General features: G+C 60.8%; 56 protein-coding genes, 4 tRNA genes and 1 pseudogene (2 of these 61 running past the window's edge). 17 read left to right on the top strand and 44 right to left on the bottom strand.

Going from position 1 to position 56,178, the window contains the following annotated elements:
• From rplF to rpsL, 22 genes and pseudogenes are all read right to left on the bottom strand, one after another.
• Positions 1-34: the 5' end (the start) of a 50S ribosomal protein L6 gene (gene rplF / locus HJB83_RS08495; protein WP_007626076.1), read on the bottom strand. It extends 500 nt beyond the left edge of the window; 34 of the gene's 534 nt are visible here — the first part of the coding sequence; it begins with the start codon at positions 32-34; its stop codon lies off the left edge, out of view.
• Between the two features lie 42 nt (positions 35-76).
• Complete coding sequence (gene rpsH, locus HJB83_RS08490; protein WP_007626077.1) at positions 77-475, bottom strand: 30S ribosomal protein S8; 399 nt, start codon at positions 473-475, stop codon at positions 77-79.
• Between the two features lie 12 nt (positions 476-487).
• On the bottom strand, positions 488-793 hold the full coding sequence (gene rpsN / locus HJB83_RS08485) for a 30S ribosomal protein S14 (protein WP_007626078.1): 306 nt from the start codon (positions 791-793) through the stop codon (positions 488-490).
• Between the two features lie 32 nt (positions 794-825).
• Positions 826-1,383: a 50S ribosomal protein L5 gene (gene rplE / locus HJB83_RS08480; protein WP_003547560.1), complete on the bottom strand. Its 558-nt coding sequence runs from the start codon at positions 1,381-1,383 to the stop codon at positions 826-828.
• On the bottom strand, positions 1,376-1,684 hold the full coding sequence (gene rplX, locus HJB83_RS08475; protein ID WP_003547559.1) for a 50S ribosomal protein L24: 309 nt from the start codon (positions 1,682-1,684) through the stop codon (positions 1,376-1,378). The genes rplE and rplX overlap by 8 nt, the downstream gene beginning before the upstream one ends.
• An 11-nt stretch (positions 1,685-1,695) precedes the next feature.
• Positions 1,696-2,064, bottom strand: coding sequence for a 50S ribosomal protein L14 (gene rplN / locus HJB83_RS08470; RefSeq protein ID WP_003573790.1), 369 nt, complete (start codon positions 2,062-2,064; stop codon positions 1,696-1,698).
• A gap of 257 nt (positions 2,065-2,321) precedes the next feature.
• Positions 2,322-2,561 (bottom strand): 30S ribosomal protein S17, encoded by a 240-nt coding sequence (gene rpsQ, locus HJB83_RS08465; RefSeq protein ID WP_003573791.1) that lies wholly within the window; start codon positions 2,559-2,561, stop codon positions 2,322-2,324.
• A gap of 12 nt (positions 2,562-2,573) precedes the next feature.
• On the bottom strand, positions 2,574-2,774 hold the full coding sequence (gene rpmC / locus HJB83_RS08460) for a 50S ribosomal protein L29 (protein WP_003547556.1): 201 nt from the start codon (positions 2,772-2,774) through the stop codon (positions 2,574-2,576).
• Positions 2,775-2,786: 12 nt separating this feature from the next.
• The gene (gene rplP / locus HJB83_RS08455; protein WP_003547555.1) at positions 2,787-3,200 is read right to left on the bottom strand and encodes a 50S ribosomal protein L16; all 414 of its coding nucleotides are present in this window, start codon (positions 3,198-3,200) and stop codon (positions 2,787-2,789) included.
• Between the two features lie 36 nt (positions 3,201-3,236).
• The gene (gene rpsC / locus HJB83_RS08450) at positions 3,237-3,968 is read right to left on the bottom strand and encodes a 30S ribosomal protein S3 (protein WP_003547554.1); all 732 of its coding nucleotides are present in this window, start codon (positions 3,966-3,968) and stop codon (positions 3,237-3,239) included.
• Positions 3,968-4,357: a 50S ribosomal protein L22 gene (gene rplV, locus HJB83_RS08445; RefSeq protein WP_007626081.1), complete on the bottom strand. Its 390-nt coding sequence runs from the start codon at positions 4,355-4,357 to the stop codon at positions 3,968-3,970. The genes rpsC and rplV overlap by 1 nt, the downstream gene beginning before the upstream one ends.
• Before the next feature lie 2 nt (positions 4,358-4,359).
• Entirely contained in the window at positions 4,360-4,638 is a 279-nt protein-coding gene (gene rpsS / locus HJB83_RS08440) for a 30S ribosomal protein S19 (protein ID WP_003573797.1), read from the bottom strand.
• Positions 4,639-4,653: 15 nt separating this feature from the next.
• On the bottom strand, positions 4,654-5,490 hold the full coding sequence (gene rplB, locus HJB83_RS08435; protein WP_007626082.1) for a 50S ribosomal protein L2: 837 nt from the start codon (positions 5,488-5,490) through the stop codon (positions 4,654-4,656).
• An 11-nt stretch (positions 5,491-5,501) separates the two neighbouring features.
• Complete coding sequence (locus HJB83_RS08430) at positions 5,502-5,795, bottom strand: 50S ribosomal protein L23 (RefSeq protein ID WP_003547550.1); 294 nt, start codon at positions 5,793-5,795, stop codon at positions 5,502-5,504.
• Positions 5,792-6,412: a 50S ribosomal protein L4 gene (gene rplD, locus HJB83_RS08425; protein ID WP_207583845.1), complete on the bottom strand. Its 621-nt coding sequence runs from the start codon at positions 6,410-6,412 to the stop codon at positions 5,792-5,794. The genes HJB83_RS08430 and rplD overlap by 4 nt, the downstream gene beginning before the upstream one ends.
• A gap of 13 nt (positions 6,413-6,425) precedes the next feature.
• Complete coding sequence (rplC, locus tag HJB83_RS08420; RefSeq protein WP_007626085.1) at positions 6,426-7,067, bottom strand: 50S ribosomal protein L3; 642 nt, start codon at positions 7,065-7,067, stop codon at positions 6,426-6,428.
• Between the two features lie 39 nt (positions 7,068-7,106).
• Positions 7,107-7,415 (bottom strand): 30S ribosomal protein S10, encoded by a 309-nt coding sequence (gene rpsJ / locus HJB83_RS08415; RefSeq protein WP_003547547.1) that lies wholly within the window; start codon positions 7,413-7,415, stop codon positions 7,107-7,109.
• Between the two features lie 154 nt (positions 7,416-7,569).
• A pseudogene (gene tuf, locus HJB83_RS08410) lies at positions 7,570-7,794 on the bottom strand (elongation factor Tu); the annotation flags it as partial.
• 3 nt (positions 7,795-7,797) lie between these two features.
• On the bottom strand, positions 7,798-8,973 hold the full coding sequence (gene tuf, locus HJB83_RS08405; RefSeq protein WP_207583839.1) for an elongation factor Tu: 1,176 nt from the start codon (positions 8,971-8,973) through the stop codon (positions 7,798-7,800).
• A gap of 68 nt (positions 8,974-9,041) precedes the next feature.
• The gene (fusA, locus tag HJB83_RS08400; RefSeq protein ID WP_207583844.1) at positions 9,042-11,141 is read right to left on the bottom strand and encodes an elongation factor G; all 2,100 of its coding nucleotides are present in this window, start codon (positions 11,139-11,141) and stop codon (positions 9,042-9,044) included.
• A gap of 29 nt (positions 11,142-11,170) precedes the next feature.
• The gene (rpsG, locus tag HJB83_RS08395) at positions 11,171-11,641 is read right to left on the bottom strand and encodes a 30S ribosomal protein S7 (protein ID WP_003578662.1); all 471 of its coding nucleotides are present in this window, start codon (positions 11,639-11,641) and stop codon (positions 11,171-11,173) included.
• Positions 11,642-11,718: 77 nt separating this feature from the next.
• Entirely contained in the window at positions 11,719-12,090 is a 372-nt protein-coding gene (rpsL, locus tag HJB83_RS08390; RefSeq protein ID WP_003547537.1) for a 30S ribosomal protein S12, read from the bottom strand.
• 498 nt (positions 12,091-12,588) lie between these two features.
• Here rpsL and HJB83_RS08385 point away from each other — a divergent pair, with 498 nt between their 5' ends.
• A complete protein-coding gene (locus HJB83_RS08385) occupies positions 12,589-12,882 on the top strand; it encodes a hypothetical protein (protein ID WP_007626097.1) in 294 nt (97 codons plus the stop codon).
• A 164-nt stretch (positions 12,883-13,046) separates the two neighbouring features.
• Here the strand turns inward: HJB83_RS08385 and rpoC are convergent, their stop codons facing one another.
• From rpoC to HJB83_RS08320, 14 genes are all read right to left on the bottom strand, one after another.
• Positions 13,047-17,255, bottom strand: coding sequence for a DNA-directed RNA polymerase subunit beta' (rpoC, locus tag HJB83_RS08380; RefSeq protein WP_207583843.1), 4,209 nt, complete (start codon positions 17,253-17,255; stop codon positions 13,047-13,049).
• A gap of 189 nt (positions 17,256-17,444) precedes the next feature.
• On the bottom strand, positions 17,445-21,584 hold the full coding sequence (gene rpoB, locus HJB83_RS08375; protein ID WP_207583842.1) for a DNA-directed RNA polymerase subunit beta: 4,140 nt from the start codon (positions 21,582-21,584) through the stop codon (positions 17,445-17,447).
• A 261-nt stretch (positions 21,585-21,845) separates the two neighbouring features.
• Positions 21,846-22,223, bottom strand: a complete 378-nt coding sequence (gene rplL, locus HJB83_RS08370; RefSeq protein WP_164009049.1) for a 50S ribosomal protein L7/L12 — start codon at positions 22,221-22,223, stop codon at positions 21,846-21,848.
• A gap of 58 nt (positions 22,224-22,281) precedes the next feature.
• The gene (rplJ, locus tag HJB83_RS08365; RefSeq protein WP_164009047.1) at positions 22,282-22,800 is read right to left on the bottom strand and encodes a 50S ribosomal protein L10; all 519 of its coding nucleotides are present in this window, start codon (positions 22,798-22,800) and stop codon (positions 22,282-22,284) included.
• Between the two features lie 328 nt (positions 22,801-23,128).
• Complete coding sequence (rplA, locus tag HJB83_RS08360; protein WP_207583841.1) at positions 23,129-23,830, bottom strand: 50S ribosomal protein L1; 702 nt, start codon at positions 23,828-23,830, stop codon at positions 23,129-23,131.
• A gap of 4 nt (positions 23,831-23,834) precedes the next feature.
• Positions 23,835-24,266 (bottom strand): 50S ribosomal protein L11, encoded by a 432-nt coding sequence (gene rplK / locus HJB83_RS08355; protein ID WP_003547518.1) that lies wholly within the window; start codon positions 24,264-24,266, stop codon positions 23,835-23,837.
• A gap of 176 nt (positions 24,267-24,442) precedes the next feature.
• Positions 24,443-24,973: a transcription termination/antitermination protein NusG gene (nusG, locus tag HJB83_RS08350; protein ID WP_003547516.1), complete on the bottom strand. Its 531-nt coding sequence runs from the start codon at positions 24,971-24,973 to the stop codon at positions 24,443-24,445.
• A 17-nt stretch (positions 24,974-24,990) separates the two neighbouring features.
• Positions 24,991-25,191 carry a preprotein translocase subunit SecE gene (secE, locus tag HJB83_RS08345; protein ID WP_003573826.1) on the bottom strand — a complete coding sequence of 67 codons (201 nt, stop codon included), beginning with the start codon at positions 25,189-25,191 and terminating at the stop codon, positions 24,991-24,993.
• Between the two features lie 194 nt (positions 25,192-25,385).
• Positions 25,386-25,461 (bottom strand) — tRNA-Trp (locus tag HJB83_RS08340).
• 168 nt (positions 25,462-25,629) lie between these two features.
• A complete protein-coding gene (locus tag HJB83_RS08335) occupies positions 25,630-26,523 on the bottom strand; it encodes an NAD(P)-dependent oxidoreductase (RefSeq protein ID WP_207583840.1) in 894 nt (297 codons plus the stop codon).
• Between the two features lie 169 nt (positions 26,524-26,692).
• A complete protein-coding gene (locus tag HJB83_RS34055; RefSeq protein ID WP_259669787.1) occupies positions 26,693-26,827 on the bottom strand; it encodes a hypothetical protein in 135 nt (44 codons plus the stop codon).
• A gap of 202 nt (positions 26,828-27,029) precedes the next feature.
• Positions 27,030-28,205 (bottom strand): elongation factor Tu, encoded by a 1,176-nt coding sequence (gene tuf / locus HJB83_RS08330; RefSeq protein ID WP_221159548.1) that lies wholly within the window; start codon positions 28,203-28,205, stop codon positions 27,030-27,032.
• 302 nt (positions 28,206-28,507) lie between these two features.
• Positions 28,508-28,581 (bottom strand) — tRNA-Gly (locus tag HJB83_RS08325).
• A gap of 24 nt (positions 28,582-28,605) precedes the next feature.
• Positions 28,606-28,690, bottom strand: a tRNA-Tyr gene (locus HJB83_RS08320).
• A gap of 30 nt (positions 28,691-28,720) precedes the next feature.
• On the opposite strand from HJB83_RS08320, the gene HJB83_RS08315 reads away from it, so the two are divergent.
• Genes HJB83_RS08315 through HJB83_RS08305 form a run of 3 tightly spaced genes read left to right on the top strand, consistent with a single transcriptional unit; the run spans position 28,721 to position 30,515 of the window.
• Complete coding sequence (locus HJB83_RS08315; protein WP_207583838.1) at positions 28,721-28,897, top strand: hypothetical protein; 177 nt, start codon at positions 28,721-28,723, stop codon at positions 28,895-28,897.
• On the top strand, positions 28,894-29,784 hold the full coding sequence (rlmB, locus tag HJB83_RS08310) for a 23S rRNA (guanosine(2251)-2'-O)-methyltransferase RlmB (protein WP_207583837.1): 891 nt from the start codon (positions 28,894-28,896) through the stop codon (positions 29,782-29,784). The genes HJB83_RS08315 and rlmB overlap by 4 nt, the downstream gene beginning before the upstream one ends.
• A 38-nt stretch (positions 29,785-29,822) precedes the next feature.
• On the top strand, positions 29,823-30,515 hold the full coding sequence (locus HJB83_RS08305) for an AprI/Inh family metalloprotease inhibitor (protein ID WP_207583836.1): 693 nt from the start codon (positions 29,823-29,825) through the stop codon (positions 30,513-30,515).
• Positions 30,516-30,557: 42 nt separating this feature from the next.
• Here the strand turns inward: HJB83_RS08305 and HJB83_RS08300 are convergent, their stop codons facing one another.
• Positions 30,558-31,298, bottom strand: coding sequence for a hypothetical protein (locus tag HJB83_RS08300; RefSeq protein WP_221116272.1), 741 nt, complete (start codon positions 31,296-31,298; stop codon positions 30,558-30,560).
• 206 nt (positions 31,299-31,504) lie between these two features.
• Between HJB83_RS08300 and HJB83_RS08295 the strand changes: the two genes are divergently transcribed.
• Positions 31,505-31,663, top strand: coding sequence for a hypothetical protein (locus HJB83_RS08295; protein WP_207583834.1), 159 nt, complete (start codon positions 31,505-31,507; stop codon positions 31,661-31,663).
• A gap of 167 nt (positions 31,664-31,830) precedes the next feature.
• Complete coding sequence (locus tag HJB83_RS08290) at positions 31,831-31,968, top strand: hypothetical protein (protein WP_207583833.1); 138 nt, start codon at positions 31,831-31,833, stop codon at positions 31,966-31,968.
• A gap of 61 nt (positions 31,969-32,029) precedes the next feature.
• Here the strand turns inward: HJB83_RS08290 and HJB83_RS34050 are convergent, their stop codons facing one another.
• Both HJB83_RS34050 and HJB83_RS08280 read right to left on the bottom strand, forming a co-directional pair.
• A complete protein-coding gene (locus tag HJB83_RS34050; protein ID WP_246762755.1) occupies positions 32,030-32,455 on the bottom strand; it encodes a hypothetical protein in 426 nt (141 codons plus the stop codon).
• A 109-nt stretch (positions 32,456-32,564) separates the two neighbouring features.
• Positions 32,565-32,640: transfer RNA gene (locus HJB83_RS08280), tRNA-Thr, on the bottom strand.
• Positions 32,641-32,797: 157 nt separating this feature from the next.
• Here HJB83_RS08280 and HJB83_RS08275 point away from each other — a divergent pair.
• From HJB83_RS08275 to HJB83_RS08265, 3 genes are read left to right on the top strand one after another with little or no spacing between them, the layout of a single operon-like run.
• Positions 32,798-33,571, top strand: a complete 774-nt coding sequence (locus HJB83_RS08275; RefSeq protein WP_207583831.1) for an NAD kinase — start codon at positions 32,798-32,800, stop codon at positions 33,569-33,571.
• A 4-nt stretch (positions 33,572-33,575) separates the two neighbouring features.
• Entirely contained in the window at positions 33,576-34,085 is a 510-nt protein-coding gene (locus tag HJB83_RS08270) for a hypothetical protein (protein WP_207583830.1), read from the top strand.
• Positions 34,086-34,119: 34 nt separating this feature from the next.
• The gene (locus tag HJB83_RS08265) at positions 34,120-35,139 is read left to right on the top strand and encodes a dienelactone hydrolase (protein ID WP_221116271.1); all 1,020 of its coding nucleotides are present in this window, start codon (positions 34,120-34,122) and stop codon (positions 35,137-35,139) included.
• A gap of 68 nt (positions 35,140-35,207) precedes the next feature.
• Here the strand turns inward: HJB83_RS08265 and prfB are convergent.
• From prfB to HJB83_RS08250, 3 genes are all read right to left on the bottom strand, one after another.
• Positions 35,208-36,339 (bottom strand): peptide chain release factor 2 gene (gene prfB / locus HJB83_RS08260; RefSeq protein ID WP_221131560.1). Its coding sequence is split into 2 segments (ribosomal slippage): positions 35,208-36,269 and positions 36,271-36,339, totalling 1,131 coding nucleotides; the frame shifts between segments, so codons are not numbered across the junction.
• A gap of 100 nt (positions 36,340-36,439) precedes the next feature.
• Positions 36,440-38,899: a penicillin-binding protein 1A gene (locus tag HJB83_RS08255; protein ID WP_221131559.1), complete on the bottom strand. Its 2,460-nt coding sequence runs from the start codon at positions 38,897-38,899 to the stop codon at positions 36,440-36,442.
• Between the two features lie 361 nt (positions 38,900-39,260).
• Positions 39,261-40,547 carry an N-acetylmuramoyl-L-alanine amidase gene (locus HJB83_RS08250; RefSeq protein WP_221131558.1) on the bottom strand — a complete coding sequence of 429 codons (1,287 nt, stop codon included), beginning with the start codon at positions 40,545-40,547 and terminating at the stop codon, positions 39,261-39,263.
• Between the two features lie 623 nt (positions 40,548-41,170).
• On the opposite strand from HJB83_RS08250, the gene HJB83_RS08245 reads away from it, so the two are divergent.
• Together HJB83_RS08245 and HJB83_RS08240 are read left to right on the top strand one after the other, a co-directional pair.
• Positions 41,171-44,059, top strand: a complete 2,889-nt coding sequence (locus HJB83_RS08245) for a ribonuclease E/G (RefSeq protein ID WP_221131557.1) — start codon at positions 41,171-41,173, stop codon at positions 44,057-44,059.
• A gap of 138 nt (positions 44,060-44,197) precedes the next feature.
• Entirely contained in the window at positions 44,198-44,407 is a 210-nt protein-coding gene (locus tag HJB83_RS08240; protein WP_221131556.1) for a type II toxin-antitoxin system VapB family antitoxin, read from the top strand.
• A gap of 249 nt (positions 44,408-44,656) precedes the next feature.
• On the opposite strand, the gene HJB83_RS08235 is transcribed toward HJB83_RS08240, so the two are convergent.
• A complete protein-coding gene (locus HJB83_RS08235; RefSeq protein WP_207583823.1) occupies positions 44,657-46,315 on the bottom strand; it encodes an acyl-CoA dehydrogenase family protein in 1,659 nt (552 codons plus the stop codon).
• 179 nt (positions 46,316-46,494) lie between these two features.
• Here HJB83_RS08235 and HJB83_RS08230 point away from each other — a divergent pair, with 179 nt between their 5' ends.
• The 6 genes from HJB83_RS08230 (at position 46,495) to rnr (ending at position 55,837) form a co-directional block, all read left to right on the top strand.
• Positions 46,495-47,451: an aspartate carbamoyltransferase catalytic subunit gene (locus HJB83_RS08230; protein WP_207583822.1), complete on the top strand. Its 957-nt coding sequence runs from the start codon at positions 46,495-46,497 to the stop codon at positions 47,449-47,451.
• Positions 47,448-48,737 carry a dihydroorotase gene (locus HJB83_RS08225; protein WP_221131555.1) on the top strand — a complete coding sequence of 430 codons (1,290 nt, stop codon included), beginning with the start codon at positions 47,448-47,450 and terminating at the stop codon, positions 48,735-48,737. Before HJB83_RS08230 ends, HJB83_RS08225 begins: the two co-directional genes overlap by 4 nt.
• Before the next feature lie 62 nt (positions 48,738-48,799).
• A complete protein-coding gene (gene plsY, locus HJB83_RS08220; RefSeq protein ID WP_221131554.1) occupies positions 48,800-49,420 on the top strand; it encodes a glycerol-3-phosphate 1-O-acyltransferase PlsY in 621 nt (206 codons plus the stop codon).
• A complete protein-coding gene (dprA, locus tag HJB83_RS08215) occupies positions 49,420-50,562 on the top strand; it encodes a DNA-processing protein DprA (protein ID WP_221116266.1) in 1,143 nt (380 codons plus the stop codon). The genes plsY and dprA overlap by 1 nt, the downstream gene beginning before the upstream one ends.
• A 246-nt stretch (positions 50,563-50,808) precedes the next feature.
• Positions 50,809-53,463, top strand: coding sequence for a type I DNA topoisomerase (gene topA, locus HJB83_RS08210; RefSeq protein ID WP_207583818.1), 2,655 nt, complete (start codon positions 50,809-50,811; stop codon positions 53,461-53,463).
• 1 nt (position 53,464) lies between these two features.
• Positions 53,465-55,837 carry a ribonuclease R gene (gene rnr, locus HJB83_RS08205; RefSeq protein ID WP_221131553.1) on the top strand — a complete coding sequence of 791 codons (2,373 nt, stop codon included), beginning with the start codon at positions 53,465-53,467 and terminating at the stop codon, positions 55,835-55,837.
• Between the two features lie 132 nt (positions 55,838-55,969).
• On the opposite strand, the gene HJB83_RS08200 is transcribed toward rnr, so the two are convergent.
• On the bottom strand, positions 55,970-56,178 hold the 3' portion of the coding sequence (locus tag HJB83_RS08200; RefSeq protein WP_207583816.1) for a hypothetical protein. It continues 55 nt past the right edge of the window; 209 of the gene's 264 nt are visible here — the last part of the coding sequence; the start codon falls outside the window, past its right edge — the gene reads right to left on this strand; the stop codon is at positions 55,970-55,972.

The raw sequence follows: 56,178 nt of genomic DNA, 5'->3' as shown, positions 1-56,178 counted from the left end.
GTACCTGAACGGGCTTCTTACCGATACGAGACATGTTTCAATCCTGTCTGTTCGCTATGGAGATCCCTGCCCGATCTTAGAAGACCGAGCAAAGAACCTCGCCGCCAACGTTCTGTTCGCGAGCCTGGTGATCGGCCATCACACCCTTCGGAGTCGAAAGGATGGTGATGCCGAGGCCGTTCGCGACCTGCGGAATGGACTTGACCGAGACATAAACCCGGCGGCCCGGCTTGGACACACGGCCGATCTCACGGATCACCGACGCGCCTTCATAATATTTCAGCTCGATGCTGAGTTCCGACTTGCCATTGCCGAAATCGACAACGGAATAGCCACGGATGTAGCCTTCGGACTGCAAGACATCGAGAACACGTGCACGGAGCCTGGACGCAGGCGTCGAAACCGACGACTTGCGGCGGGAAGCGCCGTTACGGATACGGGTGAGCATATCGCCCAACGGATCAGTCATTGTCATGTAACCTGCTCCTTACCAGCTCGACTTGACGATACCCGGCACCTTGCCGAAATTGCCCAGTTCACGCAGCGCAATACGCGACATGCGCAGTTTGCGGTAATATGCGCGCGGACGCCCCGAAACTTCGCAACGGTTGCGAACACGGGTCTTCGATCCATCACGCGGCAGGGATGCCAGCTTGATCGAGGCCTTGAACCGCTCTTCGATCGGAAGAGCCTGGTTCATGATGATCGCCTTCAACGCAGCCCGCTTAGCGGACTGGTTGGCGACCGTAGTACGGCGGCGCTTGTTCTTTTCAACTGCGCTTGTCTTCGCCATGTCAGGTTCCTTTTCTACGCTCGTCGTTACGGTTATTGACGGAACGGGAAGCTGAACTCTTTCAGAAGAGCCCGTGCTTCGTCGTCGGTCGTCGCCGTCGTGCAAACGATGATGTCCATGCCCCACATCTGATCAACCTTGTCGTAGTTGATCTCAGGGAACACAATGTGCTCCTTGATGCCCATGGCGAAGTTGCCACGGCCGTCAAAGCTTTTCGGGTTCAGGCCGCGGAAGTCGCGAACGCGCGGGAGCGCGATGTTCACGAGACGGTCCATGAACTCGTACATGCGGGCGCCGCGCAGGGTGACCTTGGCGCCGATCGGCATCTGTTCGCGGACCTTGAAGCCAGCGATAGAGTTGCGTGCGCGGGTGATGACCGGCTTCTGGCCAGCGATCGCTGCGAGGTCGGCGGCAGCTACCGTCGGCTTCTTCGAGTCGGCGGTCGCTTCGCCAACACCCATGTTGATCACGATCTTGTCGAGCTTCGGGATCATCATCTCGTTGGCGTAGGAGAACTGCTCCTGCAACGCCTTGCGGATGCGCTCGACATATTCCTTCTTGAGCCGTGGCTCGTATTTTGCCTCAGCCATCGATCACTTCTCCAGAACGCTTGGCCACACGGACCTTCTTGCCGTCAACAACCTTGAAACCGACGCGGGTCGGCTTGCCGTCCTTGTCGATGATTGCAACGTTAGACAGGTGGACCGGGGCTTCCTTGTTGATGATGCCGGCTTCCTGGGTCTGCGTCTGGCGCTGATGGCGCTTGACGACGTTGACGCCACGAACAACGGCACGATCTTCCTTCGGCATGACCTGGACAACTTCGCCGGTGCGGCCCTTGTCCTTGCCAGCGAGCATGACGACCTTGTCGCCCTTACGAATCTTCTGCATCGCTTCGCTCCTTACAGTACTTCGGGAGCCAGCGAGATGATCTTCATGTGGTTCTTGGCGCGAAGTTCGCGCGGAACCGGTCCGAAGATACGGGTGCCGATCGGCTCTTTTTTGTTGTCGATGAGGACTGCTGCGTTGGTGTCGAAGCGGATGACGGAGCCATCCGGACGACGGATGTCCTTGGCGGTACGAACGACAACCGCCTTCATCACGTCACCCTTCTTCACACGGCCGCGCGGGATCGCTTCCTTGATCGAAACGACGATGACGTCGCCGATCGAGGCATACTTGCGCTTCGAGCCGCCCAGCACCTTGATGCACATGACACGACGTGCGCCGGAATTATCCGCGACGTCGAGGTTTGTTTGCATCTGAATCATATCAGGTCGCCTTCTTGGTTTACCGGAATGGTTGGGCTAGCCCCCTACTCCGGCTTATGAAAATTTTCGCCGGCCGAGATGCCTTGACGGCAGCACAGACGCGGCAATAGCTGAATAGCGCGGGATCGATCGTGCCAGGGTGGTTTCCCGAAGGACCTTCCGTGCGCTCAAAGCAAAAGAACGCCCGGCTTTCGAGCGTTCTGACGCTGCTTCATACAGATATTTCGGCAAGACGCAAGGCCTCGCACAAAATTCTGTTACTGGCCCTGGGCGGAAATCACCGTCCAACGCTTGTCCTTGGAGATCGGCGCGCATTCCTCGATGGATACGGTATCGCCAATCTTGTACTGATTGTTCTCGTCGTGGGCCTTGTACTTCTTGGAACGACGAACGGTCTTCTGGAGCAGCGGGTGAGCGAAACGACGCTCGACGCGAACCACTACCGTCTTCTCGTTCTTGTCGCCAACGACGACGCCCTGCAGGATGCGCTTCGGCATATTTTTCTTCCTTTAGGCCTTAACTTCTGCCGCCTTCTGGCGGGCAATGGTTTTCACGCGGGCGATGTCCTTGCGGACTTCGTTGATGCGCGAGGACTTTTCGAGCTGGCCGGTCGCCTTCTGGAAGCGCAGGTTGAACTGCTCCTTCTTCAGCTTGGCAAGCTCGTCCTTGAGTTGGTCGGCGGTAAACCCGCGAACATCTGAGGCTTTCATGAGCTCAATTCCTTACTCTGCAATGCGCTGAACGAAGCGCGTCTTGACCGAGAGCTTGGCGGAGCCGAGGCGAAGAGCCTCACGGGCGATTTCTTCGCTGACACCGTCGATCTCGAACATCATACGGCCGGGCTTGACCTTGCATGCCCAGTATTCAACGGAGCCCTTACCCTTACCCATGCGGACTTCGGTCGGCTTTTTGGTCACCGGAACGTCCGGGAACACGCGGATCCATACACGGCCGGCGCGCTTCATATAACGCGTGATCGCGCGGCGGGCCGCCTCGATCTCGCGCGCGTTGACGCGGTTGGGTTCCTGAGCCTTCAGGCCGAATTCGCCGAATGCCAGGTCAGAACCGCCCTTAGCGACGCCCTTGATGCGGCCCTTGAACTGCTTGCGGTACTTGGTACGCTTTGGCTGCAACATTTTCTTATTCTCCGAACTTCTCTGCCACGCGCGCTATCAAGCGTTGTCGCGGCGACGGTCTCTGTCGCGGTCACGATCACGGCTTGCCGGACCCTGGGCGTCACCTTCCATCGCACGGCGCTCGGAAGCCATCGGATCGTGCTCAAGGATTTCGCCCTTGAAGATCCAGACCTTGATGCCGCAGATGCCGAATGCGGTTTCTGCTTCAGCCGTGCCGTAGTCGATGTCGGCGCGTAGCGTGTGCAGCGGCACACGACCTTCGCGGTACCATTCCGTACGGGCGATTTCAGCGCCGCCGAGACGACCGGCGCAGGTGATCTTGATGCCTTCGGCCCCAAGACGCATCGCGGACTGAACGGCGCGCTTCATGGCGCGACGGAAAGCCACGCGGCGCTCGAGCTGCTGGGCGATCGACTGAGCGACCAGCGTCGCATCGACTTCGGGCTTGCGCACTTCGACGATGTTGAGGTGCGTTTCCGAATTCGTCATCTCCGACAGCTTCTTGCGGAGCTTGTCGATGTCTGCGCCCTTGCGGCCGATGATCAGGCCCGGACGTGCCGAGTGGATCGTGACGCGGCACTTCTTGTGTGGACGCTCGATGACCACCTTGGAAATCCCGGCCTGCTTCAGTTCGCTCATGACGAACTTGCGCATCTTCAGGTCTTCGTGCAGCAACTGGCCGTACTCGGCATTGTCCGCAAACCAGCGGCTATCCCAGGTACGGTTGATGCCAAGACGGAAACCGATTGGATTGATTTTCTGACCCATTATGCGGCCTCCTCTACTGCCTGCACTTCACGAACGACGATCGTCAGGTGCGCGAAAGGCTTTTCGATGCGCGACGCGCGACCGCGGCCACGAGCGTGGAAACGCTTCATGACGATCGACTTGCCGACATAGGCCTCGGCGACGACAAGCGAGTCGACGTCGAGATCGTGGTTGTTCTCGGCATTGGCGATCGCAGATTCGAGCGTCTTCTTGACGGCACCTGCGATGCGCTTGCGGGAGAACTCCAGCTCAGCGAGTGCGCGCTCGACCTTCTTGCCGCGGATAGCCGCAGCAACCAGGTTGAGCTTCTGGGGGCTGACGCGGAGCGTGCGGGCGACTGCTTGCGCCTCGTTGTCCTTCAGCCGGCGTTCGGCTTTTGCCTTGCCCATTGTTACTTCCTCTTCGCCTTCTTGTCCGCGCCGTGACCGTAATAGGTGCGGGTCGGAGAGAATTCACCGAACTTGTGGCCGACCATGTCTTCATTGACACTGACCGGGATATGCTTGCTGCCGTTGTAGACGCCGAAGGTAAGACCGACGAACTGCGGCAGGATCGTGGAGCGACGGCTCCAGATCTTGATCACTTCTGCACGTCCGCCTTCACGAACCTTCTCAGCCTTCTTGAGAAGATAGCCGTCAACGAACGGACCTTTCCATACTGAACGAGCCATTGGAGACTTCCTCTCTTACTTCTTACGCTGATGACGCGAGCGCATGATCATTTTGTCGGTCGACTTGTTCGACCGGGTGCGCTTGCCCTTGGTCGGCTTGCCCCACGGAGTAACCGGGTGACGGCCACCAGAGGTGCGACCTTCACCACCGCCGTGCGGGTGGTCGACCGGGTTCATGACAACACCGCGGTTGTGCGGACGCTTGCCGCGCCAAACGGTACGACCGGCCTTGCCGTCGTTGATGTTGGCGTGGTCAGGGTTGGAGACGGCGCCGATCGAAGCAAGGCAGGAGCCATGAACGAGACGCTGTTCACCGGAGTTCAGGCGAAGGATCGCCATGCCCTGGTCACGGCCGACGAGCTGTGCGTAACCACCGGCGGAGCGAGCGATCTGACCACCCTTGCCCGGCTTCATTTCCACATTGTGGATGATGGAGCCGACCGGGATGAACTGCAGCGGCATGGTGTTACCGGGCTTGACGTCGACAGCCTTCTCGGAAGCGATGACCTTGTCGCCGGGAGCGAGGCGCTGAGGAGCGAGGATATAAGCCTTCTCGCCATCAGCATAGTTCACCAGCGCGATGAAAGCGGTGCGGTTCGGATCGTATTCGATACGCTCGACCGTGCCTTCGACCTCAAACTTGCGACGCTTGAAGTCGATCAGACGATACGTGCGCTTGTGACCGCCGCCGATGAAGCGGGCGGTGATGCGACCGAGGTTGTTACGACCGCCGCTCTTGGTCAGGCCTTCCGTCAGCGCCTTGACCGGCTTGCCCTTGTAGAGGGCCGAACGGTCGACGATGACCAGCTGGCGCTGGCTCGGGGTGATCGGATTGAATGTTTTCAATGCCATTTTCTTATACCTCAGAGACCGGTGGAGACGTCGATCGTCTGGCCTTCAGCCAGGGTCACAACAGCCTTCTTCACGTCCTTCTGCTTGCCGACGAAACCGCGGAACCGCTTGGTCTTGCCCTTGCGCAGCAGAGTGTTGACGGCCGTAACCTTGACGCCAAACAGCGCCTCGACAGCAGCCTTGATTTCCGGCTTCGTCGCCTGCTTGGCGACATTGAAAACAACCTGGTTGTTTTCGGATACCAGCGTGGACTTTTCGGTGATCGCCGGAGAGACGATCACATCGTAGTGGCGAAGATCGGTCACTTGAATCGCTCCTCTAGCGCTTCAACCGCAGCCTTGGAAAGCACGAGCTTGCCGCGGCGCAGGATGTCATAAACGTTGATGCCCTGGATCGGAAGAACATCGATGTTCGGGATGTTCTGAGCTGCGAGCTTGAAGTTGCCATCAAGTTCTGCGCCACCGATGAAGAGGGCGTTGGTCAGGCCGAGCGTCTCGAATACAGACGCGAGAGCCTTGGTCTTGGCTTCGGTGGCAACCAGGTTGTCGATGACGATGACGTCATCGGCCTTGATCTTGGCCGAAAGAGCGAGACGCAGGCCGAGTGCACGAACCTTCTTCGGAAGGTCATGCTCATGGCTGCGGACGACTGGGCCGTGAGCCTTGCCGCCGCCGCGGAACTGCGGAGCGCGAGCCGAATGGTGGCGGGCGCGGCCCGTACCCTTCTGCTTGTACATCTTGGCGCCGGTGCGCGAAATTTCAGCGCGGCCCTTTGCCTTGTGCGTGCCCTGCTGCTTCTTGGCAAGCTGCCAGCGGATGACGCGGGCGATAATGTCTTCGCGGGGCTCGAGGCCGAAAATCGCGTCCGAAAGGGAAACCTTCCCGGCGTCTTTTCCCTCGAGGGTTTTGACGTTAAATTCCATTGATCTGGCTCCCTTACTTCGCGGCCGACTTGACGGCGTCGCGCACGATGATCCAAGCACCCTTGGAACCAGGAACAGCACCCTTGATCAGGATCAGACCACGATCTTCGTCGGTCGAAACCACTTCCAGGTTCTGCGTCGTGACGCGCGTCTGGCCCATGTGACCAGCCATCTTCTTGTTCTTGAAAACCTTGCCCGGATCCTGGCGCGAGCCGGTCGAACCGTGCGAACGGTGCGAAACCGACACACCGTGCGTGGCGCGGAGACCACCGAAACCATGGCGCTTCATGGCGCCGGCAAAACCCTTACCGATCGTCGTGCCCGTCACGTCGACGAGCTGACCGGCTGCAAAGTGACCCGCCTTGATCTCAGTGCCGATCTCAAGCAGTTGGTCTTCCGACACACGGAATTCTGTGACCTTGGCCTTCGGCTCGACGTTGGCAATGGCAAAATTGCCGCGCATCGCCTTCGACGTGTTCTTCACCTTCGCCTGGCCGGCACCGAGCTGAACTGCGGTATAGCCATTCTTTTCGACAGTACGCGTAGCGACGACCTGGACGGCCTCCATGCGCAGTACCGTTACCGGGACATGCTCGCCGGCGTCGTTATAGACGCGGGTCATTCCCACCTTCTGTGCAATCACACCTGAACGCATCGGTTCAATCCTTCTCACTCAGCCCGAAGACCCGAGGTCTCAGAGCTTGATCTCAACATCGACACCGGCGGCGAGATCGAGCTTCATCAGCGCGTCTACCGTCTGCGGGGTCGGATCAACGATATCGAGAAGGCGCTTGTGCGTGCGCATCTCGAACTGTTCGCGGCTCTTCTTGTCGATGTGCGGGGACCGGTTGACCGTGAACTTCTCGATGCGGGTCGGAAGCGGAACGGGGCCCCGGACGCTTGCACCGGTGCGCTTAGCCGTCGATACGATCTCGCGCGTGGAGGCATCGAGAATCCGGTGATCGAACGCCTTCAGGCGGATGCGGATATTCTGGCCGTTCATTCGACTTTATCCTTGTGTCTGTTATCCGCGTGTCACCATTGAGGGACACGACTTACCTTCAGTTACGTTAGCGGGTCACCGGTTTCAAAGATCGAGAGGGACACCGAGGTCGGCGTCCCTATCCTTTCCTTGGGCCTGGTGGCCCAGCCGCTAGTTACTCGACGATCGAAGCAACGATACCGGCGCCGACGGTGCGGCCACCTTCGCGGATCGCGAAGCGCAGCTTTTCTTCCATCGCGATCGGAACGATCAGCTCGACCGATACCGTGACGTTGTCGCCCGGCATGACCATCTCCGTGCCTTCCGGCAGCGATACGATGCCCGTCACGTCGGTCGTGCGGAAGTAGAACTGCGGACGATAGTTGGTGAAGAACGGCGTANGTTACTCGACGATCGAAGCAACGATACCGGCGCCGACGGTGCGGCCACCTTCGCGGATCGCGAAGCGCAGCTTTTCTTCCATCGCGATCGGAACGATCAGCTCGACCGATACCGTGACGTTGTCGCCCGGCATGACCATCTCCGTGCCTTCCGGCAGCGATACGATGCCCGTCACGTCGGTCGTGCGGAAGTAGAACTGCGGACGATAGTTGGTGAAGAACGGCGTATGACGGCCACCCTCTTCCTTCGTCAGGATGTAGGCTTCAGCCATGAACTTCTTGTGCGGCTTGACAGAGCCCGGCTTGCACAGAATCTGGCCACGCTCAACGCCGTCACGGGTGACGCCGCGGATCAGCGCGCCGATGTTGTCGCCAGCCTGGCCCTGGTCGAGCAGCTTGCGGAACATTTCAACGCCGGTCACCGTCGTCTTCGTCGTCGGGCGGATGCCGACGATCTCGACTTCTTCGCCAACCTTGACGATGCCACGCTCGACGCGGCCGGTCACAACCGTACCGCGGCCCGAGATCGAGAACACGTCTTCGATCGGCAGCAGGAACGGCAGGTTGATCGGACGCTCAGGCGTCGGGATGTAGGCGTCGACAGCGGCCATCAGTTCGCGGATCGAATCCTCGCCGATCTTCTTGTCCGAATCTTCAAGGGCGGCCAGCGCCGAACCCTTGACGATCGGGATGTCATCGCCCGGGAAGTCGTAGGACGACAGCAGTTCGCGAACTTCGAGCTCGACCAGTTCGAGAAGCTCGGCGTCGTCAACCTGGTCGACCTTGTTCAGGAACACCACGATGGCCGGAACGCCGACCTGACGGGCCAGCAGGATGTGTTCGCGCGTCTGCGGCATCGGGCCGTCAGCGGCCGAGCACACCAGGATCGCGCCGTCCATCTGGGCAGCACCGGTGATCATGTTCTTGACGTAGTCGGCGTGGCCGGGGCAGTCGACGTGTGCATAGTGGCGGGCCGGCGTCTCATACTCGACGTGTGCCGTCGAAATGGTGATGCCGCGGGCCTTTTCTTCCGGAGCAGCGTCGATCTGGTCGTACGCCTTGTACTCGCCGAAGTACTTCGTGATCGCTGCCGTCAGAGACGTCTTGCCGTGGTCAACGTGGCCAATCGTGCCAATGTTGACGTGCGGCTTGTTGCGCTCAAACTTACTCTTTCCCATTTTCGGGTCTCCATTTTGCTAGTCCCCGAAGGGATCTAATTCTTGTTATCGGTCAATTGGTATTCCGGTCACTTCTGACCGGAATACTTTGCCTGGATTTCTGTTGCGACGTTCGACGGGACCGGCGAGTAGTGATCGAAGGTCATCGTGTACTGAGCGCGGCCCTGGGACATGGAGCGCAGGTTGTCGACGTACTTGAACATGTTCGCGAGCGGAACGTTCGCGTTGATGACGACGGCGATACCACGGCTTTCCTGGCCCTGGATCTGACCGCGACGGGAGTTCAGGTCGCCGATGACGTCGCCGACATAATCTTCCGGGGTCACGACTTCGACCTTCATCATTGGCTCGAGCAGCTGAGCGCCGGCCTTCTTGGCTGCTTCACGGAAGCAGGCACGCGATGCGATTTCGAAAGCGAGAACCGAAGAGTCGACGTCGTGGAAGGCACCATCGATGAGGGTCGCCTTGACGCCGAGCATCGGGAAGCCAGCGAGCGGACCCGAAGACAGAACACTTTCGATGCCCTTCTGGACGCCCGGGATGTATTCCTTCGGAACGGAGCCGCCGACGATCTTCGATTCGAACTTGAATTCCTCGCCGTCCGGGTTCGGTTCGAAGACGATTTTGACGCGCGCGAACTGGCCGGTACCACCGGACTGCTTCTTGTGCGTGTAGTCTTCTTCGTGCGTTCTGGTGATGGTTTCGCGGTAGGCAACCTGCGGCGCACCGACGGTTGCTTCGACCTTGAATTCACGACGCATGCGGTCGACGATGATGTCGAGATGCAGTTCGCCCATGCCGGCGATGATGGTCTGGCCGGATTCCTGGTCGGTCTTGACGCGGAAGGACGGATCCTCAGCAGCCAGGCGGTTGAGCGCGAGGCCCATCTTTTCCTGGTCGCCCTTGGTCTTCGGCTCGATGGCGATCTGGATGACCGGCTCGGGGAATTCCATGCGCTCGAGGATAACCGGCTTCAGCGGATCACAGAGCGTGTCGCCCGTCGTGGTTTCCTTGAGGCCGGCGAGAGCAACGATGTCACCTGCGAAGGCTTCTTCGATGTCTTCACGCGAGTTGGAGTGCATCTGCAACATACGGCCGACGCGCTCGCGCTTGTCCTTGACCGTGTTGATGACCGACGTGCCCTTTTCGAGCTTGCCGGAGTAGATGCGGGCGAAAGTCAGCGAACCGACGAAGGGGTCGTTCATGATCTTGAAGGCGAGCATGGAAAGCGGCTCGCTGTCGTCGGCGTGACGTTCGATTTCAGCTTCAGTCTTGAAGTCGATGCCCTTGATCGCCGGGATGTCCATCGGCGACGGCAGGTAGTCGACGACGGCGTCGAGCAGCGGCTGCACACCCTTGTTCTTGAAGGCGGTGCCGCAGAACATCGGGTGGAACTTGACGTCGATCGTGCCGCGGCGAACGAGTTCGCGGATCTTCTCGTTGTCGGGCAGAATGCCCTCAAGATAGGCTTCCGTCGCGGCTTCGTCGATGTCGACGACCGTCTCGATCAGCTTTTCGCGATACTCTTCAGCCTTGGCCTTCATGTCGTCGGGGATCTCGACGACATCCCACTGGGCGCCGAGCGACTCGTCGCGCCAGATGAGAGCGTTCATCTCGATCAGATCGATGACGCCCTTGAATTCGGTTTCCGCACCGATCGGCAACTGCATGACGACAGCCGTTGCGCCGAGACGGGTCTTGATCATCTCGACGGAGCGATAGAAGTCCGCGCCGGTCTTGTCCATCTTGTTGCAGAAGATCATCCGCGGGACGTTGTACTTCTCGGCCTGGCGCCAGACGGTTTCCGTCTGCGGTTCAACACCGGCATTGGCGTCGAGCAGCGCGATGGCGCCGTCGAGAACGCGCAGCGAACGCTCGACTTCGATGGTGAAGTCGACGTGGCCGGGGGTGTCGATGATGTTGAAGCGACGCGTCTTGCCGTCACGGCCCTTCCAGTAGGTCGTGGTGGCAGCGGAGGTGATCGTGATGCCACGCTCCTGCTCCTGCTCCATCCAGTCCATGGTGGCTGCGCCGTCGTGGACTTCGCCGATCTTGTGCGACTTGCCGGTGTAATAAAGGATACGCTCGGTGGTCGTGGTCTTGCCGGCGTCGATATGCGCCATGATACCGAAATTGCGGTAGTCTTCGATTTTATATTCGCGAGCCATTATGGACTGCCTTTCGATACCGTTCGGAATTACCAGCGATAGTGCGAGAACGCGCGGTTGGCGTCAGCCATCTTGTGCGTGTCTTCGCGCTTCTTGACGGCGGAGCCGCGGTTGTTGGACGCATCGAGCAGTTCGCCGGAAAGGCGGTCAACCATAGTCGTTTCATTGCGCTTGCGGGCAGCGGCGATCAGCCAGCGAATGGCGAGAGCCTGGCGGCGCTCCGGACGAACATCGACCGGGACCTGATAGGTCGCACCGCCGACGCGGCGCGAGCGGACTTCAACGTGCGGGGCAATGTTGTCGAGTGCAGAATGGAAAACCGTGAGCGGCTCCTGCTTGGACTTGCCCTGGACGACGTCGAACGCGCCGTAGACAATGTTTTCAGCAACGGACTTCTTGCCGTCGAGCATGATGGCATTCATGAACTTGGTGACGACGAGATCACCGAACTTCGGGTCCGGATTGATCTCGCGCTTTTCTGCTTTATGACGTCTGGACATAATTTTCGTCTCTTCAACCGTTAAGGCGCTTCATCACGCGGAGGACCTCGCGCAGCGCCGAATTACTCAAAACCGAATTACTTCGGACGCTTCGCGCCGTACTTGGAGCGGCGCTGCTTGCGGTTCTTGACACCTTGGGTATCGAGAACGCCGCGAATGATGTGATAACGGACACCCGGAAGGTCCTTGACGCGGCCGCCGCGGATCATGACGACGGAGTGTTCCTGAAGGTTGTGACCTTCGCCGGGGATGTAACCAATGACTTCGAAGCCGTTGGTCAGGCGGATCTTTGCGACCTTACGCAGAGCCGAGTTCGGCTTCTTCGGCGTCGTCGTATAGACGCGCGTGCAAACGCCGCGCTTCTGCGGGTTCTCCTGGAGTGCGGGAACCTTGTTACGCTTTACGTTCGCCTGGCGAGGCTTGCGGATCAGCTGGTTTACGGTAGGCATTCAACCATCCCTTACGTTTTATCTCAGTACCCTTGCGGGCTTGAACTCGCGCCGTCTCCGGCAGTGACGCACGCTTTCCGTCAATGCGCAAAATATGGCCCGATCCGCTTCCGCAGATGGACCACAAGGAGCAGAGGACGCATATAATTTGCGTCGTGCGTGCAGCATCATGACTTCAACGTGCGTTTAGAACCTTGTTTGAGGTGAACTTCAGGGCGCGTCGCCCCGAACAGCCAAGCCTCACATGGGATCTGATGGCCGGGGTACTACTGGTTTCCACCGATCTCGTCAAGGCCGGTTAAGAAATAAACTCGCCGTATCGCCTTGATCTGCGGGCCTAAGGCCCTGTTTCCAGGCTTCTAGACGAAATCAGGCCCGAGCACCAAGATAAAAACTTGGGCATTGCAGCAAAAGCAGTTAAGGAATCAGCAATTGCGGCGTGCGGCCCTCACAGCAGGATTCGAGCGACCGAATCGTCAAAGAGCCGAAGGACAGGCGATGATTACGACACCTGACAACGACAATAATTTCGACGGGCCGATGATCTTCATCATCATCGGCAAAGGCTACGAGTCCGACGGCAGCGAAGGCATCGACCTGCACATCATGTTGAAGGCGCCCGACGACGACACTGCCGTACGCGAGGCCTTGAACGCCCTTGCCGAGGAAGGCTTCATAGAGGCCGATCTCGACCAGATCGGCATGCTGACCGAGGTGCCGGCCGAAGAGCCGCACGCCTCCGCCTATCAGGGTGCCGTCGATGGCGAGGTCGCGATCATCCGCTTCAACTGAAGGGAGCCGCCGCTTGCGCTGCGGGTCGCCAAAGGCAGCATAAGCGGAAGCAGCGCCTTCCCTCACCCCGACCAACCAAAGCCGACTAAAAACGAAAACCGCCCGGATCGCTCCGGGCGGTTTTTCAATTCGCGTGCCACCAAAGTGGCGGCTTCCGCTGCGGATTATTCCGCAGCCGGAGCCTTTTCGGCCATGTCCTGCAGCATCGGCGTGGCAACGGCTGCGCCGCTGCCCTTGCGGCGCTCTTCGAGGATCATCTCGTCGCGCGACGTGGCGATGCGACGGATCTGGGTCATGGTGCCGCCGGTGCCGGCCGGGATAAGGCGGCCGACAATGACGTTTTCCTTCAGACCCTGCAGGCCGTCGGTCTTGCCGGCGATTGCCGCTTCCGTCAGCACCTTGGTCGTTTCCTGGAAGGACGCGGCCGAGATGAAGGACGGGGTCTGCAGCGACGCCTTGGTGATGCCGAGAAGAACCGGATCGCCGTAGGCAGGCTTCTTGCCCTGCTCGATCAGATGATCGTTGACGTCTTCGAGCTCGATCCGGTCGACATTGTCGCCGACGATATAGGTCGAGTCGCCTGCATCGGTGATTTCCACCTTCTGCAGCATCTGACGGACAATCACCTCGATGTGCTTGTCGTTGATGACAACGCCCTGCAGGCGGTAGACTTCCTGGATCTCGTTGACGAGGTAGGAGGCCAGAGCCTCCACGCCCTTGATCGCCAGGATGTCGTGCGGAGCCGGGTTACCGTCGAGGATGTAGTCACCCTTTTCGATATAGTCGCCTTCCTGAAGGTGGAAGGGCTTGCCCTTCGGGATCAGGTATTCGACAGGCTCGACACCGTCTTCCGCCGGTTCGATGATAACGCGACGCTTGTTCTTGTAGTCGCGGCCGAGGCGGATCGTACCATCGATCTCTGCGATGATGGCGTGGTCCTTCGGACGGCGGGCTTCGAAGAGCTCGGCAACACGTGGCAGACCGCCGGTGATGTCCTTGGTCTTGGCGCTTTCAAGCGGCGAACGCGCGAGGACGTCACCCTGAGAGACCTTGGTGCCCGAATCGACCGACAAGATGGCGTCGACCGAGAGGAAGAAGCGGGCGTCACCACCACGCGACAGCTTCATGATGTTGCCGCTGGCGTCCTTGATGACGATCGCCGGCTTGAGGTCCGAACCGCGCGGGGTCGAACGCCAGTCGATGACCTGACGCTTGGTGATGCCGGTCGACTCGTCGGTGGCTTCCAGAACGGAGAGACCGTCGACCAGGTCTTCGAACTGAACGGTACCAGCCACTTCGGTCATCATCGGACGGGTGTAAGGGTCCCACTCTGCCAGACGCTGGCCGCGCTTGACCTTGTCACCTTCGTCGACATGCAGTTTCGAACCGTAAGCCACACGCTGCGAAGACCGCTCGACGCCACGCTCGTCCAGGATCTGGACGGTCATGTTGCGGCCCATGGCAACGAGGTTGCCATCGGAGTTGCGCAGGATGTTGCGGTTCTTGATCTGCACCGTACCTTCGTACGAAGCTTCGAGGAACGACTGGTCGACCACGGTTGCCGTACCACCAAGGTGGAAGGTACGCATGGTGAGCTGGGTGCCCGGTTCACCGATCGACTGAGCAGCGATGACGCCGACGGCTTCGCCCATGTTGACAGGCGTACCACGCGCGAGGTCGCGGCCGTAGCAGACTGCGCAGACGCCGGTCTGGATTTCGCAGGTCAGCGCCGAGCGGATGCGGATCGACTGGATACCGGCCTTCTCGATTTCGACGACATCGGGCTCGAGGATCATCCTGCCGGCATCGACGATGCGCTCACCCGTGATCGGATGATCGATGTCATCAAGCGCCGTGCGGCCGAGGATGCGGACGCCGATCGAAGCAACCACCTGGCCGGCATCGACGATGGCGGTCATGGTGAGGCCCGTCTGCGTTCCGCAATCGACGTGCGTGACGATGCAATCCTGCGCGACGTCGACGAGACGACGGGTCAGGTAGCCGGAGTTGGCGGTCTTCAGGGCGGTGTCTGCAAGACCCTTGCGGGCGCCGTGGGTCGAGTTGAAGTACTCGTTGACGGTCAGGCCTTCCTTGAAGTTCGAGATGATCGGCGTCTCGATGATTTCACCCGACGGCTTGGCCATGAGGCCGCGCATGCCGCCCAGCTGGCGCATCTGGTTCGGAGAACCGCGGGCACCGGAATGGCTCATCATGTAGATCGAATTCATCGGCTTCTGGCGACCGGTGCTCTCATCGAATTCGACCGCCTTAATGCGGGCCATCATCTCTTCGGCGACCTTTTCGGTGGCCTTGCCCCAGGCGTCGACAACCTTGTTGTACTTTTCGCCCTGCGTGATCAGGCCGTCATTGTACTGCTGCTCGTATTCCTTCACCAGGCTTTCGGTGTCGGCAACGATCTTGGCCTTGGCATCCGGAATGACCATGTCGTCCTTGCCGAACGAAATGCCGGCGCGGCAGGCATGGGAAAAGCCGAGCTGCATGATGCGGTCGCAGAAGATGACCGTGTCCTTCTGGCCGCAGTGGCGGTAGACCGTGTCGATCATCTTGGAGATGTTCTTCTTGGTCATTTCCTGGTTGCAGATGTCGAAGAGCACCTTGCCGTTTTTCGGCAGAAGTTCGCCGATGAGCAGTCGGCCAGGCGTCGTCTCATAGATCTTCGAGTAGGGCTTGCCATCCTCGTCGATCGACTTGAACCGGCCGCGGATCTTGGTGTGCAGCGTCACGACCTTGGTTTCGAGGGCGTGATGCAGTTCGCCGAGATCGGAGAAGGCCATGCCTTCGCCAGGCTCGTTCTGGTTCAGGATCGACAGGTAGTAGAGGCCGAGAACCATGTCCTGCGAGGGAACGATGATCGGCGCGCCGTTGGCCGGATGCAGGATGTTGTTGGTCGACATCATCAGCACGCGGGCTTCGAGCTGGGCTTCGAGCGACAGCGGCACGTGAACGGCCATCTGGTCACCGTCGAAGTCGGCGTTGAAGGCCGTGCAGACGAGCGGATGCAGCTGGATCGCCTTGCCTTCGACCAGGGTAGGTTCGAAAGCCTGGATGCCCAAGCGGTGCAGCGTCGGTGCGCGGTTCAGCAAAACCGGATGCTCGCGGATGACCTCGTCGAGGATATCCCAGACTTCCGGCTTTTCCTTTTCGACCAGCTTCTTGGCCTGCTTGACGGTCGAGGAGTAACCCTTGGCATCGAGGCGGGCATAGATGAACGGCTTGAAGAGTTCGAGCGCCATCTTCTTCGGCAGGCCGCACTGGTGCAGCTTCAGTTCCGGACCGGTGACGATGACCGAACGGCCGGAATAGTCGACGCGCTTGCCGAGCAGGTTCTGGCGGAAGCGGCCCTGCTTGCCCTTCAGCATGTCGGAGAGCGACTTCAGCGGACGCTTGTTGGCGCCGGTGATGACGCGGCCGCGACGGCCGTTGTCGAACAGCGCGTCAACCGATTCCTGCAGCATACGCTTTTCGTTGCGGATGATGATGCCAGGCGCACGAAGCTCGATCAGACGCTTCAGACGGTTGTTGCGGTTGATGACGCGGCGGTAGAGGTCGTTCAGATCCGAGGTGGCGAAACGGCCACCGTCGAGCGGAACCAGCGGACGCAGATCCGGCGGAATGACCGGAACGACCTTCATGATCATCCATTCCGGACGGTTGCCCGATTCCATGAAGTTCTCGACGATCTTCAGGCGCTTCATCAGCTTCTTCTGCTTGAGATCCGACGTGGTCTCGGCAAGCTCAGCGCGCAGATCGCCAGCGATCTTTTCGAGGTTCATCGAGGCCAGCATCTCGTAGATCGCCTCAGCGCCGATCATCGCGGTGAACTGGTCTTCGCCGTATTCGTCAACGGCAAGCATGTACTCTTCTTCCGAGAGGAGCTGGTGCTCCTTGAGGGCAGTCAGGCCCGGCTCGGTGACGATGTAGTTTTCGAAATAGAGGACACGCTCGACATCCTTCAGCGTCATGTCGAGCAGCGTCGAAATGCGTGATGGCAGCGACTTCAGGAACCAGATGTGGGCAACGGGAGCGGCGAGCTCGATATGGCCCATGCGCTCACGGCGAACGCGCGACAGCGTAACTTCGACGCCGCACTTTTCGCAGATGATGCCCTTGTACTTCATGCGCTTGTACTTGCCGCACAGGCATTCGTAGTCCTTGATCGGCCCGAAGATGCGCGCGCAGAAGAGACCGTCGCGTTCCGGCTTGAACGTACGGTAGTTGATGGTTTCCGGCTTCTTGATCTCACCGTAAGACCAGGAGAGGATCTTCTCCGGAGATGCGATCGAAATCCGAATCGAATCGAAATTCTGTGCAGGCACCTGCGGATTGAAAAGATTCATGACCTCTTGGTTCATGCCTGTCTCCTTCATGGGCTGAGAGCCCTCAAAATGCGATGGTCGGCGGCAATTTCCCGGGAGCCGCCTCCCTCGCTTAAACGAGAATAACCGCAAGATGCGGCGAAACTTCCCTTCCGGGCCGACACGGATACGGCGCCCGGTGGGACCGGCGTGCGCCGCGTTGGCAGCGCACGCCCTATCAGGTGCTTACTCGGCCGCATCGGGCAGCTGGGCTGCCTGCGCCTCATCAAGCTTGGTGTTTTCGAGCTCGACACTAAGGCCCAGCGAACGCATTTCCTTGACGAGAACGTTGAAGCTTTCCGGAATACCGGCTTCGAACGTGTCGTCTCCGCGGACGATGGCTTCGTAGACCTTGGTGCGGCCGGCGACGTCGTCCGACTTCACCGTCAGCATTTCCTGCAGCGTGTAGGCCGCGCCATAGGCTTCGAGTGCCCAGACTTCCATTTCGCCGAAGCGCTGACCGCCGAACTGCGCCTTGCCGCCCAGCGGCTGCTGGGTAACGAGCGAGTATGGACCGATCGAGCGGGCATGGATCTTGTCGTCGACCAAGTGGTTGAGCTTCAGCATGTAGATGTAGCCCACGGTCACCTGGCGGTCGAACTGCTCACCGGTACGGCCGTCATAAAGCGTCGACTGGCCGCTGTCCTTGAGACCTGCCAGACGCAGCATGTCGTTGACGTCGGCTTCGTTCGCACCGTCGAAAACAGGCGTCGCAATCGAAACGCCGCGCTTCCACTGATCGGCAAGACGCAGAACCGAGTCGTCGTCGAAATCCTGGACCTGTTCGGCCTTCGGACCGTCACCGACGACATCGCCGATGGTCTTGCGCAGCGGCTCGATGTTGCCATTGGCCTTGTATGCGTCGATCAGTTCGCCGATCTGGCGACCCATGCCGGCGCAAGCCCAACCCAGGTGGGTTTCGAGGATCTGGCCGACGTTCATGCGCGAGGGCACGCCGAGCGGGTTCAGAACGACGTCGACATGCGTGCCGTCCTCGAGAAACGGCATGTCTTCGACAGGCACGATGCGCGAGACGACGCCCTTGTTGCCGTGACGGCCAGCCATCTTGTCGCCCGGCTGGATCTTGCGCTTCACGGCGACAAAGACCTTGACCATCTTCATGACGCCAGGAGGCATTTCATCGCCGCGCTGGACCTTTTCGACCTTATCCATGAAGCGCTGTTCAAGGCGCGACTTGGATTCGTCGTACTGGCCACGGAGTGCTTCGAGCTCGCTCTGGACCTTTTCGTCCTCGACCGCGAACATCCACCACTGCGAGCGGGGATATTCGGAAACGACGGCGTTGGAAAGCTCGGCGCCCTTCTTGAAACCCTTCGGGCCGGCGATGGAAGCCTGGCCGCGCAGCATTTCGATCAGACGGCCGTAGACGTTACGGTCGAGGATCGCCTGCTCGTCGTCGCGGTCCTTTGCAAGACGCTCGATCTCTTCGCGCTCGATCGCCATCGCGCGCTCGTCCTTCTCGACGCCATGGCGGTTGAAGACGCGCACTTCGACGATCGTGCCGTAGGTGCCAGGCGGCATGCGCATGGAGGTATCGCGCACGTCGGAGGCCTTTTCGCCGAAGATGGCGCGCAGAAGCTTTTCTTCCGGCGTCATCGGGCTTTCGCCCTTCGGCGTGATCTTGCCGACCAGGATATCGCCCGGCTGAACTTCAGCGCCGATATAGACGATGCCGGCTTCGTCGAGGTTCTTCAGAGCTTCTTCCGAAACGTTCGGAATATCGCGGGTGATTTCCTCAGGACCAAGCTTGGTGTCGCGCGCCATCACCTCGAATTCCTCGATGTGAATGGAGGTGAACACGTCGTCGGCAACAATGCGCTCGGAGAGCAGGATCGAGTCTTCGTAGTTGTATCCGTTCCAGGGCATGAACGCGACGAGCGCGTTGCGGCCGAGCGCCAGGTCGCCGAGATCGGTCGACGGACCGTCGGCAAGAATGTCGCCGCGGTTGACCTCGTCACCAACGGTGACCAGCGGACGCTGGTTGACGCAGGTGTTCTGGTTCGAACGCTGGAACTTCTGCAGCCGGTAGATATCGACGCCGGACTTGCCGGCTTCGAGGTCTTCCGTGGCGCGGATAACGATACGCGTCGCGTCGACCTGGTCGACCACGCCGCCGCGGCGGGCGCCGATAGCAGCGCCTGAGTCACGGGCAACGACCGGCTCCATGCCGGTACCGACGAACGGAGCTTCGGCACGCAGCAGCGGCACTGCCTGACGCTGCATGTTCGAGCCCATGAGCGCGCGGTTGGCGTCGTCGTTTTCCAGGAACGGGATGAGCGCGGCTGCGACCGAAACCACCTGCTTCGGCGAAACGTCCATCAGGTTCATGCTGTCGCGGGGCGCGAGCATGACTTCGCCGGCATGACGGCAGACGACGAACTCGTCGACGAAGGAACCATCAGGGTTCATTTCAGCGTTGGCCTGGGCGACGTAGTACTTCGCCTCTTCCATGGCGGAGAGGTAGAGCACGTCGCTCGTCACCCTGCCTTCGACGATGCGGCGGTACGGGCTTTCGATGAAGCCGTATTTGTTGACGCGGGCAAAGGTCGCAAGCGAGTTGATCAGACCGATGTTCGGGCCTTCCGGCGTTTCGATCGGGCAAATGCGGCCGTAGTGGGTCGGATGCACGTCGCGGACTTCGAAGCCGGCGCGCTCGCGGGTTAGACCGCCCGGACCAAGGGCCGAAAGACGGCGCTTGTGGGTGATTTCCGAGAGCGGATTGACCTGGTCCATGAACTGCGAGAGCTGCGAGGAACCGAAGAATTCGCGGACGGCGGCAGCAGCCGGCTTGGCGTTGATCAGATCCTGCGGCATCACCGTGTCGATCTCGATCGAGGACATGCGTTCCTTGATCGCGCGCTCCATGCGCAGCAGGCCGAGACGGTACTGGTTTTCCATCAGCTCGCCGACCGAGCGGACGCGGCGGTTGCCAAGGTTGTCGATGTCGTCGATCTCGCCCCTGCCGTCGCGCAATTCGACCAGCATCCTGACCACGGCCAAGATGTCGTCCTTGCGCAGGATGCGGACGGTGTCTTCGACGGTCAGGTCGAGACGCATGTTCATCTTGACGCGGCCGACGGCGGAGAGGTCGTAACGCTCCGCATCGAAGAACAGCGAGTTGAACATGGCTTCGGCCGATTCCATGGTCGGCGGCTCACCCGGACGCATGACGCGGTAGATGTCGAACAGAGCGTCCTGACGGTTCTCGTTCTTGTCGGCGGTCAGCGTGTTGCGGATATAGGCGCCGACATTGATGTGGTCGATGCCGAGAACCGGGATCTCGTCGAAGCCGTTCGCCAGGATGATGCCGAGCGTCTTCTCGTCGATTTCATCGCCGGCTTCGAGGTAGATTTCACCGGTGGAGTAGTTGACGATGTCGCCGGCAAGGTAGTTGCCGTAAAGATCGTCGTCGCCGGCCTTCAGCGCCTTCAGACCCTTATCGGAAAGCTGGCGCAGCAGGCGCGGGGTCAGCTTCTTGCCGGCTTCCACGACGACTTCGCCGGTGTCGGCGTCGACCATCTCGGTGATCGCCTTGGCACCCTTCAGCGTTTCCGGCTTGAAGGGAATGCGCCAGCCTTTGCCGTCGCGTTTGTAGAGCGACTTCGTGTAGAAGGTGTCGAGGATTTCCTCGCCGTCCATGCCAAGCGCCATCAGCAGCGACGTGACCGGAATCTTGCGGCGACGGTCGATACGGGCGTAAACGATATCCTTGGCGTCGAATTCGATATCGAGCCAGGAACCGCGATAGGGGATAACGCGGGCAGCAAAGAGCAGCTTGCCAGAAGAATGGCTCTTGCCCTTGTCGTGGTCGAAGAAGACGCCCGGCGAACGGTGCATCTGGGAAACGATCACGCGCTCGGTGCCGTTGACGATGAACGTGCCGTTATTGGTCATGAGCGGCATGTCGCCCATGTAAACGGACTGTTCCTTGATGTCCTTGATCGACTTCGCGCCCGTATCCTCGTCGATATCGAACACGATGAGGCGCAGCGTCACCTTCAGCGGCGCAGCATAGGTCAGATCGCGCTGACGGCATTCGTCAACGTCGAACTTCGGCGGTTCGAATTCGTAGGACACGAATTCCAGCATGGAGGCGCCGGAGAAATCGGTGATCGGGAAAACCGACTTGAAAACGGCCTGAAGACCCTCGTCGGGCCGGCCGCCTTTCGGCTCTTCAACCATCAAAAACTGGTCGTAGGACGCCTTCTGAACCTCGATGAGGTTCGGCATTTCTGCGACTTCGGGGATCTTACCAAAAAACTTGCGTACGCGCCTACGACCGTTGAACGAAAGGGTCTGAGCCATCGTCGCTCCTTCAAAATCTTGCACCCGGGCCTGCAACGGACGGGAACCGATGGCCAGTCGATCCCGTCAATCAATGAGTAATCCAATCTCGTCCGACACCCGAAAACGCTCAGCTCGGATTGCTGTGCTGCCCTCTGTGCGAGACTATCCTTTTGAAGAACCCATTACCCAAAAGCCGGTTTGACGCGGCTTTTGGGTAATTCGTTCAGAAAAACGGCAAATGGGAGGCAGCAGAGACTGCCTCCCAAAAGCAATTCAAGATTACTTGACGTCGGCCTTGGCGCCAGCATCTTCAAGCTTCTTCTTGATGTCAGCGGCTTCAGCCTTGTTGACGCCTTCCTTGACAGCCTTCGGAGCGCCTTCGACGAGGTCCTTGGCTTCCTTGAGGCCGAGACCGGTGATGGCGCGGACTTCCTTGATGACGTTGATCTTGTTGGCGCCGACATCCGTGAGGATGACGTCGAACTCGGTCTTTTCTTCTTCAACGACAGCAGCAGCAGCACCGCCGCCAGCAGCAGCTACAGCTACCGGAGCAGCAGCGGAAACGCCCCACTTTTCTTCAAGAAGCTTCGACAGTTCTGCGGCTTCCAGAACGGTCAGCGCGGAGAGGTCGTCAACGATCTTTGCGAGATCAGTCATTTTACTAGTTCCTTTTGTTCGGTTCGAACCGGTTGATTATAAACAGCGAAAAACCGCCTTAAGCGGCTTCGTCCTTCTTGGCGTAGGCCGCGAACACGCGGGCAAGCTGGCTTGCCGGTGCTGCAACAACTCCAGCGATGCGGGTAGCCGGTGTCTGGATCATGCCCAGCAGCTTCGCACGCAGCTCATCGAGCGAAGGCAGGGTCGCAAGCGACTTGACTGCATCGGCGTTGAGCGTGGTTGTTCCCATGGAACCACCCAGAACAATGATTTTGTCATTGGTCTTGGCGAAATCCATGACGACCTTCGGAGCGGTGATCGGATCGGTGCTGTATGCAATCAGCGTCTGACCCTTGAAGAGATTGGTAATCCCTTCCGCTTCCGTACCCTGAAGGGCAATTTTGGCCAGGCGGTTCTTCGCGACTTTGACGGTACCGCCAGCTGCACGCATCTTCGAACGAAAATCGTTCATCTGCGCGACTGTGGCACCAGCATAGTGGGCCACGACAACTGAGCCCGAAGCCTTGAAGACTTCACTCAGTTCCGTGACGAATTCGCGTTTTTCCGCTCTTTCCACTGCCAATCTCCAGTTGGCGGGACCGAGAATGGGCCCGCCGGGTTGCCTTTGCCTCCTGGGATCATGCGAGATCCCAAGCGACGCTTGAGGATCCTGTCCCCCCGCGCTCTCGCGCCAATCAAGGCTAAAGAGGCACAAGGCATCCAAGGCTCGAACCGATTTCCTAGAAGCGAACTTCATGCAATTCGGGTCTTACCCGTCTCATGCAGGCAAAGTGATTAAGGGAAAACCACCTGCAATCTCGGACAGGATTCCGGATTTCTCCGGAATATTCCGGCCCCTTGCGAGGCCGGAAATTCAGTCGCCGGACATAAAGCCCGGCAATAATTTACGCAGTCGGGCTTGCGGTGACCGAGCCGACTTCGATCTTGACGCCGGGGCCCATGGTCGAAGAAATCGCCACGCGCTTGACGTAGTTGCCCTTGGCGCCAGCCGGCTTCGCCTTGATGACGGCGTCGGCAAAAGCGCGGATGTTTTCTTCCAGAGCCTTGGCGTCGAAAGAGGCCTTGCCGATGCCGGCATGGACGATGCCAGCCTTCTCGACGCGGAACTCGACAGCGCCGCCCTTGGAAGCCTTGACGGCTCCGGCGACATCCATGGTGACGGTGCCGACCTTCGGGTTCGGCATCATGCCCCGCGGGCCGAGAACCTTACCGAGACGACCGACGAGCGGCATCATGTCGGGGGTGGCGATGCAGCGATCGAATTCGATCTTGCCGCCCTGGACGATTTCGACGAGCTCTTCAGCGCCGACGATATCGGCACCGGCAGCCTTGGCTTCATCAGCCTTGACGCCACGAGCGAAGACGGCAACGCGAACCGTACGGCCGGTGCCGTTCGGCAGGTTGACGACGCCGCGAACCATCTGGTCCGCATGGCGCGGGTCGACGCCGAGGTTCATCGAGACTTCGATGGTTTCGTCGAACTTGGCGACAGCCCGTTCCTTGACCATGCCGATGGCCAGGGTCAGAGCGTAGAGCTTGGTGGGATCAACACCTTCGTTGATCTTCTGCGTGCGCTTACCAGCCATGATCTTAACCCACCACTTCCAGGCCCATGGCGCGGGCAGAGCCCTCGATCATCGCCATTGCACCTTCGATATCCGCTGCGTTCAGATCCTTCATCTTGGCTTCTGCGATCGACTTGATCTGAGCCTTTGTGAGGGAGCCGGCCTTGGCGCCCTTGCCGGGCGTCTTGGAACCGGAGGTGATCTTCGCTTCCTTCTTCAGCCAGTAGCTGACCGGAGGCTGCTTCATCGCGAAGGTGAAGGACTTATCCTGGTAATAGGTGATGACGACCGGGATCGGCATACCCTTTTCCATTTCCTGCGTGGCGGCATTGAACGCCTTGCAGAATTCCATAATGTTAATGCCACGCTGACCAAGCGCCGGACCAATCGGCGGGGACGGGTTTGCCGATCCTGCCTTGACCTGAAGCTTGAGCTGGCCTGCAACTTTCTTAGCCATATCTCTCTGCCTTTCATGAACGGCCGGTCGCCCGGCCCGTGATGCCGGATCTCTCCGGCGGCTGCGGTTGCGTGGTGCGGATCATCAGGGTCCGGCTAAGACCCCCTCACCTTCCACGCGGATGCGGACTAGTCCGCAGGAAACAGGCCGCAAGGCCAGCTTCCAATCTCTTGCAATCAGACCTTCTCGACCTGAGCGTATTCGAGTTCGACCGGCGTTGCGCGGCCGAAGATCGACACCTCAACCTTCAGGCGCGAACGCTCTTCGTCGACGTCCTGAACCGTGCCGTTGAACGAAGCGAACGGGCCGTCGGAAACACGAACCTGCTCGCCGATCTCGAAGGTAATCGAGGCCTTCGGCCGCTCGACACCTTCCTGGACCTGACCGAGAATGCGCTCGGCTTCATAATCCGGAATCGGAACTGGCTTATTGTCGGAGCCGAGGAAACCTGTAACCTTCGGCGTATTCTTGATCAGGTGATAGGCTTCATCGGTCAGATTGGCACGAACCATGACGTAGCCCGGGAAAAACTTGCGCTCGCTGTCGACCTTGCGGCCGCGACGCACTTCCACCACCTTCTCGGTCGGCACGAGGATCTTCTCGAACAGGTGCTCAAGCCCCTTCTGGCGAGCCTTGTTCTCGATGTCCTCAGCGACCTTCTTTTCAAAATTGGAATATGCGTGGACGATGTACCAACGTGCCGCCATTTTCATCTCCACCCGTATCAGTTGCCGGTATTCAGCACGAAGCTCAGAACCCAGCCGATCAGCTGGTCAGCGGCAAAGAAAAAAAGCGCGGCGAAAACTACCATCACAAGCACCATAACCGTCGAGATCATCGTCTCGCGGCGCGACGGCCATGTAACTTTGGACGTCTCGGAGCGAACCTGCTGCAGAAACGCAAACGGATTGGATTTGGATGCCATCGACTGCCCACGCAATTACGGCGCGTAAAGCTGAAACCATCAGCCCCACGCACCGCGTGTCTGTTGAACCCTAAATAAACACCGATTTCCGAATACACAAGAGGGAAACCGAAGTTTAACGAAATTAGTTACCGCCAATCAATCCCCGGCCGGAATGCCGCGAGCATGTCCGCGCTGTCCCGCTTCGAGGAAAATGGCAGGGGCAGTAAGGCTCGAACTTACGACCTGCGGTTTTGGAGACCGCCGCTCTACCAACTGAGCTATACCCCTTCATGCCGATCATTCAGCGCCTGGACCAAAGTCCGCAAATCGCTGATGAAAAGCATGGCGCTCCCTTTAGGACGACGACAGCAGATTGGCAAGCACGATTTTCGATTTTCAAAGCCATTCTGCGCATATGCGAGCGATCGGCTCTTTCATCGCACCACCAATATCCGTTCAGACCGTCACATATTTCCGCCAATCGTGCTCTTCGTTAAAACCCAGCACCTCGCGGATCTTGCGGTTGGAGAGCAGGCCTTCATATTCGCCGATTTCGCGGGTGAAGGGCACGTTCGGGTAGAATCGCTTCGCAAGCTCCTTCGACGGCGTGTTGGCCGAGACGGTGTCGTTGGCCGCGTTGAAGACCTGATAGCCGAGACCGTCCTTTTCGATGCAGAGATGGCAGATCTGCCCGAGATCGCGGGCGTCGATATAGCTCCAGGCAATGCGCTTGCGCATTTCGGGATTGGCGAAATAGGTGGGGAACCGCTCATATTCGTGCGGCTCGATGACGTTGCCGATACGCAGCGCATAGATGTCGAAGCCTGAACGTTCGGCAAAGGCGCGGGCCGTCTTCTCGTTGACCACCTTGGAGAGCCCGTAGGAATCCATCGGATTGACGTCGTAGTCTTCCTCCAGCGGGAACTGGTGGAAATCACGATGGCCTTCGGCGAAGCAGACGCCGTAGGTCGTCTCGCTCGATGCGACGATAACCTTCCTGATGCCGAGCTTCACCGCCGCCTCGATGACATTGTAAGTGCCCATCGTGTTGATGCGGAAAGTCTCATTGTCGGGCTTGATCAGGATGCGCGGGATGGCGGCGAAGTGCACGACGGCATCGAAAGGCTGCACGCCCCGGCCCGCGTCCAGATCAGGAAAATCGCGGTGCATCGACAGAGCGTTGAAGACCTGACCGCTATCGGTGATGTCGGCAATGAGGTTGGTGACGCCGGGACTGTCCAGCGGCACGAGATCGAGGTTGTGAACCTCGTAACCGGCATTGATGAGCCACGGCACGGTATGGCGACCTGCCTTGCCCGAACCGCCCGTGAACAGAATCCGCTTCTTCATGGAATATCCTCCGCATCATGAAATCGGAGGCATAGATAGACGCTTCCGCGCGAAGAGCAAGCGAGCGTCCTGCAAGGGTTCACCCCCGCGTCGCCAGGAGCGCCCTCTTAGGGGCACCTGGCCGATCATTTCCAATCACCGCAGCAGCCTGCGGTGAACTGCTAAATCATCACTTGACGACACTTACCTCGCCGAGCTGCACTCCGGCTGCCTGAACAACCTCTTGCGGAATTGCAGCGATGAAAAACATCGTGAAAACATACATCGCGAATATCGTCGCAACGAACGTGGCCTTTGGAATCATCCGGGCTCTCCTCTTTGCATGAAGGAGTCTGGACTAAAATGAACCAATCACAACTGGTTTCTGAATGTGAGATGAACAAAATACTGTGACGGACGAACTTAACGATATTTTTACAACACGTGTTAATCCCCCTAATAGCATCAAAACGAAAAACCCCGCCGTTTCCAGCGGGGTTTTTCCTGAATTTCGGGTAATCCCAGGATTACTCGACGATCGAAGCAACGATACCGGCGCCGACGGTGCGGCCACCTTCGCGGATCGCGAAGCGCAGCTTTTCTTCCATCGCGATCGGAACGATCAGCTCGACCGATACCGTGACGTTGTCGCCCGGCATGACCATCTCCGTGCCTTCCGGCAGCGATACGATGCCCGTCACGTCGGTCGTGCGGAAGTAGAACTGCGGACGATAGTTGGTGAAGAACGGCGTATGACGGCCACCCTCTTCCTTCGTCAGGATGTAGGCTTCAGCCATGAACTTCTTGTGCGGCTTGACAGAGCCCGGCTTGCACAGAATCTGGCCACGCTCAACGCCGTCACGGGTGACGCCGCGGATCAGCGCGCCGATGTTGTCGCCAGCCTGGCCCTGGTCGAGCAGCTTGCGGAACATTTCAACGCCGGTCACCGTCGTCTTCGTCGTCGGGCGGATGCCGACGATCTCGACTTCTTGGCCAACCTTGACGATGCCACGCTCGACGCGGCCGGTCACAACCGTACCGCGGCCCGAGATCGAGAACACGTCTTCGATCGGCAGCAGGAACGGCAGGTTGATCGGACGCTCAGGCGTCGGGATGTAGGCGTCGACAGCGGCCATCAGTTCGCGGATCGAATCCTCGCCGATCTTCTTGTCCGAATCTTCAAGGGCGGCCAGCGCCGAACCCTTGACGATCGGGATGTCATCGCCCGGGAAGTCGTAGGACGACAGCAGTTCGCGAACTTCGAGCTCGACCAGTTCGAGAAGCTCGGCGTCGTCAACCTGGTCGACCTTGTTCAGGAACACCACGATGGCCGGAACGCCGACCTGACGGGCCAGCAGGATGTGTTCGCGCGTCTGCGGCATCGGGCCGTCAGCGGCCGAGCACACCAGGATCGCGCCGTCCATCTGGGCAGCACCGGTGATCATGTTCTTGACGTAGTCGGCGTGGCCGGGGCAGTCGACGTGTGCATAGTGGCGGGCCGGCGTCTCATACTCGACGTGTGCCGTCGAAATGGTGATGCCGCGGGCCTTTTCTTCCGGAGCAGCGTCGATCTGGTCGTACGCCTTGTACTCGCCGAAGTACTTCGTGATCGCTGCCGTCAGAGACGTCTTGCCGTGGTCAACGTGGCCAATCGTGCCAATGTTGACGTGCGGCTTGTTGCGCTCAAACTTACTCTTTCCCATTTGAATGCTTCCTGTGAACGAGATGGTGGGCCCCGGCGAACCGGTTTAGTGCCGCCGTTTAAGGCTTTCGGCGAAATTGCGCAAGACTTAATTGCAGGCGCCATTCTTGGTGTGACAGCGCATATGGGGGACAATTTGCCGCCTGCAAGGCGATTCGCCGGAGCACCGTCGAAAATTACTGAAATCCTTGGAGAAAATCGCGTCGACTGCCGGAGATGAGCAACCGCGCCGGCGTCTTCTGAAACATCTGCGTGCCGAATTATCGCGGCGGCGTCGGTCACGTGAATTGGGCTTAGAAAAACTGGAGCGGGTAGCGGGAATCGAACCCGCGTATTCAGCTTGGAAGGCTGCTGCTCTACCATTGAGCTATACCCGCGGGGTGGTCCGATCCGATGACGAATGGTGGAGAGAGTTGGATTTGAACCAACGTAGGCTGAGCCAACGGATTTACAGTCCGTCCCCTTTAACCACTCGGGCATCTCTCCAGTTATTCGTCCGGATCTTGAAGACCAAGTTTGTCAGACTTCGAAGCGTTGCGGCCCGTCGTCTGCGCCGCGTATATGACCGGAGCATTTCCGTCTGTCAACACGATGACAACGGAAAAAACACGAAAAATTTCATTCCTTGCCGAAAGCCGGCCGATGAAAGAAAGCCTATGCGGCAGCCAGCGCCATGGCTATAAAGCCGCATGAGCAAAGATAAAAAATCCGGCGGCACGGCCGCGACAGACCCATCGGCCAAGGATACGCATTACGCCACGCTGCGGCGCGCGCACCGTGACGGCAAGCGCGAACGCGGAGAGATTCCCACGCCTCAGCCACAGAAGCGCAAGCGCGGCGGCGAAGACTGGAAGCCGCCGGCGCTAGCGCCCGACCAGGTGCATCTCTACGGCCTGCATACGGTGCGCGCCGCCCTCGACAATCCCGAGCGCAAGAAGATCAAGCTTTTCGTGACGCAGAACGCGCTGGCGCGGCTCGAAGTCGACGTCGAAACACTCGGCATTCCCTTCGAAATGGTCTCGCCGCAGGACATCGACAAGGTGCTCGGCCCAGAGGCGATTCATCAGGGCGTCATGCTGGAAACACGGCCGCTGCCGGTCCGCCGGCTCGAAGCGCTGAAAGACAGCCCTCTCCTGCTCGTTCTCGACCAGGTGACCGATCCGCACAATGTCGGCGCCATCATGCGCTCAGCCGTCGCCTTCAATGCCGGCGCCGTTATCACCACACAGAGACATAGCCCGACCGAATCCGGCGTGCTCGCCAAGTCCGCCTCCGGCGCGCTGGAACTGATACCTTATATACAGGTTACCAATCTCGCCGATGCACTCGGTGAATTGCACAAGCTCGGTTTCTCCACCATCGGCCTCGATTCGGAAGGGCCGGCGCCGCTCGAAGGCACGTTCTCGGGCGGGAAGGTTGCGCTGGTGCTCGGCTCCGAGGGCAAGGGGCTGCGACAGAAGACGCGCGAAACCGTCAACGCGCTTGCCCGCCTCGACATGCCCGGCGCGATCAAATCGCTGAACGTCTCGAATGCCGCGGCAATCGCGCTTTATGCGGCGCGGCTTTACCTGAAGGCATAGGCTGGTCCGCAAGCGGGCCGAGGCGAAGAGAAATTACCATGATCCGTATCATCCCCCGCCTTGCGGCTGCAGCAGCGGCGCTGCTTGTCTGCGGTCTCGCATATGGGCAGGAGATCGATCCCGATATTCTCAAAGCGCAGGCCGGAACCTATCTCGTTGCCCCGGAAGACGGTGGAGCCGGATGCCGGATGACGCTCGAAACCGGCACAGCCATCGGCGGTTATGGGCTGTCCGGACAGGATTCCTGCGCCAAGCCGCTGCCTTCGCTTGCCGAGTCCTATGCCTGGAATTTCGACGGCAATGGCGGCATCATCCTGATCGATCCGCTGCGTAAGGTGCTGGCCCGTTTCGTCGAGAACGAAGGGTCGCCGATGAAGACGGAAGGTCGGGTGCCGCTTTTGCTGATCGCCGCACCCGACGGCGTCGATCGACTACCGACCTTCAACAGCCTTGCCGGGATTTGGACGATGCAAAGGCCGGACGGCGAAAAGCTCTGCGGCGTGACACTCGACGGCCATGTCAATGCTGACGGCAACGCGCCGCTGTCACTATCCGGAGACTGCGCCGCTAATGTCGCCAGGCTGAAACTGACAGTCTGGCATATCGAGGGTTTCGGGCTGACGCTGATGGGCGATGACGGCTCATCGCTTGACTTCGACATGCGCGCCGACGGCAATTTCGACAAATCGAAGGACGAAGGCGGCAAGCCGCTATCGCTCGTCCGTCATTGATTTGAAAGTTGACGGTGTATCCCGTCAACCCACTCGCCTGGGTCAGCTCGGTATCCGGCAGGCAGTCGGTCCGTCCATAGGGCTGCGGACCGCTTCGCCCGCCGCGTAAGTCAGTTCCACGGGATAGACGATCACGCTCGGCAGTTTCTCGATTTCCCTCGCATGCTCGGGGGTGCGTTTGATTTCCGCCTTGTAGGCAGCTGTGCAATCCGGCAGTTGCTGCGGCGACAGACCCGTGTCGGCGGCGATCGTCTTGGCGCAGGCAGTGCCCTCCAGATAGAGCGAACAGGAGGCCATGTAGACGCGACGGAAATCGAGGGCCAGCTCCCCCTTCCCGCTCCTTATCGCAGAAAAATCGTCGCCCTCGAGGGAATCGTCGAGCAGCCGCTCGCCCGCCGCCGCATCGTAGACGACAAAGGGCAACCCGCCGTTCCATCCGTCCGCCGCACGGAAAAACACGAAACCGCCGCTGACGCCGATGAGATAGCCGGCGGTATCATCCTCGATCACCCGCTCGCGCTCGCCGATGCGTTCACAGGGGGCATCGGAGGCAAGCAGCGCCAGCTTTTCGGCTCCGACCTCACCGAGATCGACCTCCTTGACCATGAATGCGGGATAGCGGCTGCAGGTGATCTTCGGTTTCGCATCAGGATTGAGCTCATCCTTCGGCAACACGACAACATCCAGCTTTATCGGCTTGTCGAAAAGGCCCGCATTTTCGGACGCTCCGGCCCATGAGACGAATGCCGCGACAATGACCGATGCTGTAACCATCCGCTTCATGATGCCCGTCCCCAACTGTTTCAGGCATCCGTGGCACAGTTTAACCCGGTGCGACAGCTGGAAAAACCGATGCCGGCGATACCGCGCAAGGCTCGACCGAAGCCGGAGAAATTCAATTTTGCCTTGGAAAGACCTCCTGGGGCACTATGATCGGCCGATGACCGATCGTAACGACCGGTCAGAAGCAAGAAGGAACGATCCCCATCATGGCCATTCGACCGCTGATTTTCGGTATCCTCTTCATCGCGGTCTTCGTCGTGATTATCCTCAGCATCATGTGGGTGGACACGTCGCACCCGATCCACCAGCCCGATCCGTTGTCGCCAACGGCGCCCGGCCCCGCGACGCCCGGACAGGTGCAATAATGCATATCGCCCGGAAGTGTGCAGCGGTTCCGGGGTAACGACATGCATAAAAACAAAAGGCTAAAGCGCGTCGCATGAATCAAATTCGATGCGGCGCGCTTTAGCCCAGCAGGAACGCGGACGGCGATCAGGCGTTAATCCCGTAATTGAACGAGGATTGAACGCTCATGCGCATAATGATCGCCGTCGTCGCCTTCATGATCGTCTCAGTGCTCAGCATCGCGATGCTGTCACCTTCCGGCGCCGGCCAGACCGGCAACGGCAACAGGATTGAGGCAAGCGTCAACGAACCCGCCACGCATTGAAAACGGCCCGGATGATCCGGGCCGTTCTGTAACCGCGCGTCTCAGGCGCGCAACGGACGCGTCAGCCGCGGTAGAGCCAGAGAGGCATATCACGATCGCGATGGCGCCACTCGCGGCGTTCCTGCCAACGCTCGGCACGCCACCGGCGCCAGCGCCAGTCATCATCGCGCCAGTCGGACCGACGCCAATCACGCTGATCGCGCCAGCCACGGTCGTCACGCTCATCGCGCCAACCGCGGTCGTCACTTTCGTCACGGTTGCGATCATGTCGCCAGCCATCACGAATTTGAACGATATCGCCCTGGACCGACACGGCCGGCCGATCGACGGGCATGGCGGCGGCCGGGGCGACGGACGCCAAAGCCGCACCAACGGACATGGTTGCGGCGAAAAAGAGATGTGCGAGCTTCATGGCTGCTTCTTCCTCATTGATGATGAGGCGAAGATAAGCTGGCGCGGCTGAATTGGCGCTGAAGCAGCCCTTCAGGCAAGGTTCATCAAGGAGTACGTGATACCTGGCAAATCCGCCGGCGCGATCGAGCGAAGCAACGTCGAACCGAGACTATGGTCTGGACGGGCGGTATCGCGTGGAAAAATGGTGCCCCCACCAGGGTTCGAACCCGGGACCCCCTGATTACAAATCAGGTGCTCTACCAACTGAGCTACAAGGGCAATAGGTGCCCAACTAGCAGATTCTATGATTCTGTAAAGGAAAAATCGTGTCAGTGCGGACAGCTCGACTGCCGCTCAAAACGCTTCGCGATAGAAAACGTCCTTGTCGCGCCAGCCCTTTATCCTTTAGCTAGGACAGCATCATAAAGGGCATTGCATGGGCCGTTCATTTCAGACTCTTTCCTTTCTCGCCTCACCGACGACAGAGGCGCTTGAAGCGCGCGAGGAGTTGATTCGCATTTATGGTGACGTGCCGGCCGACGATGCCGACGTTATCGTCGCGCTCGGCGGCGACGGTTTCATGCTGCAGACGCTGCACAGCACGATGAACTCCGGCAAGCTGGTCTACGGCATGAATCGCGGCTCGGTCGGCTTCCTGATGAACGACTATCGCAGCGAACAACTTCAGGAGCGCATCTGCGTCGCCGTCGAAAACGTCTTCCGGCCATTGCAGATGACGACGGCCAACGCCGACGGCACCAATTCGACGGCACTCGCCATCAACGAGGTCTATCTATTCCGCCAGTCCTATCAGGCCGCCAATCTACGGGTCGCGGTGGATGGGCGCGTCCGCCTGGAGGAGCTGATCTGCGACGGGCTGATGGTGGCGACCCCCGCCGGGTCGACAGCCTATAATCTTTCCGCCCATGGCCCGATCCTGCCGCTCGAGGCCCCACTGCTCGCCATGACGCCGGTCAGCGCTTTCAGGCCACGGCGTTGGAGGGGCGCACTGCTTCCCAACAGGGTGACCGTCGATATCGACGTCCTCGAGCCGGTCAAGCGGCCGGTGAACGCCGTGGCCGACAATACCGAGGTCAAATCGGTGCTGCATGTCCGCATCGCCCAGTCGGAACATATGACGGCACGCATCCTTTCCGATCCCGACCGCTCCTGGTCCGACCGTATTCTCGCCGAGCAGTTCAAGGATTGAGACGATGGCAATGCGACGCCTATTGATGACCACCGTGTTCCTCATCGGGTGGTCGGCCGCAGCCTTGCCGGGGCAGGATGCCATCCTGCCGGCATCGGTGATTTTCGCGACCAGCACCGGCTACTGGCAGGATGACGGCAACGCACCGGATGTCGAGCGGGCGCCGACAGGCGCCGAGCGCGTTGCCAACCCCGAGGGAAAGACCACGCAGCGCCACGGCTACTACAAGCTATTTGCCGTTCGCCAGGCAGACAGGACCTCGAAGGTCTATCTGCAGCAGATTGCCCAGACCGAGACCGGCCCGGCGATCACTTCTACCGTCGAGTTGCAGGAGATCAGCGACCTGAAGCCTTATATTACCGATATACGCCCCGAGAATTCAAACGGCATCATCAAGGAGCCGGGGCTGTTCGCCACGATCTATCTGAAGACCGATCCCTCTGCGGAGCCGGATGGCTGGACCGTACTGATCGATGAATTCGGCGACATCACCGTGGAGAAGGCGACGAATTGAACAGCCGGGAACTGTTCAGAGGGGCATCCGAGAGATGAAATTGGGCTTCCGCGACGGCGTCCTTTACGACGAGAACAGGTCGAACTGGGACGCAGACGGCCCCAGACCCATCAGCTGGTCGCTGTGGTATCCCGCTGCCGATGAAACGCGGGAAAGCGACACAACGGAAAGAGGCTGGTTCCAAAAGGCGAAAGTCGCCCGCGACGCACCCGTCCGGCCGGGTGCCCAACCTTATCCCCTCGTCCTGTTGTCGCATGGCACCGGCGGATCCGCGGCCGGACTGGAATGGCTGGCGCGACGGCTGGTCGATCGCGGATTTGCAGCGCTTGGCGTCAACCATCACGGCAATACCGGCAACGAGCCCTATCGCACTGAAGGCTTTGCCTGTCTTTGGGAGCGGGCGCCGGATCTCAGCTACATGCTCGATCACCGCGATGACTGGCTCAGCGATCTCTCCGGTCATATCGATACGACCCACGTCTTCGCGGCCGGATTTTCGGCCGGAGCATATAGCGTGATGCTGCTTCTTGGCGCCGTCACCCAGTTCTCGCAGTTCGAACCGTCCAGGATGAAGCCGGGTGGCGCGCGCGGACCGAGGGAATTTCCCGACCTTGCCGATCATATCCCGACATTGCTTTCCACCAGCGAGGTGTTTCGCCAATCCTGGTCCCGCATGACAAAGTCCTACCGGGATGAGAGAATCAAGGCCGCACTGCTGTGCGCGCCGGGCCGGTCCGTTCTCGGTTTCAGCGCGGAAACCCTGAAAGCTGTCGATGCGCCCGCCCTTATCCTGGTCGGCGACGCCGACAGGGCTGCGCCGGCCGAGGAATGTTCGGCATGGCTGCATGCGCGGCTCTCACGCAGCGCTCTTAAGATCTTCGTTGGCGGCCTTGGGCATTACGTCTTCGTGCCGGAGGGCACCGCACTCGGCCTTGCCTTTGCGGCAGAGCTCTTTACCGATCCGCCGGGCATCGAGCGCGCGGCCATTCATGACGAGATTGCCGATCTATCGGCAGCACTGTTTCGAGATACCGCCATCGACGCCAGGGGCTGAGTACGAAAAAAGCCCCGGAGCGGGGCTTTCCACGTGCATATGCCGGCTCAAAGCGGAGCGCGGCTCTATCAATCCACATCGTCGACGACCGCGTCGGCGGCGCCGCTGATGCGGTGGGCAAGGGCCGCTTCCATGAACTCGTTCAGATCGCCGTCGAGCACGTCGTCCGGCGCGCTGCTGGCAACGCCGGTGCGCATATCCTTGACCAGCTGGTAAGGCTGCAGCACGTAGGAGCGGATCTGGTGGCCCCAGCCGATATCCGTCTTGGAGGCGGCTTCGGCGCTGGCGGCGTCCTCGCGCTTCTTCAGTTCCGCTTCGTACATGCGGGCGCGCAGCATGTCCCAGGCCTTGGCGCGGTTCTTGTGCTGCGAACGCTCCTGCTGGCACTGCACGACGATGCCGGTCGGGATATGCGTGATGCGCACGGCCGAGTCGGTGGTGTTGACGTGCTGGCCGCCGGCGCCCGACGAACGATAGGTATCGATGCGGCAGTCGCCTTCGTTGATCTCGATCTGGATCGAGTCGTCGACAACCGGATAGACCCAGATCGACGAAAAGGAAGTGTGGCGACGCGCATTGCTGTCGTAGGGCGAGATGCGCACCAGCCGGTGCACGCCCGATTCCGTCTTCAGCCAGCCATAGGCATTGTGTCCCTTGACCAGCAGGGTCGCGGATTTGATGCCCGCCTCTTCGCCGTCGTGGACTTCGAGAAGCTCGACCTTGAAACGCTGGCGTTCGGCCCAACGGGTGTACATGCGCAGCAGCATGTTCGCCCAGTCCTGGCTTTCGGTGCCGCCGGCGCCGGAATGGACTTCGAGATAGGTGTCGTTGCTATCGGCTTCGCCGGAGAGCATGGCCTCCACCTGGCGGCGGGCAGCCTCGGCCTTCAGGGCTTTCAGCGTGTCTTCGGCTTCCTTGACGACACTCTGGTCGCCCTCTTCCTCGCCAAGCTCGATCAGCTCGATATTGTCGTTCAGCTGCTGTTCCAGCTGCTTGACGCCATTGATGCCGTCATCCAGCTGCTGGCGCTCGCGCATCAGCTTCTGCGCTTCGGAAGCGTCGTTCCAGAGGTTGGGATCCTCTGCCTTGTTGTTCAACCAGTCCAGCCGTCTTGTCGCCTGGTCCCAGTCAAAGATGCCTCCTCAGCAGGGTGATAGCCTGCTTGGTTTCATCGACCACGTTTTCGATTTCGGCTCGCATTTTCCTGCTTCTCTGTCTGGGTTCTTCCGGTGCTGGTGGACATAGAGACGCCCGCCGCGGATGTAAAGGCCGCGCGGGCGTTCAAAAATCGGGACGGTGGTCAGAACAGGCCGGGCGTGCCGGTCTGGACGGCCTGGTTTGCCTGCGGCGAGGTCTTCAGGATCTCTTCCGGCGCCATGGTGCTGTCCATGCCGATGACGGAGAAGCTGTCGGCCGGGCCGGTGCCGGGCTTGAAGGCCTCGATGATGGTGTTCGGATCGCCGTCGACGGCGGCCATGCCGGTCTTGCGGTCGATCGAAATCAGATTCATGCCCGGCGGGATGACGAATTTCGATTCCGGCGCATCCTTGACGGCAGCCTGCATGAATTCGTTGAAGATCGGGGCGGAGAGAACGCCGCCGGTGCCGCCGCGGCCGAGCGGGGCCGGTGTATCGAAGCCCATATAGAGACCGGCGACCAGATCCGGCGTGAAGCCAACGAACCAGGCATCCTTCTCGTCATTGGTGGTGCCGGTCTTGCCTGCGACGTCGCGACCGCCGAGATCGACCTTGCCGGCGGCCGTGCCGCGCTGGATGACGCCCTGCATCATCGAGGTGATCTGGTAGGCGGTCATCGGGTCGAGAACTGTTTCGCGATTGTCGACGACATTCGGCTCTTCCTGGTTCTGCCAGGCGCCGGCATTGCAGCCCTCGCACAAACGCTCCTCATGCTTGAAGATCGTCTTGCCGTAGCGGTCCTGGATGCGGTCGATCAAGGTCGGCTTGATCTGCTTGCCACCATTGGCGATGACCGAATAGGCAGAGACCATGCGTAGCACCGTCGTGTCGCCGGCGCCGAGCGACATGGAGAGAACCGGCAGCATGTGATCGTAGATGCCGAAGCGCTCGGCATATTCGGCGACGATGTTCATGCCGAGATCGTTGGCGAGGCGCACCGTCATCAGGTTGCGCGAATGCTCGATGCCCGAGCGCAGCGTCGACGGGCCACTGACTTCGCCGCCGTAGTTTTCCGGCTTCCAGACCTGGCCGCCGGAGACGATTTCGATCGGCGCATCCATGATGACGGAAGCCGGCGTATAGCCGTTGTCCATCGCCGCCGCGTAGACGAAGGGCTTGAACGAGGAACCCGGCTGGCGCATCGCCTGAGTGGCGCGGTTGAATTCGGACTGGCCGTAGGAGAAGCCGCCGACCATGGCGAGCACGCGGCCGGTCTTCGGATCCATGGCGACCAGGCCACCCTGCACCTTCGGCGGCTGTTGCAGGCGATAGGAGCTCGACGCGTCGTCGCCGAGTTTTGCAACATAGACGACGTCACCGGGGGCTACGGCGCCGACCGGCGATTTCGCGGTCTTGCGGGCGCCGTCGGCCGAACGGAAGGCCCACTGCATGTTCTTGGCTTCAATGGTGCCGCGTTGACGGTCGGCTGAAACCTTGCCGCTTCCATCCTTGGCCGGCTGCAGGCCGATATCGACGTTGCTGTCCGAGACGGCGAGCACGACGGCGAGCCGCCATTCCGGCACGTCGGAGAGGGAGGGAATATCGGCAAGCGCCTTGCCCCAATCACCGCTTGCATCGATCTGCTTGATCGGGCCGTGGAAACCACGACGCTCGTCATAGGTCACCAGACCATCCTGCAGCGCCTTGCGGGCCGCAAGCTGCAGCTGCGGATCGAGCGAGGTGCGCACCGAAAGGCCGCCCTCATAGAGAACCTTCTCGCCATATTGGTCGATCAGCTGGCGGCGCACGGCTTCGGCAAAATAGTCCGAAGCAAAGAGCGAGGGGCCGGTCGTGCGGGCGGTGACGCCGAGCGGCTGCTTCTTGGCTTCCTCGCCATCGCTCTGGCTGACATAGCCGTTCTCGACCATGCGGTCGATCACCCAGTTGCGGCGTTCGAGCGCTGCCTCGGGATGGCGGAAAGGATGATAATTGGCCGGACCCTTCGGCAACGATGCCAGATAGGCGGCTTCGGCGACGGTCAGTTCAGTGACGGATTTGTTGAAATAGGTGAGCGCGGCGCCGGCGATGCCGTAGGAATTCAGACCGAAGAAGATCTCGTTCAGGTAGAGCTCGAGGATCTTGTCCTTGCTGTAGGCCTGCTCGATACGGAAGGACAGGATTGCTTCCTTGATCTTGCGGTCGATCGTCTGGTCAGAGCTCAAAAGAAAGTTCTTGGCCACCTGCTGGGTGATGGTGGAAGCACCGACCGGCCGGCGGCCGGAACCGAAATTCTGCAGGTTGACGAGGATTGCGCGGCCGAGACCGGTGAGATCGACGCCCGGATGATTGTAGAAATTCTTGTCTTCGGCCGACAGGAAAGCGGCCTTCACGCGGTCGGGGACGGCCTGGATCGGCAGGAAGAGACGCTTTTCCTTGGCGTATTCAGCCATCAGAGCGCCGTTGCCGGCGTGGACGCGGGTAGTCACCGGCGGCGCATAGCTGTTCAGGACGGCATAGTCCGGGAGATCCTTCGCGACGTTGGCGAGATAGATAGCAACACCCGCCGCCGCGACCAGAAACAGGACGCAGGCCATTCCGAAGAAATATCCAAAAAGTCTAACCATATTTTCAGCTACCGGTCTCTTCGATCGTCAATCGGCGCAGACACAACGATTGTATGGATCAAGGCAATTTGCACGTTGCGCGGCTTACTCCATGAGCGCTACCGCCACAAGCCGATTCCGCGCCTCAGGCTGCGAAACATAAGCCGGAGTAACGGCGCGATTGTGAGGAAAATAGGGCTCTCGCCGCCGCATTCGCCGCTGCGGGCGCGTTTCACTAGGACTGTCACATCCAAGCAACGCCCGTTCCCGCCGCCAAGCTGAGCCATCCTGCTCAGAATTCGATTCATGCAACGCAGTTTAAGTCTTTGTTTTCATGGATACGGCCGTCCCGCAACCGCAACTGAATTTCGGGCAAAAAGCGTTAGCCGCCATTCGCCATCACGCCGGCGCGGTATCGCTTCACCGCCTCGGTCAAAAGCCCGACGATCTTGCCGCGCCAGGTGTCGTCGAGCAGCAGTTTCTCGTCCTCGGCATTCGAGAGAAAGCCGAGTTCGAGAAGGATCGACGGCACGTCAGGGGCCTGTAGCACGCGGAAACCGGCATGACGGTGGGGATTGTTGATGGTGCCGACCTGATCCTTGAAAGAATTCAGCACGCTTTCGGCCAGCGAGATCGAGAAGGCCTGGGTTTCGCGCCGTGTCAGATCGAGCAGGATATCGGCGACCTCGGGCGGCTCGGCGACCGTTTCCTTGCCGGCGATCTGGTCGGAGAGGTTTTCACGTTCGGCAAGGTCGGCGGCGAGTTTGTCGGATGCCTTGTCGGAGATCGTGTAGACGGTGGCGCCACGGATATCCTTCTGCTTCAGCGTGTCGGCATGCAGCGAAATGAACAGCCCGGCATGGTTCTGGCGGGCGATCAGTACACGCTGCGACAGCGACAGGAACTCGTCGTCCTCGCGCGTCAGGAAAGCCTTGATGCCCGGCTCCTTGTTCAGGAGGTCGGTCAAGGCCTTGGCGAAGGCAAGCGTCACCTGCTTTTCCTCGGTCTTGGTGTCGACGCCGATCGCGCCGGTGTCGATGCCGCCATGGCCGGCGTCGACGGCGATGACGAAATCGCCGGGCGCGGCTTTCTCAGGCGCCGGAATGGCGCTGGTCGTCTGCGCCGCTTCGCTCCCATCGTTCGAGGCCCGATCGCTCCAGGCCCGATCGCTCCACGATTGCGTCTTCACCAGTTCGGCGAAGGCCTGCTTATCGATCATCTCGGCATCGAGCACGAGACGATGACCCTTGCCGGCCTCGTCGGCCTGCACCTTGGCGAGCGCCAGCTTCACCGGCCCTGCCGTCGTCAGAACGATGCGGGCGCTCTCCTCGTCCATCTTGCCGTAACGGATATCCTTGAACAGGCCGCGGGCAGCGAGATCCTTGGCCGGAAAACCGAAGGCGGTCGCCGGCAGGTCGATGACGATGCGCTCCGGATTGGCGATATAGTGGACGGAGAAGCGCGGTTCGCGATCGAAATCGATGACGATGCGGGTTCTTGCGTCGTCGCCGACGATACGCGCGCCATAGGCAAGCAGCGGATCCCTGGCCTCGACGGAACCAACAACGGCCGGCAGGAAACCAACCGCCAGAAGCGCCGTCAGAACCAACCTTGCGAATATCGATCGCCGCACTGGGGATTTCGCCGCGATCCGAGCCCTCTTAAACAATGAACCGCCACACCCTATCTGTACTGCGATGGAGCCGACGCGGCCGCGTCGAACGTCGCTAGACGAAACACCCGTTGCGGCCCGCCGAATCGCGATCACTTTATCCCCAACTTCTATGCGTTACGAAATCCATCAATATTATGGCACATTTGGCTTTTCCCTTGCTATTGTGACACGGAAAACCTACAACGAATTTTAGGGTAAAGTGTTGACGGGATAGAGTCGCCGCAGAGGCTGCCAGCCAGATCAGGACCTGGCGCCACACCGGTCATCGTCCGCCGTCTCATGCGCTTCATCCTTAGAACTGGATCCTGATTTTCCGGCTCATTGTCGGAATTCATTGGTGGATCAGCCACCACGCTCTCAGGGAGCAAACTCATCGGACCCGAATGGGTCTTCGTATTTGTCGATCACGCTTGGTTGTTGATGGTTTCGCAGCAGGTTTTATCTGAAGTGTACAGGCCCCGGACCGAAATGGTTCCGGCTGCGGTCTGGCTGCTGCCCTCCCCCTCGCATCAGGCGCGACTTTCATTATCCGGCGCGGCCACTGCGGACCGCATTCTTTCTGTTTCAACAGCAGTCGGGAATGCGCTCTCGCGGCCACGCCGAGGAGCACAGCTTACATGGCAGACAAAATGCTTATCGATGCGTCTCACGAGGAAGAGACGCGCGTCGTTGTCGTTCGCGGGAACCGCATAGAAGAATTTGACTTCGAGTCTCAGCACAAGAAGCAGATCCGCGGCAACATCTATCTTGCAAAGGTAACGAGGGTCGAGCCCTCGCTGCAAGCAGCCTTCGTCGATTACGGCGGCAACCGGCACGGCTTCCTGGCCTTCGCCGAAATCCATCCCGACTATTATCAGATACCGCTCGCCGACCGTCAGGCGCTGCTTCGGGCCGAAGCCGAGGAGCATCGCCGCGACGAAGATGTCGAGCATGTCGAAACCGCGCCGATGGTCGATCTTTCGACCCAGGACCAGCCGGATGTCGGCATCGTGCCGGAGGCGCCGGAAACGGCTGCCGTAACCGACGAGCCGGCAGCGGTGGAGGCCGCGGCATCGCCCGAGGCCACCGAGGAAGCTCCGGCCAAGAAGGCCAGGCCGCGCCGCAGCCGCAAGAAGGTGACCGAACCGGCTGCTGAGACAACCGCCACCGAGGACGCCGTTCCCACGGACGTCGAAGCCGAAGGCGCTTCGGGCGTCGATAACGAGGATGACGGTTCGACCGGCGGCGCGATGGCGGCCATGGTGGAAACCGACTCGATCTCCGAGGACGTCGATAGCGGCAAGCGTCGCCACGATGATGACGACGACGATGACGATCATGGCGAAGAGGAAATCATCGAATCCGTCGGCGCCGAAGACGCGATGGAAGAAGTGCCGGAACGGGTGCAGCGCAAGCCGCGCAAGCAGTACCGCATCCAGGAAGTCATCAAGCGCCGCCAGATCCTGCTCGTGCAGGTCGCCAAGGAAGAGCGCGGCAACAAGGGTGCAGCCCTTACTACCTATCTCTCGCTCGCCGGCCGCTATTCCGTGCTGATGCCGAACACGGCGCGCGGCGGCGGCATTTCCCGCAAGATCACCAACCCTGCCGACCGCAAGCGCCTGAAGGAAATCGCGCGCATGCTCGAAGTGCCGCAGGGTATGGGCGTCATCCTTCGCACCGCCGGCGCCAACCGCACCAAGGTCGAGGTCAAGCGCGACTTCGAATATCTGATGCGCCTCTGGGAGAACGTCCGCACACTGACGCTGGCGTCCACGGCTCCCTGCCTCGTCTACGAGGAAGGTTCGCTGATCAAGCGCTCGATCCGCGACCTTTACAACAAGGATATCAGTGAAGTCATCGTCTCCGGCGAAGAAGGCTATCGTGAAGCGAAAGACTTCATGAAGATGCTCATGCCGAGCCATGCCAAGGTGGTTCAGCCCTACCGCGACATCCATCCGATCTTCTCGCGTTCCGGTATCGAAGCGCAGCTCGATCGCATGCTGCAGCCGCAGGTGACCCTGAAGTCCGGCGGCTACCTGATCATGAACCAGACCGAAGCGCTGGTCTCGATCGACGTCAACTCCGGCCGCTCGACCCGCGAACACTCGATCGAAGATACCGCGCTGCAGACGAACCTCGAGGCTGCCGACGAAGTCGCTCGCCAGCTTCGCCTGCGCGACCTTGCCGGTCTGATCGTCATCGACTTCATCGACATGGAAGAGAAGCGCAACAACCGCGCTGTCGAGAAGAAGCTGAAGGAATGCCTGAAGAATGACCGCGCCCGCATCCAGGTCGGACGGATCTCGCATTTCGGCCTGCTCGAAATGTCGCGCCAGCGCATCCGCGCGTCGGTTCTCGAATCGACCACGCAGGTCTGCTCGCATTGCGGCGGCAGCGGCCATGTGCGTTCGCAGTCCTCCGTCGCCCTGCATGTCCTGCGCGGTATCGAGGAATATCTGCTGAAGAATACCACGCACAATATCAGCGTGCGCACCACGCCTGACATTGCGCTCTACCTGCTCAACCACAAGCGCCAAACGATCATCGATTACGAAAACCGTTTCGGCGTCGCTATCGTCATCGATGCGGACGGTTCGGTCGGCGCCCAGCATTTCGCGATCGATCGCGGCGATCCGGTGGAAAACCCGGTCAAAATCGAAACGCTCTTCAACTTCGCAGCCATTCCTGAAGATGACGACGACGACATCGTCATCGAAGTGGATGAGGACGAAGACGAAGAGCTCGAGGAAAAGCCGGCCGCCGCCGAGCGACCCGTCGCAGCACGCTCGGAAGGCGAAGCTGACGGCAATCGCAAGCGCAAGCGCCGCCGGCGTCGGCGTGGCCGCAACGGCAATGCCGAGCATCCGACGTCTGCCGCTGGCGAAGCCGGCGACGAAGATGAGGACGGTGACGACGAGGGCGTTGAAGGCGGCGAAGGCGATGAAACCGCCGAATCCACGTCCGAGACACTGGCTGAAAGCGAGGAATCGCAGCGCCGCAAGCGGCGCCGTCGCGGCAAGCGTGGCGGTCGCCGCAATCGGGCCGAGGATGGCTCCGAACTGACGGCCGGCGAAGCTGGTGAGGACAATGGCGAGGACGAAGGCGACGACGTTTCGAACGACAGCGCTCCGAGCGAAGTCGTCGCCGAAACTATCGAAGCAGTTGCCGATGCCGGCGAAGGCCAGGCCGCGATGGCAGCCGTCGAAAGCGCGCCTGTGATAGCCGAGGATGTAAAGCCCGCCCGCAGCCGCGGCCGCCGCAAACCGGCCGCAGTGCCGGTCGAGGAACCGGTGGCAGAGACGGCACCTGCGGCCGAGGCCGAACCGGAGTTGGTTGAAGCCACCGCCGATCTCGGAACACCCGTTCAGGAAGAGGTCAAGGAAGAGGCAAAGCCGGTTCGCGCCAACCGCGAATCCAATATCACCTCCTCCGAACCGACTGTGAAATCCACCCGCGTCGAGAATGGCGAAGCTGACGACGGCAAGCCGAAGAAGGCCGGCTGGTGGCAGCGCCGTGGCTTCTTTTGAACGCTGATTTTCGGACGTAAATGATCAATCCGGCCGCGGCGACGCGGCCGGATTTTTGTTTGTGGCGATGCTTCTTCAGCAAGTCGAACCCTGAGGGCTGGGCGTGTACCTTCACCCATTGGCACACTCGAGGTGGTCATGCGGACGACGATCGATATCGATGATGGCTTGCTCGACGCAGCAATGATCGTCACGGGATTGGCGACAAAAGAGGCCGCCGTCGAACAGGCTTTACGAAGCCTGATCGAGAGGCGCCGCCGGAAAAATGCGAACACAGACCTCGCAGGGATAGGCTGGGAAGGCGACATGGAAGAGATACGTTGCGACCAGCCGAACGGCAGACAGTGATTGTCGTCCACAGTTCGGTCTTGGATCGTGCGTCTGCGCGGGATAAGTGCGGCCAGCCCGGTCTGGGAGATCGCCGATGCCGGCCCCTCATCTGGCTGCCGGCACCGACCGGGGTCGAGCCACGGGTCTCGACCCGTCCTGCGGACCCCCGTAAACGGGGAGAGGGTTAGGGTGAGGGGCAGCCGTCGGCGCGAATCGCTTCGATATCGCTGCTCGATGCCGGCGAAGAGCGATCATCGTCCGCTACGGTCAGGCCGCCGGCGGATAGAGCAGATCGACGATGTAGCTGGCGTCGAAGCGAGAATCGAGCATGCCGTAGGTGGAGCGCCAGCCGCCGGCAAGGCGCGTCTCGATGAAGGCATCGGCAATGCGCCCTGCCCCGAGCCGATAGAGTTCGGCGGCACCGGCGGCGAGCGCCAGCTGCTCGACGAGCAAGCGCGCGGCGCCCTCATCCTGTTCACAGAGCGCGACAGCGGCGCGCAGCACGTCGATCGTCTTCTTGCCGGCCGGGCCGAGATCGCGGGCAAGGCCGGCGAACACCGTTTCGAACAGATCCTTGCCACGGTTGAGCACACGCAGCACGTCGAGCGCCATGACGTTGCCGGAACCTTCCCAGATGGCGTTGACCGGAGCCTCGCGGTAATGGCGGGCGATCGGGCGTTCTTCGATATAGCCGTTGCCGCCGATGCATTCCATCGCCTCATAGATCAGCGCCGGCGCAATCTTGCAGCACCAGTATTTGGCGACCGGCGTCATGACGCGGGCATAGGCCGCTTGCTCGGCATTGCCGCGCGCCTTGTCGAAGGCATCGGCAAGACGGAAGGACAGTGCCGTCGCGGCGGCGACATCGAGCGCCATGTCGGCCAGTACGCGCGTCATGATCGGCTGGTTGACGAGCATCTTGCCGAAGACGCTGCGGCCGCGGGTGTGGTGTACTGCTTCGGCCAGTGAGGCGCGCATCATGCCGGATGAGGCCAGCGCGCAGTCGAGCCGCGTCAGTGTCACCATGTCGAGAATGGTGCGGATGCCGGCATCCGGGCCGCCGAGCAGGAAACCGAACGTGTCGGTGAACTCCACTTCGGCAGAGGCGTTTGAGCGGTTGCCGACCTTGTCCTTCAGCCGCTGGAACTGCAGGCCGTTGGCAGAACCGTCCTCCAGCAGGCGCGGCACGAGGAAGCAGCCCATGCCCTCCTTCGTCTGCGCCAGCATGATGAAGGCATCGCTCATCGGAGCCGACATGAACCATTTATGGCCGGACAGCCGGTAGATGCCCTCGCTGACCTTTTCGGCAGCGCTGCGGTTGGCGCGCACATCCGTGCCGCCCTGCTTTTCCGTCATGCCCATGCCGATGGTCACGGCAGACTTCTGCATGGCGGGCTTGTTCGACGAATCATATTTGCGCGAGAGGATTTTGGGGGCCCAATCCTTCTGTATTGCCGGCGAGGCCGAGAGCGCGGCAACCGAGGCGCTGGTCATCGTCAGCGGGCAGAGATGGCCGGATTCCAGCTGCGACGACAGATAGAAGCGGGCGGCGCGAACCTTGTGGGCCTCATCCTTGGCTTCGCTATCGGCCTGCGGATCCCAGACCGAGGAATGCAGGCCGACCGACATGGAGCGGCGCATCAACGCGTGCCAGGCAGGATGGAACTCGACGACGTCGAGGCGCTCGCCGCGCGGACCGTGGGTACGCAGCTGCGGCGGACCCTGGTTCGCCATGCGCGCCAGCTCCTGCGCCTCCGGCGAGGTGACGTAGCGGCCCATGTTTTCCAGGTCTTCGCGGATGCCGCGCGGCAGGGCTGCCGTCAGATCGACGATCAGCGGATCGGACCGATAGGCGTTGATGCCGGACCACAGGCTCGGCTGATTGAGTTCTGCGAGTTTTTCTTCAGTCCGGTTGGCGGAGGTCATAATTCGCTTCTAGTGTAAGAGCCCGGCAAAGGGAAACCGGAAGTTATGATTCGGTTCATTCTGCTCTATCGGAATTTTGGCGAAAATGCATGGGGACATAAGCCTTTGCCCACAGCGCATGCTTGCCCCGGCGGGCAGCACTCTTTATAGACCCGCCAGAGACAGCAAGAGGCAGGGTCATGGTCTTTTTTCCCCACCGCCACCTCATCGGCATCAAGGGCCTCACCGAGCAGGATATCACCTATCTGCTCGACAAGGCCGACGAGGCCGTCAAGATCAGCCGCCAGCGAGAGAAGAAGACGTCGACGTTGCGCGGGCTGACACAGATCAACCTGTTCTTCGAAGCATCGACCCGCACGCAGGCCTCCTTCGAGCTGGCCGGCAAGCGGCTCGGCGCCGACGTCATGAACATGTCGGTCGGCAACTCCTCGGTGAAGAAGGGCGAAACGCTGATCGACACGGCGATGACGCTGAATGCGATGCGCCCCGACGTGCTTGTTATTCGCCATTCGAGCGCCGGTGCTGCCGCCCTTCTCGCCCAGAAGGTCTCCTGCTCCGTCGTCAATGCCGGCGACGGGCAGCACGAACATCCGACCCAGGCGCTGCTCGACGCGCTGACGATCCGCCGCGCCAAGGGCAAGCTCTCGCGCATCATCGTGGCGATCTGCGGCGACGTGCTGCATTCGCGGGTGGCGCGCTCCAATATCCTGCTGCTCAATGCGATGGGCGCCCGCGTGCGCGTCGTCGCGCCCGCGACCCTGCTGCCCGCCGGCATCGCCGAGATGGGCGTCGAGGTCTTCCATTCGATGAAGGAAGGGCTGAAGGACGCCGACGTGGTAATGATGCTGCGGCTGCAGCGCGAACGCATGTCCGGCGCCTTTGTGCCTTCGGTGCGCGAATACTATCATTTCTACGGGCTCGACGCCGAAACGCTGAAGTCGGCGAAGGAGGATGCGCTGGTCATGCATCCCGGTCCGATGAACCGCGGCGTCGAGATCGCCTCCGAGGTGGCGGACGGGCCGCAGAGCGTGATCGCCGAACAGGTGGAAATGGGGGTCGCGGTGCGCATGGCGGTGATGGAGACGCTGCTCGTCTCGCAGAACCAGGGTCCCCGAAGCGATGGAATGATGGCATGAGCAACCCGATCGTCCTCAAAAACGTCCGCATCATCGATCCGTCGCGCAATCTTGACGACGTTGGCACGATCATCGTCGAAAACGGTGTGATCATTGCTGCCGGTTCCGCGGCACAGAACCAGGGCGCGCCGGAAGGTGCGACCATCCGCGACTGCGCCGGCCTTGTCGCGGCCCCCGGTCTCGTCGATGCGCGCGTCCATATCGGCGAACCCGGCGGCGAACATCGCGAGACCATCGCCTCGGCAAGTCGGGCGGCAGCAGCCGGCGGCGTCACCTCGATCATCATGATGCCGGACACCGATCCTGTCATCGACGACATTGCGCTCGTCGAATTCGTCAAGAAGACGGCCCGCGATACCGCCGCCGTCAACGTCTATCCGGCAGCCGCTATCACCAAGGGCCTTGCCGGCGCGGAGATGACGGAGATCGGCCTGTTGATGCAGGCGGGCGCCGTCGCCTTCACCGATGCCCATTCGAGCGTGCACGACACGCAGGTGCTGCGCCGGATCATGACCTATGCGCGTGAATTCGGCGCCGTCATCTCCTGCGAAACCCGCGACAAATATCTCGGCGCCAACGGCGTCATGCATGAAGGGCTTTTCGCCAGCTGGCTCGGGCTCTCCGGCATTCCAAGGGAAGCCGAACTGATCCCGCTCGAACGCGATCTCAGGATCGCAGAACTGACGCGCGGCCACTATCACGCCGCGATGATCTCAGTGCCGGCCTCGGTCGAGGCTATCGAACGCGCCCGCAGCCGCGGCGCCAAGGTGACCTCAGGCATCTCGATCAACAATCTGGCGCTCAACGAAAACGACATCGGCGAATACCGCAGCTTCTTCAAGCTCTATCCGCCGCTGCGCCCGGAAGACGACCGGATCGCCATGGTCGAGGCGCTTGCGAACGGCGCGATCGACATCATCGTCTCCTCGCACGACCCGCAGGACGTCGATACGAAGCGCCTGCCCTTCGGCGAGGCGGCGGACGGCGCGATCGGCCTTGAAACCATGCTGGCGGCGGCTCTCAGGCTCCACCATGGCGGTCAGGTGAGCCTGATGCGCCTGATCGACGCCATGTCTACCCGCCCCGCACAAATCTTCGGCCTCGCCGCCGGCACGCTGAAACCGGGTGCTGCGGCCGATATCGCGCTGATCGATCTCGATGAGCCTTGGCTTGTCGCCAAAGACATGCTTCTCTCCCGCTCGAAGAATACGCCGTTCGAAGATGCGCGCTTCAGCGGGCGGGCCGTCGCGACTTATGTCTCGGGAAAGCTTGTCCACGCACTTTAAGAACCGGCTGGACTTAAGAAACGGCATACCGGGGATAGGCCACGGAGGGGCTGAGGCGGCATATGTTATCCAATCTCATGTCATGGCAGATTACGCTGCCGATCGCGCTTGCCGCCGCCGTCATCGGCTACCTCTTCGGCTCGATTCCCTTCGGCCTGATCCTCACGCGTGCCGCCGGCCTCGGCGACGTGCGCAGCATTGGCTCCGGCAATATCGGCGCGACCAACGTTCTGAGAACAGGAAACCGCAAGCTCGCGGCTGCGACACTGCTGCTCGATGCGCTGAAGGCGGCGGCAGCGGCCTGGGTTGTCGGTTATTTCCTCGGTGAGGAGGCGGCGATCATCGCCGGCTTTTTCGCCTTCATCGGCCATCTCTTCCCGGTCTGGATCGGCTTCAAGGGCGGCAAGGGTGTTGCCACCTATATCGGCACCCTGCTCGGCGTCGCGCCGATCATGGTCGTGCTCTTCGCCGCCGTCTGGCTGGCGGTCGCCTTCACCAGCCGCTACTCGTCGCTATCGGCGCTGGTTGCCATGTTTGTCATTCCGGTTGCGCTATGGATACTGGGTAACGATAAGGTTGCTGCTGTCATGGCGATCATGACGCTGATCTCCTACTGGAAGCACAGGGCCAATATTTCCCGCCTGATGGACGGCACGGAAAGCAAGATCGGAGCAAAGGGATAATGGATGCGCCGGGCGCGGGATCAAAAGGCGTCGCGCTGAGCGAACGGCAACGCATCGCCTGGCTGCGCCTCATCCGTTCCGACAATATCGGCCCGGCCACCTTTCGCGACCTGATCAATCATTTCGGATCGGCCGAGGCAGCGCTCGCAGCACTGCCGGAGCTTTCGGCGCGCGGCGGCTCGACGCGGGCAATCCGCATCGCCAGCGAGGCTGAGGCACATCGGGAACTGGAGGCGGCTCGCCGTTTCGGCGCCCGCTTCGTCGGCATCGGCGAGCCGGACTATCCGCAGGCCCTGAAGCAGATCGACGGCGCGCCACCGCTGCTTGCCGTCAAGGGCGCTCTTACCGCCGCCAAACGACCGGCCGTCGGCATTGTCGGCTCGCGCAACGCCTCGATCGCCGGCGCGAAATTCGCGGCGATGGTGGCGCGCGACTGCGGCCGGGCCGGTTATACCGTGGTCTCCGGCCTAGCCCGCGGCATCGACACGGCAGCGCATCGGGCAAGCCTCGACACGGGCACGATCGCAGCGCTTGCCGGCGGTCTCGATCAGCCTTACCCACCGGAGAATATCGGCCTGCTCGAGGAAATAACCGGTGGCAACGGCCTGGCGGTGAGCGAGATGCCCTTCGGCTGGGAACCGCGCGCCCGCGATTTCCCGCGCCGAAACCGGCTGATCGCCGGCATCGCGCTCGGCCTTGTGGTCGTCGAAGCGGCAACGCGCTCAGGCTCGCTGATCACCGCACGGCTTGCCGGCGAGTTCGGCCGCCTGGTGTTTGCCGTGCCCGGCTCACCGCTCGATCCGCGCTGCCACGGCAGCAACGGCCTGCTGAAGGACGGCGCTTCGATCGTCACCACACCTGCCGATGTCGTCGAGGCTTTGGCGCCGCTTACGCAATTCGAGCTGTTCCCGTCATCGATGGCCGAGCAACCGGCACGTGACGGCAAGGCGATGACGATGCCGCCCGGCGATTCAGACCGGGCTCGCATCATCGATGCGCTCGGACCAACCCCGGTCGAGATCGACGACGTCATCCGCCATACCGGTCTGTCAGCATCCGCGGTCTATCTCATCCTTCTGGAGCTCGACATCTCAAGCAGGCTGCATCGGCATCAGGGCGGTCTCGTCTCGCTTGCCGATTGAATTTCGCGCGATATCTCGGCGCGGCGCTGAGAATGGCGAACCATGCCGAAAATGATCGGCAACCTATCTCAAGGTGTATTTTTCCGACGATCCTCTTTCGGCTGCAACAGACGCAAGACGTAAAATTGTACCAAACCCCTTGACCGCGGCGATTTCCCTGTCCATGTCGGAGGGCCGGGCATCCATGTTGCGGTATGTGTTGCGCTGGCTTAAATGCTGGCGTCGTTTCCTTTTTAGAGAATCATCATGAATGTTGTAGTGGTGGAATCGCCTGCCAAGGCCAAGACGATCAACAAGTATCTGGGTCCGGGATACAAAGTGCTCGCCTCCTTCGGCCATGTGCGCGATCTGCCTGCCAAGGATGGCTCGGTCCTCCCCGATCAGGATTTCGAAATGCTTTGGGAGGTCGATAGCGCCTCGGCCAAGCGGATGAAGGACATTGCCGACGCGGTGAAATCCTCCGACGGCCTTTTTCTCGCGACCGACCCGGATCGCGAAGGCGAAGCGATTTCCTGGCACGTTCTCGACATGCTGAACAAGAAGCGCGTGCTGAACGGCAAGCCGGTCAAGCGCGTCGTCTTCAACGCCATCACCAAGAAGGCGGTGCTCGACGCGATGGCCGATCCGCGCGACATCGACGTGCCGCTGGTCGACGCCTATCTCGCGCGCCGCGCACTCGACTATCTCGTCGGCTTCAATCTTTCGCCGGTCCTGTGGCGCAAGCTGCCCGGCGCACGTTCGGCCGGCCGTGTCCAGTCTGTGTCACTTCGCTTGGTCTGCGACCGCGAATCCGAGATCGAGCGCTTCATTTCGGAAGAATACTGGAACATCTCGGCGCTTCTGAAGACACCGCGCGGCGACGAGTTCGAGGCAAGGCTGGTTTCGGCGAACGGCAAACGGCTGCAGCCGCGCGCGATCGGCAACGGCGAGGATGCAGGCCGGCTGAAGGCGTTGCTCGACGGTGCGAGCTATGTCGTCGACACGGTCGAGGCCAAGCCGGTCAAGCGCAACCCGGGACCGCCGTTTACGACCTCGACGCTGCAGCAGGCCGCTTCCTCCAATCTCGGCTTCTCCGCCTCGCGCACCATGCAGATCGCTCAGAAGCTTTATGAGGGCGTCGATATCGGCGGCGAGACGGTCGGTCTGATCACCTATATGCGAACCGACGGCGTGCAGATGGCACCGGAAGCGATCGATGCGGCGCGCAGCGCCATCGTCGACCAGTTCGGCGAGCGCTACATGCCTGAGAAGCCGCGCTTCTATTCCACCAAGGCCAAGAACGCCCAGGAAGCGCATGAGGCGATCCGTCCGACCGATTTCTACCGGTCACCCGACCGCGTGCGCCAATTCCTCGATGCCGACCAGATCCGGCTCTACGACCTGATCTGGAAGCGCGGCATCGCCAGCCAGATGGCCTCGGCCGAGATCGAACGCACGACGGCTGAAATCACCGCCGACAACAAGGGCGAGAAGGCCGGCCTGCGCGCCGTCGGTTCGGTCATCCGCTTCGATGGTTTCATCGCCGCCTATACCGACCAGAAGGAAGACGGCGAACAGAGCGACGACGGCGATGAGGATGGCCGCCTGCCGGAGATCAATGCGCGCGAGACGCTCGCCAAGCAGAAGATCAATTCGACCCAGCATTTCACCGAGCCGCCGCCGCGCTACTCGGAAGCTTCGCTGATCAAGAAGATGGAAGAGCTCGGCATCGGCCGCCCGTCCACCTATGCGGCGACGCTGGCGACATTGCGCGATCGCGACTATGTGACGATCGACAAGCGCAAGCTGATCCCGCAGGCCAAGGGCCGGCTGGTGACGGCTTTCCTCGAAAGCTTCTTTACCAAATATGTCGAATACGACTTCACCGCCGATCTCGAGGAAAAGCTCGACCGGATTTCCGCCGGCGAGCTGAACTGGAAGCAGGTGCTGCGCGATTTCTGGAAGGATTTCTTCGCGCAGATCGAAGACACCAAGGAATTGCGCGTCACCAATGTGCTGGATTCGCTGAACGAGTCGCTGGCACCCCTGGTCTTCCCGAAAAGGGAGGACGGCAGCGATCCCAGGATCTGTCAGGTCTGCGGCACCGGCAACCTGTCGCTGAAGCTCGGCAAATATGGCGCCTTCGTCGGCTGCTCGAACTATCCGGAATGCAACTACACCCGCCAGCTCTCTTCTGAAAACGGCGGGGAAGCGGATGGTGCCGGATTGAACGAGCCGAAGAACCTCGGCACCGATCCGACGACCGGCGAGGAGCTGACGCTGCGTTCCGGCCGCTTCGGCCCCTATATTCAGCGCGGCGACGGCAAGGAAGCAAAGCGCGCTTCGCTGCCGAAGGGTTGGAAGCCCGAAGACATCGACTATGAAAAGGCGATGGCTCTGATTTCGCTGCCGCGCGATATCGGCAAACATCCGGAATCCGGCAAGATGATCTCGTCGGGCATCGGCCGCTATGGGCCGTTCCTGCTGCATGACGGCTCCTATGCCAACCTGGAAACCATCGAGGACGTGTTCTCAGTCGGCCTCAACCGCGCCGTGACTGTCATTGCCGAAAAGGCGAACCAGCCGCCAGGCCGGGGTTCGCGCGGTACGCCGGCGGCGTTGAAGACACTCGGCGACCATCCCGACGGCGGCGCGATCACCGTTCGCGACGGCAAGTACGGCCCTTACGTCAACTGGGGCAAGGTCAATGCCACCCTGCCGAAGGGCAAGGATCCGCAGGCGATCACCGTCGAGGAGGCGCTCGTGCTGATCGCCGAGAAGGCCGGCAAGGCGCCTGCTGGCAAAACCATCAAGGCGAAAGCCAAGCCGAAGGCGGCGGCCGCCGAAGCCAAGACCACCAAGACGGCGGCCAAGCCGAAGACAACAAAGGCGAAGGCGCCCGCGAAATCGAAAAAGAGCTGACGTGAGCAGAATACCGCGCGACAGAACGAACCCTGCGGGAACGCGCCCTGGCAAGATCGGTCGTGCCGGCAAGGATGCTTCCGCGGTCGAGCCGCTGAACATCGTCCACGGCGCGCTGCCCTCGCGCGAGGTGATCCTGCGCTTCATCGCCGATCATCCGCAGAAGGCCTCCAAACGGGAACTCGCCAGGGCCTTCGGCCTGAAGGGCGACAACCGCGTCGAGCTCAAGCACCTTCTGCAGGAGCTTGAGCAGGAAGGCATGCTGCAGAAGAACCGCAAGTCGCTGATCCGTCCCGGCGCGCTGCCGCCGGTCACTGTCCTCGATATCACCACGCGCGACAAGGATGGCGATCTGATCGGCCGGCCGGCGGAATGGCCGGAAGACCAGGGTGTCGCACCTGCCGTCGCCATCCGCCAACAATCGCCTGCTGGCCGCCAGGGCAAGGGCAAGGCGCCCGTCGCCGGTCTCGGCGACCGCATCCTGGCGAAGATCTTCCCGGCCGTCGATCGCGGCGGGCCGGCCTATACGGCGCGGATCATCAAAGTGATCGACAAGCGCCGCGGCGCCTCGATGGGCGTTTTCCGCACGGCGCCTGGCGGCGGCGGCCGGCTGCTGCCGATCGAGCGGCGTGGCGAGGAGATGGTCATCGATCCAGACTTCACCGGCGGCGCCACGGACGGCGACCTGGTCGAAGTCGAAATCGCCCGCCTCGGCCGTCTCGGCCTGCCGCGCGCCAAGGTGCTTTCCGTCGTCGGCTCCGTCGGCTCGGAAAAGGCGATCTCGATGATCGCCATTCATGCGCATGGCATCCCGCATGTGTTCCCGCCAGCCGTCGTTGACGAGGCGGACGCAGCAAAACCCGCCACGATGTCGCATCGCGAGGATTGGCGCGACGTGCCGCTGATCACCATCGACCCGGCCGACGCCAAGGACCATGACGACGCCGTCTATGCCGAACTCGACCCCTCGCCCGACAATCCCGGCGGCGTCGTCGTCACCGTGGCGATTGCCGATGTCTCCTGGTATGTCCGCTCCAAGTCGGCGCTCGACCGCGAGGCGCTGAAACGCGGCAACTCTGTCTATTTCCCGGATCGGGTGGTGCCGATGCTGCCGGAGCGCATCTCCAACGATCTGTGTTCGCTGAAGGAAGGTGTCGACCGCCCGGCGCTTGCCGTGCGCATGAGCTTTTCCGGAGAAGGCCGCAAGATCGGCCACACCTTCTATCGCATCATGATGAAGAGCGCGGCCAAGCTGTCCTACCAGCAGGCGCAGGCGGCGATCGACGGCAAGCCGGACGATCAGACCGGACCGATGCTCGAGCCGATCCTGAAGCCCCTCTGGCACGCCTATGAGGTTATGAAGCGCGGACGCGACCGGCGCCAGCCGCTGGAACTCGACATGCCGGAGCGCAAGATCCAGCTGAAGCCCGACGGCACCGTCGACCGGGTCGTCGTGCCGCCGCGCCTTGAGGCGCACAAGCTGATCGAAGAGATGATGATCCAGGCGAACGTCTGCGCCGCCGAGACGCTGGAAAAGGCACGTCAGCCGCTGATCTACCGCATCCATGACGGCCCGACGCTTGCCAAGCAGGAAATCCTGCGCGAGTTCCTGGCGACGCTCGGCATCCCGCTTGCCAAGGGCGGCAACATGCGCGCCAACAACTTCAACGGCATCCTGGCGAAAGCGGACGGCACGCCGCACCAGACCATGGTCAGCGAGATGGTGCTGCGTTCGCAGAGCCAGGCGATCTACGGCCCGGAGAATATCGGCCACTTCGGCCTCAACCTGATGAAATACGCGCATTTCACCTCACCGATCCGCCGTTACGCCGATCTCATCGTGCATCGCGCCCTCGTCGGCTCGCTGGGCTTCGGTGAAGGGGGCATCACGCCCGAGGAAGAGGCGGCTCTCGACGATATCGCCGCCGAAATCTCGACCTTCGAGCGCCGCGCCATGGCGGCCGAGCGTGAGACGGTCGACCGGCTGATCGCCCACCATCTCAGCGGCCGCGTCGGCGAGGAGTTTGCCGGCCGCGTCTCGGGTGTGACGAAATCGGGGCTTTTTGTCGTTCTGCCGGACTATGGCGCCGACGGTTTCGTCCCCATATCGACGCTTGGAACCGATTATTTCATCTATGATGAGGCGCATCAGGCGCTCTCCGGTGAACGGACAGGGCTTGGCTATCGCCTTGGCGACAGCGTCACGGTGAAGCTTGCCGAAGCGATTCCGCTCGCCGGCGCGCTGCGTTTCGAAATGGTCAGCGAAGGGCGCGAAATGCCGACGGCGGTGCGCTCCTTCCACAAAGCGGGCCGCCGCGACAGGGGCCAGGTCCGCAAGAAGCCCGGAACGAGGCCGCCGCGCGGGCGGCATTAGTACCATTCCGCAAGAGATCCGCCGAGAAACATGAATCCCCATATACCCCGTTGAGACGACCACGGGCTTCAGGTTGGAGTAGCATGGGCGGAATGGTCAGAAGCCCCGTCAGCCGTCTACAATCAGTTCGGATCACGGCGAGGACTGCTTGAAACCGTTTTCGATGAGATTGCGCTTCAGGGTGGCCTTACGCGGATCGCCCAGGCGATGGCGATGCCGAATGCCCAAGCGGGACTCGATCATTTGATCGAAATCTTCTGCAATTTCTGGAACGGCCGTCGGTCGGTTGCATGATGCAATGGTGCTCGACGCCGAATTCGCGCAGGCATTGATCGAGCGAA

It is taken from the genome of Rhizobium sp. NZLR11 (genome assembly GCF_019685115.1).
Taxonomy (GTDB): domain Bacteria; phylum Pseudomonadota; class Alphaproteobacteria; order Rhizobiales; family Rhizobiaceae; genus Rhizobium.
The sequence above is the reverse complement of the archived record's forward strand: the minus strand, read 5'-3'. Positions and strand labels throughout refer to the sequence as shown.

Excerpts from the sequence above, each read along its gene's own strand:
- rpsH (WP_007626077.1), bottom strand. The coding sequence starts at position 475 with ATGACAATGACTGATCCGTTGGGCGATATGCTCACCCGTATCCGTAAC.
- rpsN (WP_007626078.1), bottom strand. The coding sequence starts at position 793 with ATGGCGAAGACAAGCGCAGTTGAAAAGAACAAGCGCCGCCGTACTACG.
- rplE (WP_003547560.1), bottom strand. The coding sequence starts at position 1,383 with ATGGCTGAGGCAAAATACGAGCCACGGCTCAAGAAGGAATATGTCGAG.
- rplX (WP_003547559.1), bottom strand. The coding sequence starts at position 1,684 with ATGCAGAAGATTCGTAAGGGCGACAAGGTCGTCATGCTCGCTGGCAAG.
- rplN (WP_003573790.1), bottom strand. The coding sequence starts at position 2,064 with ATGATTCAGATGCAAACAAACCTCGACGTCGCGGATAATTCCGGCGCA.
- rpsQ (WP_003573791.1), bottom strand. The coding sequence starts at position 2,561 with ATGCCGAAGCGCATCCTGCAGGGCGTCGTCGTTGGCGACAAGAACGAG.
- rpmC (WP_003547556.1), bottom strand. The coding sequence starts at position 2,774 with ATGAAAGCCTCAGATGTTCGCGGGTTTACCGCCGACCAACTCAAGGAC.
- rplP (WP_003547555.1), bottom strand. The coding sequence starts at position 3,200 with ATGTTGCAGCCAAAGCGTACCAAGTACCGCAAGCAGTTCAAGGGCCGC.
- rpsC (WP_003547554.1), bottom strand. The coding sequence starts at position 3,968 with ATGGGTCAGAAAATCAATCCAATCGGTTTCCGTCTTGGCATCAACCGT.
- rplV (WP_007626081.1), bottom strand. The coding sequence starts at position 4,357 with ATGGGCAAGGCAAAAGCCGAACGCCGGCTGAAGGACAACGAGGCGCAA.
- rpsS (WP_003573797.1), bottom strand. The coding sequence starts at position 4,638 with ATGGCTCGTTCAGTATGGAAAGGTCCGTTCGTTGACGGCTATCTTCTC.
- rplB (WP_007626082.1), bottom strand. The coding sequence starts at position 5,490 with ATGGCATTGAAAACATTCAATCCGATCACCCCGAGCCAGCGCCAGCTG.
- rplD (WP_207583845.1), bottom strand. The coding sequence starts at position 6,412 with ATGGAATTTAACGTCAAAACCCTCGAGGGAAAAGACGCCGGGAAGGTT.
- rplC (WP_007626085.1), bottom strand. The coding sequence starts at position 7,067 with ATGCGTTCAGGTGTGATTGCACAGAAGGTGGGAATGACCCGCGTCTAT.
- rpsJ (WP_003547547.1), bottom strand. The coding sequence starts at position 7,415 with ATGAACGGCCAGAATATCCGCATCCGCCTGAAGGCGTTCGATCACCGG.
- tuf (WP_207583839.1), bottom strand. The coding sequence starts at position 8,973 with ATGGGAAAGAGTAAGTTTGAGCGCAACAAGCCGCACGTCAACATTGGC.
- fusA (WP_207583844.1), bottom strand. The coding sequence starts at position 11,141 with ATGGCTCGCGAATATAAAATCGAAGACTACCGCAATTTCGGTATCATG.
- rpsG (WP_003578662.1), bottom strand. The coding sequence starts at position 11,641 with ATGTCCAGACGTCATAAAGCAGAAAAGCGCGAGATCAATCCGGACCCG.
- rpsL (WP_003547537.1), bottom strand. The coding sequence starts at position 12,090 with ATGCCTACCGTAAACCAGCTGATCCGCAAGCCTCGCCAGGCGAACGTA.
- HJB83_RS08385 (WP_007626097.1), top strand. The coding sequence starts at position 12,589 with ATGATTACGACACCTGACAACGACAATAATTTCGACGGGCCGATGATC.
- rpoC (WP_207583843.1), bottom strand. The coding sequence starts at position 17,255 with ATGAACCAAGAGGTCATGAATCTTTTCAATCCGCAGGTGCCTGCACAG.
- rpoB (WP_207583842.1), bottom strand. The coding sequence starts at position 21,584 with ATGGCTCAGACCCTTTCGTTCAACGGTCGTAGGCGCGTACGCAAGTTT.
- rplL (WP_164009049.1), bottom strand. The coding sequence starts at position 22,223 with ATGACTGATCTCGCAAAGATCGTTGACGACCTCTCCGCGCTGACCGTT.
- rplA (WP_207583841.1), bottom strand. The coding sequence starts at position 23,830 with ATGGCTGGTAAGCGCACGCAGAAGATCAACGAAGGTGTTGATCCCACC.
- rplK (WP_003547518.1), bottom strand. The coding sequence starts at position 24,266 with ATGGCTAAGAAAGTTGCAGGCCAGCTCAAGCTTCAGGTCAAGGCAGGA.
- nusG (WP_003547516.1), bottom strand. The coding sequence starts at position 24,973 with ATGGCGGCACGTTGGTACATCGTCCACGCATATTCCAATTTTGAAAAG.
- secE (WP_003573826.1), bottom strand. The coding sequence starts at position 25,191 with ATGGCATCCAAATCCAATCCGTTTGCGTTTCTGCAGCAGGTTCGCTCC.
- HJB83_RS08335 (WP_207583840.1), bottom strand. The coding sequence starts at position 26,523 with ATGAAGAAGCGGATTCTGTTCACGGGCGGTTCGGGCAAGGCAGGTCGC.
- HJB83_RS34055 (WP_259669787.1), bottom strand. The coding sequence starts at position 26,827 with ATGATTCCAAAGGCCACGTTCGTTGCGACGATATTCGCGATGTATGTT.
- tuf (WP_221159548.1), bottom strand. The coding sequence starts at position 28,205 with ATGGGAAAGAGTAAGTTTGAGCGCAACAAGCCGCACGTCAACATTGGC.
- rlmB (WP_207583837.1), top strand. The coding sequence starts at position 28,894 with ATGAGCAAAGATAAAAAATCCGGCGGCACGGCCGCGACAGACCCATCG.
- HJB83_RS08305 (WP_207583836.1), top strand. The coding sequence starts at position 29,823 with ATGATCCGTATCATCCCCCGCCTTGCGGCTGCAGCAGCGGCGCTGCTT.
- HJB83_RS08300 (WP_221116272.1), bottom strand. The coding sequence starts at position 31,298 with ATGAAGCGGATGGTTACAGCATCGGTCATTGTCGCGGCATTCGTCTCA.
- HJB83_RS08295 (WP_207583834.1), top strand. The coding sequence starts at position 31,505 with ATGGCCATTCGACCGCTGATTTTCGGTATCCTCTTCATCGCGGTCTTC.
- HJB83_RS08290 (WP_207583833.1), top strand. The coding sequence starts at position 31,831 with ATGCGCATAATGATCGCCGTCGTCGCCTTCATGATCGTCTCAGTGCTC.
- HJB83_RS08275 (WP_207583831.1), top strand. The coding sequence starts at position 32,798 with ATGGGCCGTTCATTTCAGACTCTTTCCTTTCTCGCCTCACCGACGACA.
- HJB83_RS08270 (WP_207583830.1), top strand. The coding sequence starts at position 33,576 with ATGGCAATGCGACGCCTATTGATGACCACCGTGTTCCTCATCGGGTGG.
- HJB83_RS08265 (WP_221116271.1), top strand. The coding sequence starts at position 34,120 with ATGAAATTGGGCTTCCGCGACGGCGTCCTTTACGACGAGAACAGGTCG.
- HJB83_RS08255 (WP_221131559.1), bottom strand. The coding sequence starts at position 38,899 with ATGGTTAGACTTTTTGGATATTTCTTCGGAATGGCCTGCGTCCTGTTT.
- HJB83_RS08245 (WP_221131557.1), top strand. The coding sequence starts at position 41,171 with ATGGCAGACAAAATGCTTATCGATGCGTCTCACGAGGAAGAGACGCGC.
- HJB83_RS08240 (WP_221131556.1), top strand. The coding sequence starts at position 44,198 with ATGCGGACGACGATCGATATCGATGATGGCTTGCTCGACGCAGCAATG.
- HJB83_RS08235 (WP_207583823.1), bottom strand. The coding sequence starts at position 46,315 with ATGACCTCCGCCAACCGGACTGAAGAAAAACTCGCAGAACTCAATCAG.
- HJB83_RS08230 (WP_207583822.1), top strand. The coding sequence starts at position 46,495 with ATGGTCTTTTTTCCCCACCGCCACCTCATCGGCATCAAGGGCCTCACC.
- HJB83_RS08225 (WP_221131555.1), top strand. The coding sequence starts at position 47,448 with ATGAGCAACCCGATCGTCCTCAAAAACGTCCGCATCATCGATCCGTCG.
- plsY (WP_221131554.1), top strand. The coding sequence starts at position 48,800 with ATGTTATCCAATCTCATGTCATGGCAGATTACGCTGCCGATCGCGCTT.
- dprA (WP_221116266.1), top strand. The coding sequence starts at position 49,420 with ATGGATGCGCCGGGCGCGGGATCAAAAGGCGTCGCGCTGAGCGAACGG.
- topA (WP_207583818.1), top strand. The coding sequence starts at position 50,809 with ATGAATGTTGTAGTGGTGGAATCGCCTGCCAAGGCCAAGACGATCAAC.